Origin of the sequence: Nostoc sp. GT001 (assembly GCF_030382115.1) — a bacterium.
Classification (GTDB): Bacteria; Cyanobacteriota; Cyanobacteriia; order Cyanobacteriales; family Nostocaceae; genus Nostoc.
The window spans coordinates 3,614,520-3,672,190 of sequence record NZ_JAUDRJ010000003.1 but is presented as its reverse complement, the minus strand read 5'-3'; the positions used below and the strand labels follow the sequence as shown (position 1 = coordinate 3,672,190).

39 protein-coding genes, 1 tRNA gene and 2 pseudogenes (2 of these 42 cut by a window edge) are annotated in these 57,671 nt (G+C 43.3%); 18 read left to right on the top strand and 24 right to left on the bottom strand.

Annotation, left to right across the window (positions count from 1 at the left end; all coding sequences use genetic code 11):
• On the top strand, positions 1–433 hold the end of the coding sequence (gene ygfZ / locus QUD05_RS18670; protein ID WP_289797384.1) for a CAF17-like 4Fe-4S cluster assembly/insertion protein YgfZ. The gene continues 563 nt to the left of window position 1, outside the view; 433 of the gene's 996 nt are visible here — the last part of the coding sequence; its start codon lies off the left edge, out of view; its stop codon occupies positions 431–433.
• A gap of 5 nt (positions 434–438) precedes the next feature.
• Here ygfZ and QUD05_RS18665 read toward each other — a convergent pair whose 3' ends face one another.
• The 4 genes from QUD05_RS18665 to QUD05_RS18650 all read right to left on the bottom strand — a co-directional run bounded on the left by QUD05_RS18665 (position 439) and on the right by QUD05_RS18650 (position 4,040).
• The gene (locus QUD05_RS18665) at positions 439–1,371 is read right to left on the bottom strand and encodes a DUF5331 domain-containing protein (RefSeq protein WP_289797383.1); all 933 of its coding nucleotides are present in this window, start codon (positions 1,369–1,371) and stop codon (positions 439–441) included.
• A gap of 48 nt (positions 1,372–1,419) precedes the next feature.
• Entirely contained in the window at positions 1,420–1,758 is a 339-nt protein-coding gene (locus tag QUD05_RS18660; RefSeq protein WP_289800006.1) for a (2Fe-2S) ferredoxin domain-containing protein, read from the bottom strand.
• A gap of 79 nt (positions 1,759–1,837) precedes the next feature.
• Complete coding sequence (locus tag QUD05_RS18655) at positions 1,838–2,812, bottom strand: cysteine synthase A (RefSeq protein WP_289797382.1); 975 nt, start codon at positions 2,810–2,812, stop codon at positions 1,838–1,840.
• Between the two features lie 304 nt (positions 2,813–3,116).
• Positions 3,117–4,040, bottom strand: a complete 924-nt coding sequence (locus tag QUD05_RS18650) for an SET domain-containing protein (protein WP_289797381.1) — start codon at positions 4,038–4,040, stop codon at positions 3,117–3,119.
• A gap of 505 nt (positions 4,041–4,545) precedes the next feature.
• Between QUD05_RS18650 and mnmA the strand changes: the two genes are divergently transcribed.
• Positions 4,546–5,601: a tRNA 2-thiouridine(34) synthase MnmA gene (mnmA, locus tag QUD05_RS18645; RefSeq protein WP_289797380.1), complete on the top strand. Its 1,056-nt coding sequence runs from the start codon at positions 4,546–4,548 to the stop codon at positions 5,599–5,601.
• 125 nt (positions 5,602–5,726) lie between these two features.
• Here the strand turns inward: mnmA and QUD05_RS18640 are convergent, their stop codons facing one another.
• Together QUD05_RS18640 and QUD05_RS18635 are read right to left on the bottom strand one after the other, a co-directional pair.
• Positions 5,727–7,502, bottom strand: coding sequence for a tetratricopeptide repeat protein (locus tag QUD05_RS18640; protein WP_289797379.1), 1,776 nt, complete (start codon positions 7,500–7,502; stop codon positions 5,727–5,729).
• A complete protein-coding gene (locus QUD05_RS18635; protein WP_289797378.1) occupies positions 7,502–8,791 on the bottom strand; it encodes an AAA family ATPase in 1,290 nt (429 codons plus the stop codon). Before QUD05_RS18635 ends, QUD05_RS18640 begins: the two co-directional genes overlap by 1 nt.
• A gap of 244 nt (positions 8,792–9,035) precedes the next feature.
• Here QUD05_RS18635 and sat point away from each other — a divergent pair, with 244 nt between their 5' ends.
• Entirely contained in the window at positions 9,036–10,214 is a 1,179-nt protein-coding gene (gene sat / locus QUD05_RS18630) for a sulfate adenylyltransferase (protein WP_289797377.1), read from the top strand.
• 223 nt (positions 10,215–10,437) lie between these two features.
• Complete coding sequence (locus tag QUD05_RS18625) at positions 10,438–12,549, top strand: caspase family protein (RefSeq protein ID WP_289797376.1); 2,112 nt, start codon at positions 10,438–10,440, stop codon at positions 12,547–12,549.
• A 156-nt stretch (positions 12,550–12,705) separates the two neighbouring features.
• Here the strand turns inward: QUD05_RS18625 and hisC are convergent.
• Positions 12,706–13,754: pseudogene (gene hisC / locus QUD05_RS18620) on the bottom strand (histidinol-phosphate transaminase).
• Between the two features lie 130 nt (positions 13,755–13,884).
• On the opposite strand from hisC, the gene QUD05_RS18615 reads away from it, so the two are divergent.
• Complete coding sequence (locus QUD05_RS18615; RefSeq protein WP_289797375.1) at positions 13,885–14,649, top strand: methyltransferase domain-containing protein; 765 nt, start codon at positions 13,885–13,887, stop codon at positions 14,647–14,649.
• A gap of 41 nt (positions 14,650–14,690) precedes the next feature.
• Here QUD05_RS18615 and QUD05_RS18610 read toward each other — a convergent pair.
• Positions 14,691–14,762: transfer RNA gene (locus tag QUD05_RS18610), tRNA-Val, on the bottom strand.
• 348 nt (positions 14,763–15,110) lie between these two features.
• Positions 15,111–15,599, bottom strand: coding sequence for a DUF1499 domain-containing protein (locus QUD05_RS18600; RefSeq protein WP_289797374.1), 489 nt, complete (start codon positions 15,597–15,599; stop codon positions 15,111–15,113).
• Between the two features lie 413 nt (positions 15,600–16,012).
• Between QUD05_RS18600 and QUD05_RS18595 the strand changes: the two genes are divergently transcribed.
• The 5 genes from QUD05_RS18595 to opcA all read left to right on the top strand — a co-directional run bounded on the left by QUD05_RS18595 (position 16,013) and on the right by opcA (position 22,311).
• On the top strand, positions 16,013–16,276 hold the full coding sequence (locus QUD05_RS18595; RefSeq protein ID WP_289797373.1) for a hypothetical protein: 264 nt from the start codon (positions 16,013–16,015) through the stop codon (positions 16,274–16,276).
• 322 nt (positions 16,277–16,598) lie between these two features.
• The gene (fbp, locus tag QUD05_RS18590) at positions 16,599–17,648 is read left to right on the top strand and encodes a class 1 fructose-bisphosphatase (protein WP_094347243.1); all 1,050 of its coding nucleotides are present in this window, start codon (positions 16,599–16,601) and stop codon (positions 17,646–17,648) included.
• Positions 17,649–17,957: 309 nt separating this feature from the next.
• On the top strand, positions 17,958–19,103 hold the full coding sequence (gene tal, locus QUD05_RS18585) for a transaldolase (protein ID WP_289800004.1): 1,146 nt from the start codon (positions 17,958–17,960) through the stop codon (positions 19,101–19,103).
• 125 nt (positions 19,104–19,228) lie between these two features.
• Positions 19,229–20,758, top strand: coding sequence for a glucose-6-phosphate dehydrogenase (gene zwf, locus QUD05_RS18580; protein ID WP_289797372.1), 1,530 nt, complete (start codon positions 19,229–19,231; stop codon positions 20,756–20,758).
• A gap of 176 nt (positions 20,759–20,934) precedes the next feature.
• Positions 20,935–22,311, top strand: a complete 1,377-nt coding sequence (opcA, locus tag QUD05_RS18575; RefSeq protein ID WP_289797371.1) for a glucose-6-phosphate dehydrogenase assembly protein OpcA — start codon at positions 20,935–20,937, stop codon at positions 22,309–22,311.
• 1,033 nt (positions 22,312–23,344) lie between these two features.
• Here opcA and QUD05_RS18570 read toward each other — a convergent pair.
• Positions 23,345–23,980, bottom strand: coding sequence for a glutathione S-transferase family protein (locus QUD05_RS18570; protein WP_289797370.1), 636 nt, complete (start codon positions 23,978–23,980; stop codon positions 23,345–23,347).
• A 241-nt stretch (positions 23,981–24,221) separates the two neighbouring features.
• On the opposite strand from QUD05_RS18570, the gene QUD05_RS18565 reads away from it, so the two are divergent.
• On the top strand, positions 24,222–25,646 hold the full coding sequence (locus QUD05_RS18565) for a cobyrinic acid a,c-diamide synthase CobB (RefSeq protein WP_289797369.1): 1,425 nt from the start codon (positions 24,222–24,224) through the stop codon (positions 25,644–25,646).
• A gap of 237 nt (positions 25,647–25,883) precedes the next feature.
• Here QUD05_RS18565 and QUD05_RS18560 read toward each other — a convergent pair whose 3' ends face one another.
• From QUD05_RS18560 to QUD05_RS18540, 5 genes are all read right to left on the bottom strand, one after another.
• Positions 25,884–26,306 (bottom strand): tellurite resistance TerB family protein, encoded by a 423-nt coding sequence (locus tag QUD05_RS18560; protein ID WP_289797368.1) that lies wholly within the window; start codon positions 26,304–26,306, stop codon positions 25,884–25,886.
• Between the two features lie 57 nt (positions 26,307–26,363).
• Positions 26,364–27,800 (bottom strand): 16S rRNA (cytosine(967)-C(5))-methyltransferase, encoded by a 1,437-nt coding sequence (locus QUD05_RS18555; protein WP_289797367.1) that lies wholly within the window; start codon positions 27,798–27,800, stop codon positions 26,364–26,366.
• Between the two features lie 206 nt (positions 27,801–28,006).
• Entirely contained in the window at positions 28,007–29,458 is a 1,452-nt protein-coding gene (locus QUD05_RS18550; RefSeq protein WP_289800003.1) for a glycoside hydrolase 100 family protein, read from the bottom strand.
• Positions 29,459–30,124: 666 nt separating this feature from the next.
• The gene (locus tag QUD05_RS18545; protein WP_289797366.1) at positions 30,125–30,742 is read right to left on the bottom strand and encodes a Uma2 family endonuclease; all 618 of its coding nucleotides are present in this window, start codon (positions 30,740–30,742) and stop codon (positions 30,125–30,127) included.
• Positions 30,743–30,799: 57 nt separating this feature from the next.
• Positions 30,800–32,536, bottom strand: coding sequence for a DnaJ domain-containing protein (locus QUD05_RS18540; RefSeq protein WP_289797365.1), 1,737 nt, complete (start codon positions 32,534–32,536; stop codon positions 30,800–30,802).
• A 665-nt stretch (positions 32,537–33,201) separates the two neighbouring features.
• Between QUD05_RS18540 and QUD05_RS34455 the strand changes: the two are divergent.
• A pseudogene (locus tag QUD05_RS34455) lies at positions 33,202–34,053 on the top strand (hypothetical protein); the annotation flags it as partial.
• Here QUD05_RS34455 and QUD05_RS18530 read toward each other — a convergent pair.
• The 4 genes from QUD05_RS18530 to QUD05_RS18515 all read right to left on the bottom strand — a co-directional run bounded on the left by QUD05_RS18530 (position 34,001) and on the right by QUD05_RS18515 (position 39,339).
• Entirely contained in the window at positions 34,001–34,567 is a 567-nt protein-coding gene (locus QUD05_RS18530; RefSeq protein WP_289797364.1) for an REP-associated tyrosine transposase, read from the bottom strand. The pseudogene QUD05_RS34455 and the gene QUD05_RS18530 sit on opposite strands and share 53 nt — an antisense overlap.
• A gap of 72 nt (positions 34,568–34,639) precedes the next feature.
• The gene (locus tag QUD05_RS18525) at positions 34,640–36,193 is read right to left on the bottom strand and encodes an NAD(P)H-hydrate dehydratase (RefSeq protein WP_289797363.1); all 1,554 of its coding nucleotides are present in this window, start codon (positions 36,191–36,193) and stop codon (positions 34,640–34,642) included.
• Between the two features lie 77 nt (positions 36,194–36,270).
• Complete coding sequence (locus QUD05_RS18520; protein WP_289797362.1) at positions 36,271–37,671, bottom strand: family 2B encapsulin nanocompartment shell protein; 1,401 nt, start codon at positions 37,669–37,671, stop codon at positions 36,271–36,273.
• A gap of 288 nt (positions 37,672–37,959) precedes the next feature.
• Complete coding sequence (locus tag QUD05_RS18515) at positions 37,960–39,339, bottom strand: family 2B encapsulin nanocompartment shell protein (protein ID WP_289797361.1); 1,380 nt, start codon at positions 39,337–39,339, stop codon at positions 37,960–37,962.
• Between the two features lie 111 nt (positions 39,340–39,450).
• Here QUD05_RS18515 and QUD05_RS18510 point away from each other — a divergent pair, with 111 nt between their 5' ends.
• Positions 39,451–40,791 (top strand): transposase, encoded by a 1,341-nt coding sequence (locus QUD05_RS18510; RefSeq protein ID WP_289794346.1) that lies wholly within the window; start codon positions 39,451–39,453, stop codon positions 40,789–40,791.
• Positions 40,792–40,853: 62 nt separating this feature from the next.
• On the opposite strand, the gene QUD05_RS18505 is transcribed toward QUD05_RS18510, so the two are convergent.
• The gene (locus QUD05_RS18505) at positions 40,854–43,106 is read right to left on the bottom strand and encodes a family 2 encapsulin nanocompartment cargo protein terpene cyclase (RefSeq protein WP_289797360.1); all 2,253 of its coding nucleotides are present in this window, start codon (positions 43,104–43,106) and stop codon (positions 40,854–40,856) included.
• A gap of 1,590 nt (positions 43,107–44,696) precedes the next feature.
• On the opposite strand from QUD05_RS18505, the gene QUD05_RS18500 reads away from it, so the two are divergent.
• On the top strand, positions 44,697–45,872 hold the full coding sequence (locus QUD05_RS18500) for a homospermidine biosynthesis protein (RefSeq protein WP_289797359.1): 1,176 nt from the start codon (positions 44,697–44,699) through the stop codon (positions 45,870–45,872).
• Positions 45,873–45,966: 94 nt separating this feature from the next.
• Here QUD05_RS18500 and QUD05_RS18495 read toward each other — a convergent pair whose 3' ends face one another.
• The 4 genes from QUD05_RS18495 to QUD05_RS18480 all read right to left on the bottom strand — a co-directional run bounded on the left by QUD05_RS18495 (position 45,967) and on the right by QUD05_RS18480 (position 51,511).
• Positions 45,967–47,874, bottom strand: coding sequence for an adenylate/guanylate cyclase domain-containing protein (locus tag QUD05_RS18495; RefSeq protein WP_289797358.1), 1,908 nt, complete (start codon positions 47,872–47,874; stop codon positions 45,967–45,969).
• A gap of 456 nt (positions 47,875–48,330) precedes the next feature.
• A complete protein-coding gene (locus QUD05_RS18490; protein WP_289797357.1) occupies positions 48,331–49,476 on the bottom strand; it encodes a DUF8738 domain-containing protein in 1,146 nt (381 codons plus the stop codon).
• Between the two features lie 493 nt (positions 49,477–49,969).
• Positions 49,970–51,016, bottom strand: a complete 1,047-nt coding sequence (gene speB / locus QUD05_RS18485) for an agmatinase SpeB (protein ID WP_289797356.1) — start codon at positions 51,014–51,016, stop codon at positions 49,970–49,972.
• Positions 51,017–51,208: 192 nt separating this feature from the next.
• Positions 51,209–51,511 carry an acylphosphatase gene (locus QUD05_RS18480; RefSeq protein ID WP_289797355.1) on the bottom strand — a complete coding sequence of 101 codons (303 nt, stop codon included), beginning with the start codon at positions 51,509–51,511 and terminating at the stop codon, positions 51,209–51,211.
• Positions 51,512–51,751: 240 nt separating this feature from the next.
• Between QUD05_RS18480 and QUD05_RS18475 the strand changes: the two genes are divergently transcribed.
• From QUD05_RS18475 to QUD05_RS18460, 4 genes are all read left to right on the top strand, one after another.
• Positions 51,752–52,129, top strand: coding sequence for a DUF1823 family protein (locus tag QUD05_RS18475; protein ID WP_289797354.1), 378 nt, complete (start codon positions 51,752–51,754; stop codon positions 52,127–52,129).
• A gap of 354 nt (positions 52,130–52,483) precedes the next feature.
• Positions 52,484–54,142, top strand: a complete 1,659-nt coding sequence (locus QUD05_RS18470) for an alpha-amylase family glycosyl hydrolase (RefSeq protein WP_289797353.1) — start codon at positions 52,484–52,486, stop codon at positions 54,140–54,142.
• Between the two features lie 199 nt (positions 54,143–54,341).
• Positions 54,342–55,400 (top strand): 3-deoxy-7-phosphoheptulonate synthase, encoded by a 1,059-nt coding sequence (locus QUD05_RS18465; protein WP_289797352.1) that lies wholly within the window; start codon positions 54,342–54,344, stop codon positions 55,398–55,400.
• 560 nt (positions 55,401–55,960) lie between these two features.
• Positions 55,961–57,671 carry the 5' portion of a lytic transglycosylase domain-containing protein gene (locus QUD05_RS18460; protein ID WP_289797351.1) on the top strand. 509 nt of this gene lie beyond the right edge of the window, so only the first 1,711 of its 2,220 coding nucleotides appear in the window; it begins with the start codon at positions 55,961–55,963; its stop codon lies beyond the right edge, outside the window.

Below are 57,671 nucleotides of genomic sequence, written 5' to 3'. Positions count from 1 at the left end.
ATTGTTAGAAGCTGGGGCGGTAGAGATGAGCGATCGCGCTTGGGATGCCTTGCGAATTTTACAAGGCCGCCCCGCCCCAGATGCGGAACTCACAGATGATTACAATCCTCTAGAAGTTGGTTTGTGGCAAACAATTTCTTTTACTAAAGGTTGCTATATTGGGCAAGAAACTATTGCTCGGTTAAACACATATAAAGGTGTAAAACAACACCTTTTGGGTATCCGCCTCAGTGCCCCTGTGGAAGTTGGAAGTGCGATCGCAGTTGCAGATGAAAAGGTCGGTAAACTGACTAGTTACACAGAAACCGCTGATGGTTACTTTGGACTAGGTTACATTCGCACCAAAGCTGGTGGTGTAGGCTTAAAAGTCAAAGTGGGAGAAACTGAGGGTGAAGTCATAGAAATTCCGTTTGTTTCTCACGAATATCCGTAAGTAGTTCAAATCAAAATATCTTTTTCTTTCTCCCTAGCGCCGTAACAAAATTCATCTACCCAAGAAGCTATACTACGGGCATTTGTAGTTGGTAAATTCACTTTGCTCTGAACCTCTTGTAGTTGAATATTCGGATATTTAACGTTACTTTTAGCATCAGTAGTAATTGTTGGCGATCGCACTGGTTTGCCGTTACTAGAAATATCAGTGGTAATTGCCAACGATGCATCCACAGGGATTCGGCTAGATGGCGCGTTGCTCTTAACTTCGGTAGCTAACGCCACAGATGGCATAGTTTTGGCTTTGCTGTTGACCTCACTGGTCATTGTCGCCGATGCTCCTGAAGGTAACTGACCAGAGTGCCAGCGTACTAGTTGATATTCCCTTGGCAAACCGGAGGATGGCGTTTTTACCGGAGTATCTGGAGCAATTTTAGTTGCATTTGCTACTACCAACGCAGGTTCGCGTGTGCGACTTACCTCAGTAGTAGCTGTAAATGATCGAACAACTCGGTCGGCGCGTGGCAAGTTGGAATCTAGAGTATTGGCAAGATAATGAGAGGCAATCTTGCTAGCAGTTACAGCCGATGATAAATGTTTATCCTCAAAATGCTTCTCATCTGGCGACTCGCTTTCAACTTGGCTTATAGCCATAGAATGCTCTGATTTGATTAAACGTAACTCTTCATCAGGATTGAAGTTAAGACCTAAAGCGGCGACTATTTTATCTGGATCGTTATTCAGCTCCAACATAAAAGCAAGTATTTCATCAAACTGGGGTTCTAAAACAGACAGTGTTGCCAAAATAAAACCGGACAAAGGACGGCGTAGACCATCGTAAGTGGCCCAAATTCGCATTTTGACCAGCCAGGAAGTATTTTGCTTGTAGTAAATAAGCCACTTTTGTTTTAAGGATTGACGCAGTTGCTGGATATTCATTGGATGCCTCACTTCAGTCAACAAGATTGCAGAGATTGATATTATTTATTAGTTTGATTTCTGGGGATGAAACCGATAATAGAGCATCTGCTTGACTCTTTGACCACCTAGCAAATGATTTTCTATCAGTAGAGATACTTCATCCGGTTGAACGCCGCTATACCAGACCATATCGGGTAATATCAGCACCATCGGTCCATTGCCACATTGTCCTAAACAGCTGCTAGCCGTTACAGTTACACCAGGGATTGGCAAAGCGGTAAAAGCGGCTAAAATCTTGGCTGCACCTTGCTTTTTACAAGTACGATTTTGGCAGACTCGCACACATTTAGGAGCAGAGTCTCGATCTATTTTTGAGAAGTCTGATGGTTGAATAATATTGGTCATTTGTCCTTTGTCATTTGTCATTTGCCAAAAGTCAGAAGTCGGAAGCTAATGACCAATGACTAATGACTAATGACAATTACTAATCTATTGAAAGTCCTTTTGAGGCTAGCCATTCCGGGTTGAATATCCGCGACTGATACCGGGAACCACTATCACACAAGATGGTGACAATGGTATGTCCTGGCCCCAATTGCTTCGCTAAGGCAACAGCTGCCCCAACATTAATACCCGTTGAGCCGCCCATTAACAACCCATCTTTCCGCAGCAGTTGGTAAACTACTCGCAAAGCTTCTTGGTCATCGATTTGGATGGCATCATCAGCAGGTGCGCCTTCCATATTGGCTGTGACACGACCGTTACCAATGCCTTCTGTGATGGAATTTCCTTCTATCTTGATTTCGCCAGTTTTGACATAGCTATAAAGTCCACTACCCAGCGGATCGGCTACAACACATTTAATTGCTGGATTTTGTTCTTTTAAGTACAATGCTACACCAGCATAAGTACCACCAGTACCAGTTGCAGCTGTCCATACATCTATTTTACCATCTGTCTGCGTCCAAATTTCCGGCCCTGTGGTTTCGTAGTGGGCGAGGCGGTTGGCTAAATTATCAAACTGATTTGCCCAAATGGCATTTTCCAACTCAGCAGCTACTCTACCAGATAGCTTGACGTAGTTGTTTGGGTCTTTGTAGGGTACGGCAGGGACGGGACGAACTTCTGCTCCTAGTGCTGTTAGTGCGTCTATCTTTTCTTGTGACTGGGTATCGGGAATAATAATTAGACATTTGTAGCCTTTGGCGTTGCAAATATGTGCAAGTCCAATGCCAGTATTACCAGCGGTTCCTTCTACAACCGTGCCACCAGGTTTAAGCAGACCTTTCTTTTCTGCATCTTCGATGATGTAAAGTGCGGCGCGGTCTTTGACAGAACCCCCAGGATTGAGAAATTCTGCTTTTGCAAGGATTTCACACCCTGTTTCTTCGCTAAAACTGTTTAAGCGAATTAAAGGGGTGTTGCCAACAGCGCCAACGAAGCCATTCTTTATATCCATTTTGACTGTACTTGTGTGAGTCTCTATAAAAATTTTGGCTTATAGCTGTAGCATGATTTACAACTGATTTGCCTAAAATTCTATGATACTTACATTGGAGCGCTTGCCGTTGGTGTACCTCCTATCTCACCACATATTTGGGTCTGAATCCCAAGGCTTCACGCAATGCTTTCAAGTAATGAATAAGGAGTAATGAGTAGATGAAAAATGGGTATTTACTCATTACTTATCACTTATTACTCATTACTCCTTCTTAAGAGCGCCTTTAGGTCGGTGAGGATGTCAATCCTAACTCCCCACTTATTTACTTTCCGTAGTAAACTCTGGCATTAACGTATCCAAGCTTTCGCATATACCTGTTCCATTCCTCAGCTTGGAATCGATTGGGGAAAGGCCCGACTGCTACGTGTGGGCCCCGTGGTTGCGTCCTTTCGAGGACTCCGCCAGATCGTCCTAAATCTTGTGTCAATCCGCCTAGATTCTGCCTAACTTGTGCTGCGATCGCAGGTAACTGTTCAGAAGTGGTGGGAATGGCGACATAATATCTAGAGCCTCGCCTATTAGCATTTATATTATTGCGATCGTCTATATAGTTATAGTTGCCATTGTCTGCATTTATTTCCTGTCCGTTACCAAAGCTGATTATTCGGGCGTTATATATGCCTCGTGACTGTAGCTCATTCACCCGTTGTTGGGCGTTGGCGACTCTGTTAAAAACTCCTGACTGAATTACAGTCCGGCCTTGGAACTGGCGAATGTAAGCACTGGGTTCAATCTGACGTATGGCTTGTAGTGTCTGAAAATCACTACCATCAACGTAAACTAAATACCGCTCAAAGTTCTGGTTATATTGACTAAACTGTGAACGTTGAGAGGGCTGAAAATTTTGCTCAAATTGATTGTTCGGTAATGGTTGAGCGGGCTGAAAGTTCTGCTCAAACTGATTGTTCGGTAATGGTTGGGAAGGCTGAAAATTCTGCTCAAATTGAGTGTCTTGTACTGGTTGAGTGGGCTGAAAGTTCACTTCCGGTTGATTGAAGTCCTCTGCCTGACTTGGTTGTAACTCCGGTGATGGCTGTTGACCAAAAGGAACTATTGGCGTTGGCGGTAAAATCTCACCAGTTTCTTGAGCTAGTAATACGTTGCTGTTGGAAATTTGTGCTTTTGCTGGGGTAGAGTCGGGAATCAGTACTAACCATCCTCCCACTAACAAAAAGAAAAGTCTCATAGTAGGCTTCCAACCCTTAGAACTTCGGCGTAGCCTCTGAAATGGGATAAATTGACTTGATATTCCTCTCGACATAATAGTTAGAAAGTAGTCACAGTATTTTTAGGTAATTTCCATCAGGAACTAATTAGTTCACCGTTGTAGCAACTATATAGCGTTAACGTAAAGTTACCTCATCTGCGTGGCAAAACATACATCTGTAATTAATCTTAGATGAAAGCTGTTTACGGACGCGATCGCTTCTGTTATGGATGGAAGAAACAAGTCAAATTCTCTTCCTTTCTGTCTCACTTTGACTCATTTCGGCTACGCTCAATGACCAACGCTCCGTGACCACCTGCCTCCTGCCTGGTTGTTGAGCGTAGTCGAAACACTGCCTCCTGCCTGGTTGTTGAGCGTAGTCGAAACACTGCCTCCTCCCTTTAAAACTGAAGCGCTTTAGTAGCAAGGCTTTGAAGAGTATATGCTACAATTGGACAACCACGCATATCGTGTCGTGCTTTGTATGAAAAAAGTCGTCGTTGGTCTTTCTGGTGGCGTTGACAGTTCCACCGCCGCAGCTATCCTGCACCATCAGGGCTATGAAGTGATTGGTTTGACTCTTTGGCTAATGAAAGGCAAAGGTCAATGTTGCTCTGAAGGTATGATCGACGCGGCTGAACTTTGTGAACAACTGGGCGTTCCCCATCAGATTGTCGATATTCGGGATGTCTTTCAGACGCATATTGTCGATTACCTAGTGACTGGTTACAGTGCGGGTATTACACCTTTGCCTTGCTCCCAGTGCAATAAAACGGTGAAGTTTGGGCCAATGGTGCAGTATGCCCGTGAAGAATTGGGATGCGATCGCATCGCCACTGGTCATTATGCCCGAATTAGCCATGACGAAGCAACTGGACGTTACCAATTATTAAGGGCTGTTGACCGCAACAAAGACCAGTCATACTTTCTCTATGATTTGTCTCAAGATTTACTTGCAGCAACGATATTTCCTTTGGGCGAACTAGAAAAAACTGACACCCGGCGGATTGCGACTGAATACGGGCTGAAAACTGCTGATAAACCAGAAAGTCAAGACTTATGCTTAGTGGAAAGTAACGGTTCCATGCGGGCATTTTTAGATAAATATTTAGCTCCCAAAACAGGCGATATTGTCGATGTCACGGGCAAAGTTTTAGGACAGCATGATGGTGTCCATCATTACACCATTGGCCAGCGCAAAGGTTTGGGAATTGCGGCTGCTGAACCATTGTATGTGATTGAATTAGATGCGGAAAATAATAAAGTAGTAGTAGGCGATCGCACCAAGGTAACTCAGCCAGAATGCACTGTAAATCGGGTAAACTGGGTTTCCATTGCCGAACCATCCACCCCAATTCATGCCGAAGTGCAAATTCGCTATCGTTCAACGGCTACACCAGCGACGGTGATTCCGTTGGAAAATTCCCGTGTGCGTTTGGTGTTTGATGAACCCCAAATCAGCATTACTCCCGGACAAGCGGCGGTGTGGTACGACGGGGAAAAAGTATTAGGTGGCGGAATTATTGAACAGTTTAGTTGAATCTCACCTGTCTTGACTTTACAGCTATTTTCAGGTCAACAGACCACCCGGTAGGGGCGCAAGGACTTGCGCCCCTACCGGGTGTGGTTCAAATACATGAAAACTGCTGTAATCCCTTTTTTGACTCAGCGACGCCCCACTAGAGCAATCACTATACCACCCACGAACATAACAACAAAAAACAATTTTTTTACCCACGGCTGCTGGATAAATTGCATAAATCTCTCTTTTAGTCCGCGTCTTGGTTTATGTGTAGAGTTGATTTCGTCTATGCGAGTCTGGGCGTATTTTTGAATTGGTGCATAGTTAATGGTGCTGGCGAGTTTAGCCGCATCAGTTAAGGAATTAATTGCGGCTTCTGAGTCTCCCATATTTAACTGGAGATTGGCGATAAAATATGCCAGATTACGACTTTGACTGTAGATACTGTCAATTTGGATGTAGAGGTTTTGTGCTTGCTGGAGATATTCTAGTGCTTGCTGGGGATTTTCTTGCAACTTACCGAATTCTTGCAGGATGTTAGCTTCCCCCAAGCGATCGCCAATCTGGCGGTAAGATGATAAAGCGATTTCGTAACGTTGTAATGCTTCATCACGTCGGTTGAGGAACTGCAATACATCGCCGATAGCTTTTAATGTATTCGCTTCTCCCAAGCGAGAACCAGTGTCGTGGTAAAATGACAAAGCGGTTTCGTAAGCTTGTAACGCTTCATCACGTCGGTCGAGGAACCGCAATACATCGCCGATAGCTATTAATGTATTAGCTTCCCCCAAGCGAGAACCAGTGTCGCGGTAAAATGACCAAGCGGTTTCGTAAGCTTGTAACGCTTCATCACTGCGTTTGAGGAACTGCAATACATCGCCCATAGCTCTTAATGTATTAGCTTCCCCCAAGCGATCGCCTATTTCCTGGTAAAATAACGAAGCGGTTTTGTAGCGTTGTAATGCTTCATCACGTCGGTCGAGGAACTGCAAAACATCGCCGATAGATTTTAATGTATTAGCTTCCCCTTGCTTGTCGCCTATTTCCTGGTAAATTAAGAGTGCCTGTTCATAAAAATCATGAGCTAGTTTGACCTCATTTTTAAATTCAAAATAGAGATTTCCTAACTTTTCTAAGCTACTAGCTAAATCAGCCTTTAACCCCAACTTTGTTTGCAAGGCGATTGCCTTTTGATATGCCTTAATTGCCAATTGGCGTTCTTGCGGACTGTCATAGCGCTGTTGATAAGCTTCTGCCAAGCTCTCATAAAGCGTTGCTAGTAATGGCGCTTCCTTCTCTTGAGCTTCAATTTGCTCAATTAGTCGTAAAATTTCTTCTAGAGGTAAACGGCCTGCTTCCTCTGATACCGTATTTGATATATGTTGTGAAACATTCGCGCTTGCTAATTCTTGAGGTACAGACTCGCTTTTAAACCAAAACACCCCACCCCGCCAGCTCCAAAAATCCGGCGCTTTTTCCACCAAGCGAACCAACATTGGTTCAGTTAACCACAACACAATCGGAAAGCGAAATTGTCGCAGTGCTTCTCTTGTCCATTGTAAATAGCCAAAAAACCTGTCTTCCTCTGATTTAGGCGCGTCTAGCTTTACCGACAGCAACTTATCTATACCTAATACTGTAATTACCGCCGGATTATCCTGTTGTAAATCTGGCTCTGCCTCTATTAACTGCGCTACGGCATAGCGTAAACTAGGGTCTTGATTGCGTACCCCTATCCGATAGGTAAGAAAGTCCTGCTGTTTGAGTTCAGTTTCGTATTGCTGAATGAGGTCTTCGCGTAAATTGCTGTCATTGCAAACTGCAATTAGCAAGTTTAGAATACCCTGGCTAGCTTCTATGGCTACGATTAACTTCTGATAATTCCGTTGATTTTCTGCTTTTGTATCATTAGTTAACATTATTTAATCAACTGCTTACGCTTGAGTATCTCCACCACAATGGGATGCACGTCGTACCACAAATCATCATTCTCATACTCCAGCACGTATAATCCATGCAGCAGCGAGAGAAAATCCTCACTTTCAGCATCTTTGGGTGTGAGATTTTCGTATGTCGTTACTAATATACTACTCAAATTTTCACCCAAGGGGCGGGCAAATTCATTCCGCAAATCTTTGACTGCTAATTGCAGAACTTCTTGATTAATCTTGATATCCGAGCGTTCTGGTTCAGAACGAATCAGCAATAAACACTGAGAGCAACATTCTCTAGCTATTCGCACCAATTCTCGCACTACACCGCCGCTAGTAAGGACAATTTGCCTTGCAGTTTCCGGTTCAATTAATTCCTGTGGAATCCGCTTTTGAAGAATTTGCAAAAACAAGTTAATCAGTTGTTCCTTGGGTACTCCATCGGGTTTGCGGCTATCTCCTGGATTGAAGAACTTACAGACAGCCATCAGATATATCTTAGGCACAACTGATTGGAGAATGGGAAGTAATTGAGTGTTACGAATTGCCGAAATAGGAATTGTATAGATAATCTGAAACTTAGGTAGAAATAAAGAATTAATATTATTTTTATAAATATCTTCAACCAAGGCCAAATCCAGCTTATCCAAGTCATCAATGACGATCAGAACTTGCTTACCAGTAGCAGCTTGAATGATAGAGGCAATTTCATCAGCTTTGCGAGCGAGTTCAGAAACCTTACGTTCGTAAGTCTTTTTAATTTCTTCCCGAAACGTCGCTTCATTTTTGAGCTTGGCAGTAAGAATTTTTAGGAAATCACCACCCATTCCTATCTCATATTTTAAGTCTCTGGTAACTGTTTCTGTCTGAGTAGTAGTAAACCATTCTAAAAGAGATTTTTCAATATCTTTGGAGATTTCTATTTCAGATTGAGTGGCTTGACTCAAGAGAGTTAAAGTAATAGCATACAAAATATTGACATGGTTAACATCTGACATTTCAATCAAGTCAGAAACAGAAAAGAAAGCAACAAAATATCCCTGCCGCTTCATTTTTTTAGCAAATTTTGCCAGCAGACTAGACTTGCCACAACCGCGATGTCCGGCAAACATGATTTTGCCATTAAACGGTGCATCTTCAACAGCTTGCTCTAAGCGGGCAATTGTCTCATTAGCAAAATCAACCCGAAACGCTTCCATCTGCCTCGTTGTGATGAGCGGAAATAGTTCTAAATCCTGATACGCTTGACGAAACTTTTCCAGCAGAGATTTGTTCATGTTCATCATTCCGGCTATGTTTTGATTATCATAGCCAATTCTGACATTACTGCTGACACAACAACGCACACAAAAAAGCAGCAACAAAAGTATTTAGAAAGTATTTAATAATTTCTTTGCGTCCGCGCAGTTTATCTTAGTTTGTCCCATGCCCCATCCCAAACTCTTTTTCTCTACGTACCAGCATTTGATAAGTTAGTACATAATCTGAAACAATAACAGTAAAAGCAGAGAGGGGATTACGTTGAGTCACAATCCAGATGCCATAGCCCCCCACGGTGGACAGTTGGTTAACCGTATCGCCACACCAGAACAAAGAGCAGAGTTTCTCTCAAAAGCTGACTTTTTGCCGCGAGTGGAACTAGACGATCGCGCCGTTTCTGATCTAGAAATGATTGCGATCGGTGCTTTTAGTCCGCTGACGGGTTTTATGAACCAGGAAGACTACGATCGCACTGTCACAGAAATGCGATTAGCTAACGGTCTTGTGTGGTCAATCCCGATTACACTATCGGTAAGCGAAGAAGTAGCTTCCCCCTTACAAGAAGGCGGCTTAATCCGTCTGGATAACTCCAGAGGCGAATTTATCGGAGTTTTGCAACTCACCCAAAAGTATAACTACGACAAAACCCGCGAAGCAATCAAAGTCTACCGCACTGATGATGTCAAACATCCCGGTGTGCAGGTACTCTATAACCAAGGTACTGTACATCTGGCGGGTGATATTTGGTTGTTGCAACGCGAACCTCATCCCCAGTTTCCCACTTATCAAATCGATCCAGCTGCCTCACGGCAACTATTTAAAGACAAGGGTTGGAAAACCATCGTCGGCTTTCAAACTCGCAACCCCATCCACCGCGCCCATGAATATATTCAAAAGTGCGCTTTAGAAATCGTTGATGGTCTATTTTTGCACCCATTAGTCGGGGCGACAAAAGAAGATGATATTGCCGCTGACGTGCGGATGCGCTGCTATGAAATTTTGCTGGAACATTATTACCCATTAGACAGAGTAAGTTTGGCAATCAATCCCGCCGCAATGCGTTATGCTGGGCCTCGTGAGGCTATATTCCATGCTTTAGTCCGCAAAAACTACGGCTGTACTCACTTTATCGTCGGACGAGATCATGCTGGTGTCGGTGACTATTACGGCACTTACGACGCTCAATACATCTTTGATGAATTTGAACCAAGTGAATTAGGCATTGTGCCGATGAAATTTGAACACGCTTTCTACTGCACGCGCACTAAGCAGATGGCAACATCTAAAACCAGTCCCAGCAGGCCAGAAGAACGTATTCACCTATCAGGGACAAAAGTTAGGGAAATGTTGCGGCGCGGTGAATTACCTCCACCAGAATTTTCTCGTCCAGAGGTAGCAGCAGAATTGGCGCGGGCAATGCGAATAGAAGTACCAGCTTAGGGTGTTGGGCAAAACAGTTCCGAGTGCTGAGTGGTGAGTTAGGAGTTAGGAGTGAAGAGTTAGGAGTTACGAATTCTCCCCCTGCTCCCCTGCTCCTTGGTCACTGAGCGTAGCCGAAGTGCTGCTCCCCTGCCCTGCTCCGCTCCCCACGTTTTTGTAACTTTACAATACAGAGTTCAGCCCTGTAAGCTGCTAACTGATAGCTGAGGGCTGATAGCTAATTATGAAACGTCGCACGTTTTTAGAGAGAATTGGCTCAATACTGGCGGTATTGGGGATAACTGAAGCTGAGTGGTTGTCTTTAGGAAATCGCTATTATCAGGCTTTGGCACAACCCAGTCCGCGTAAGTTGGCATTGTTAATAGGTATTAACCAATACCAAAAAATTCCAGCCCTCAGTGGTTGTCTGACGGATGTGGAACTACAAAGAGAACTTTTGATTCATCGCTTTGGTTTCCAAGGGTCAGATATCCTAACTTTAACTGAGGAACAAGCTAGTAGGGAATTGATTGAGGCGGCTTTTTTGGATCGTTTGGGTAAGCAAGCTAAACTCGATGATGTGGTCGTCTTTCACTTTAGCGGTTATGGCAGTCGTGTCAAATTAGAGACATCGCCAGATACAATGCAAAACGCTCTGGTGCCAACTAATGCCATTTCAGAATCACAAGACGAGAAAATAGTCAACTATATATTAGAAGAAACTCTACTGCTATTATTGCGATCGCTCCCTACAAATCGAGTCACAGCAGTATTAGATACTAGCTATTATGCGCCAACCCCAGTATTAGGATTAAAAAGTCGCGCCCTTCCAGAATCAGTAAAAGCAAAGCTAGCAGCAGAAGAACTAGACTTTCTCCAACAACTTAAAACTCAAAAGTTATCTAGCACGCCGATTGTCTTAGCAGCTACCTCAAATCCCAAGCAGTCTGCCAGGGAAGGACTCTTTTCTGGTTTTAGTGCTGGGTTATTTACTTACGTCTTGACGCAGTATTTGTGGGAATTCACCCCAACTACCAGAATTCAAGTCGCTCTCTCCTATATGGAAAATTCTCTATCCAAATTGGGTAGTAAACAGCAACCAGCGTTATTAAGTAGTCAGAAAAATCAACATTTAACGTCTCTACCGCCAGACAATATTATTGGTGCAGAAGGCGCGGTGACAGCCATTGAAGAAGACGGCAAAACAGTCCAGCTGTGGTTAGCAGGATTACCGCCACAAGTGCTGCTATACTACGGAGTGAATTCTCGATTTACCTTAGCAACAACAACAGAAGAATTAGTATTGCGATCGCGGACTGGGTTAACAGCAAAAGCGCAAATTACCCAAATAGAAGGTGCAAATCCCCTACAAATCGGGCAACTTGTCCAAGAAGCAGTCCGGGTTTTACCCCGAAATATTAATTTAATAATTGCTCTGGATACTGGATTGGAAAGAATTGAGCGGGTAGACGCTACAAGTGCCTTTGCTGCATTTCCCCATGTCTCTACCGTAGTCGCAGGGGAAAAACCAGCTGATTATTTATTTGCCAAACTACAGCAAACACCTAGTCGCTATGGTTTATTTTCTCTTGGTGGCGAACTAATTTCCAATGCCACTGGGGAACCAGGAGAAGCTGTAAAATTAACAGTGCAAAAGTTAGCGCCAAAATTATCAACCTTGTTAGCAGCTAAATTATGGCGACTGACAGAAAATCAAGGTTCTTCCCGCTTGGCTCTCAAGGCAACCTTAGAAATAATTACCAACATATCGCCTCGCGTTATCATACAGCGCGAAACAGTACGAACTTGCACAACAGAAACTTCGATTCAAAAATCACTCCCCACACCGATTGTCCCTATCGGTAGTCGAATGCAATATCGGGTAGAAAACCAGAGCGATCGCCCAGTATATTTAATCTTGCTGGGATTAAATAATAATCATACAGCGATCGCCTTGTATTCTTGGGAAACTCCCCAAGAACCAAACACTGCGGACACCAAACCTCTACTTAAAGAAGTCGTCATTGCTCCAGGTGAAACCCTCACTCTACCCCAAACAAATACTGCTTCCGAATGGGTGATTTCAGGGCCCACTTCTGAGTGCGAACACCAACTGATTTTTAGTACTGCCCCCTTTAACGGCACTCTCGCCGCCTTGAACACTGCCAAGTATTCCACAGCCGAAGAAGGGCCAATGAGCCCATTGTTGAATTCCTTAGACGTTGTACAAGCCTTGCTACAAGACTTACATAACGCTAGTGCCCTCAAAACAGAGATGAACGTTACAGCAGCCGATTCACATAGCTTGGATGTGAATAATTGGGCAAGTCTTAGCTTTAGTTTTCAAGTGTTGTAAGTTAATGTGATTGAAGAAGAATGCAGAATTCAGAATTCAGAATTCAGAATCAAGAGGTTTTCTACTAGACCCTGCGCTATCTGCTTTTTCGGTCAGAATTCTGACTCCTGACTCCTGTTCGATAGACCTGCCTTATTTTTAAGGCAGGTCTGATAATTAAAGATTTGTAGTTAGTGCGTCTAATAAAGCCTGATTTTGCTCATCTGTCCCAACAGTGATGCGTAATTTATCATCTAGTCCAGGCTGCTTGAAATAGCGAATTAAAATTCCCTGTTCCTTGAGTTTTTGATAGAGATATTCTGCGTTTCCTTCTCTTGGCTGTGCCAGCAAAAAGTTAGCTTCGGAATCCCAGATATGAAAACCTAATTGTTTCAAGTCTGTTGCTAACTTAGTCCGTGATGCTTTAATCTTGGCTACACAAGCATTTTTATAAGCTTGGTCAGTGATAGCAGCTGTACCAATTGCACAAGCGATCGCATCAATGTTATAGCTATCTTTAACCTTAAACAATCCCTGCAACAGTTTGGGATTCGCCACCCCAAAGCCCAATCGCAATCCTGCTAACGAGTACCCCTTAGATAGTGTCCGAAGCACAATGACGTTTTCGTATTCCTTAACCAAAGCCAATGCATTCTCTTCGGTAAAATCTATGTATGCTTCATCAATCACTAAAACTCCAGATAACTGACTGGCTAATTTTCGCAAATCATTTGTTGCCACCACATGCCCCGATGGGCTATTGGGCGACGCAATAAATGTTACCGCCCCATTGGCAGCAACTAATTCTTCCTTTGGTAAACTGTAATCTTTGCTGTAGGGAATCTCAATAATTTCCGCCGCTTGCATTTCTGTTAATGTGCGATATAGGACGTAAGTAGGCATCGGATAAACTACCTTCTTCCCAGGTTCAGCACAGGCTCGAATTACCACACTCAACAATTCGTCACTGCCATTTCCGACAATTATCCAATCACTAGGAACTCCTAAAACTTTACTTGCAGCTTCCCGGAACTCCCCCCGAAAGGTTCTGGATACCGCCGCAACCAATCACCATCAATATTTCGTAGCACAGCTAAAGCCGCAGGAGAAGGAGGATAGGGGTTCTCATTGCTGTTAAGTTTAATAATTTGTGTACCGCGTCGAGGCTGCTCACCGGGAATGTAGCTAGCCATTGCATCAACATTAGAGCGAAAGTAGTTGGTCATAGGGACATGGTAAATTGGGTTGGGATCTCTACGATAGTTACTGAGCGGCTGGTGAGCGGAGTCGAATGCCATACCACTTTATAAATTACGAATTACGAATTACGAATTACGAATTACGAATTATAAAAATATGCCAGATAAATGGAATCCAGAACTATACGAACGATTTCAAGCTGAAAGAAGTCGTCCATTCTACGACTTGGTAGACATGGTACATCGGCAAGAAAACTTACGAGTTCTTGATTTAGGGTGTGGAACCGGAAACTTAACTAAATATCTGCATGAAACGCTAGCAGCACAGGAGACTTTAGGGATAGATGCTTCTGAGAAAATGCTGCAAAAGGCGCGTCAGTTTACAGGCAATGGACTACGGTTTGAGCAAAGACGGATTGAGGAAAACCCAGGAGATGGGGAGTTTGATGTGATTTTTTCTAATGCGGCATTGCAGTGGTTGACGGGACATGAGGTTTTATTTGAGAAATTGCGGGCAAAACTACGACCTGGTGGACAGCTTGCCGTACAAATACCAACGATGGATAGTGAGCCAGTGCATCAGATAGCAGTTAAGACTGCACATGAATTCAGTCAAGAATTAAAAGGATATGTGCGCCGCTTAGAGGTACTTCCCCCAGAAACATATGCCCGAATGCTTTATAAATTGGGGTTTGTCAAGCAGGAAGTCAAGCTTCAAATTTATGGGCATGTGTTGCCCTCACGAGAAGCCGTGGTGGAGTGGTATCGCGGGACATTGCTAACGGCTTATGAGTCCCAACTGGATGCCCAAACCTATGAGCGATTTGTGGAACGCTATCAGCAGAAGTTATTCGAGTTGCTAGAGGATGAGCGTCCGTTCTTTTTCCCCTACAAGCGCATCTTAATGTGGGGGCGTATTTAAGAAACTGAAGCTAGTTAGCTGAAAACCTTACTGTGTATAAGTGGGCGATACTGGATTTGAACCAGTGACCCCATCCGTGTGAAGGATGTGCGCTACCCCTGTGCTAATCGCCCAAGACATTTTATATTACCATAATTTACTAAATAGCAAGGTAAGTTGAAATGCCAAAGGCTTAGTTGTTGCGCCTACACTTTTAACGTCATTTTTCATCATTGCCGTATGTCACGCAAGGACTGTCAATTATAAGTGCTGGCTCAAATGAATTGCAGAAAATGACCCTAGAACAATTAACCCCAAATTCGTCAGGGTGAATGCACGTTATCGCTTCTTCTACTAAGACATGGAAAGCACAATCATTGCAGATAGTCTGACATTTCTCCACTAAGTATATAAGTATAAATTATTTAAATGGTATTGCGATCGCACCTCAATCAGTTAAATAAGAAGGAGTAGCGACAAAATCAAATGTTTAAATCGCGTAGAGCCAGACGAATCTGCTCGGCTCGTCTGCGGTTGACACCGAGATCGGATTCTCCCACGCGAGAAGCCGAGCGCAGATGAATTACTGACTCATTAGGAGGTAAATAAAATTCTACATCATCAACAAATTGAAAGATGCGGCTTTTAGAAAGAGCATGGATGTAATTATCTGTTTGTTCTACAATTTCTGTACGCGGAACAACACCGATAACTTTTAGTAAGATTTCTCTAGCTGCATTACGGTCTACATGATAAGGAATCGGGTCGATAGCGTGTTTGGCATCTGCGTTTTGACTGACAACACAGTTGTCTGAAGCTGGACAAGAACTCAGATGACCGTTCTCAACTCCCAAGCTAGAAGCAGCCCAACTAGCCCCAGGAAGTATTAAACTACTAATCAAAGTTAAGAGTATTGCAAAAGCGATACTCCGTAATAATTTCTGCCGGAACGCTGTTAGTAGACGGGACATAATAAATTTACTCCTTTTGTTCGGTTCTTTCGGGTGAGTACTGCCAGTTGCCTGTTCGCTCTACAGATTATCATTTATCCAGCCACACTCTGAGTTTGGGCAATCACAATAGACTTCTTGGCATTTGTCGGGGAAAGGTAAAGGTTTTGTATTTTCCCCTTCCCCTTTAACCTNNNCCCTGTTCCGACGAGAGTGCAAAAAGCACTTTTGCAAGAAGTGCCTTGTGCTATTGTTGCTGCCAATAAGGGAATCAAACCAAAAAGTGACCAATAATTCAGATTTCCATTGACTACGAACCCAAAATCATTAACAGGGGTTGCGACTGCATTCCCTGGTGATTCCAGCTTTGACTCGGAAGAATTAGCTGGTATCGGCTTTGTTGTGGCCAATATTAGAAAGTTTGATGGTTGTAGATGAACATAGGAATAATCCAGCCTTACAGTAACGGGTTTTTAGAAGTTATACCAGAGAGCGATTATTGGCAGATTGCAGCTATACACATCAATGGCCAAGCCTACTGCCCTACTCCTCAGCTTTATCGTTCAGAAAAAGTAGCATTAGCAAAAGCAACACAAATTTATGATTGGATAGCTGACCACGAACACCAAATCAGTGATGAGGCTTACTACTGCTCTGAGTTGAAACTCATCCTATGGCAGCAACCAAAAGTATCTTAGTTAACCAGAGAGATTGCTTGCCTTGGGCAAATCTGATAGTAGTTTTGTATTAATGTTTCAGAGTAAACTTTAGTCCCTGCCGCAAATGTGGGGATTTTAGTTTGTTGATAGGATGTGTAAACATACCTGCCCTGTTGAAAAAGTCGTGTTAAGTGGAAGTAGCTAGCTCTGTGTGCAGGGGTCACTGAAGATTCATTTCTTTAGTTTATCTAAAGTCGCATCTAAGTTATCAAATTACCTTTCTAAGATAGAAGCAGCAACTATAAGTTGCTATAGATGACTAAAACCCAATCAACAGCTAGTGGCTGCGGAGAACATAAAAATGACTAAAGCGCCGGAATCTTTAGACTTATCTGCCTACGATGCTACAGACAGAGCCTTAGATCGTGACTGTACAACTTTATCCCGTCACGTCCTCCAACAACTTCAGAGTTTTTCGCCAGATGCACAGGATTTGAGTGCGTTGATGAATCGCATCGCCCTGGCCGGAAAACTGGTGGCTCGTCGTATGAGTCGCGCCGGTTTAATGGAAGGCGTTCTCGGATTCACTGGAGAAGTTAATGTCCAAGGCGAATCTGTCAAAAAGATGGATGTCTACGCCAATGATGTATTTATCTCAGTGTTTAAGCAAAGCGGCTTAGTCTGTCGCCTCGCGTCTGAGGAAATGGAAAATCCTTATTACATCCCGGAAAATTGCCCCATTGGGCGTTATACCCTGCTGTATGACCCAATTGATGGCTCATCCAACACTGATAATAATCTCAGCTTAGGTTCCATTTTCGCCATTCGCCAACAAGAAGGAACTGATAGCGATGGTAAGGCAACTGACCTGCTCACTAACGGACGTAAGCAACTTGCTGCCGGATACATCCTCTATGGCCCCTGCACGATGCTGGTTTATACTATAGGTAAGGGCGTTCATTCTTTTGTTCTTGACCCCAGCTTAGGAGAGTTTATTCTCACAGAAGAAAATATCCGCATTCCTAACCACGGTTCTGTTTACAGCGTGAACGAGGGTAACTTTTGGCAGTGGGAAGAATCGATTCGAGAATACATTCGCTACGTTCACCGCACAGAAGGCTACAGCGCTCGTTATAGCGGCGCAATGGTGAGCGACATCCATAGAATTTTGGTTCAAGGCGGCGTGTTTCTCTACCCAGGCACAATTCAAAACCCTGAAGGAAAATTACGCTTGCTTTATGAAACGGCTCCTCTCGCCTTTTTGATTGAGCAAGCAGGTGGCCGTGCTACTACAGGACTGGTCAATATCTTGGATGTGGTGCCAAAAAAACTGCATCAGCGCACGCCTTTAATTATTGGTAGCAAAGAGGATGTCGCAAAGGTGGAGTCTTTTATTCAAAACGGACACTAGAAGACAATTCGTAATTCGTAATTCGTAATTCGTAATTACTGTTACGTAAGGATTTTAGACCTTTGATAAGAGTGACTTATTTTCTCTGTGCTGTACTCTCATCTGCCATTAATTAAACGTTAATCATGGTGATTTAGGATTGGGGATGCAAAATAGCGCTTTTTGAAGATCAATTAAGGATTATCTCAGCTTAGCCGATGCAATAAGTAATTGGCAACGCCACAATTCAAAAGTAACCATCAATATTTGATGCGTTTTGCCAAATTTACTTAGAAGCATCACTATACAGGAGTGAAACAAATTAGAGCTATGTCTACCAATCATCTACTAGAAATTAACCAATACGGTCAAAGTATCTGGATGGATAATTTGAGCCGTGACATTATTCAATCAGGTGAACTCAAAAACTTGGTTGAAAATCAAGGTATATCTGGGATTACTTCTAACCCAGCTATCTTTGAAAAAGCGATCGCTGGTAACGTTATTTATGATGCCGATATCGAAGCCGGAGTTCGGGCTGGCTTACCGACATACAAAATTTACGAATCCCTAGTTTTTGCAGATATCCGTAATGCCTGTGATATTTTACGCCCTGTTTATGAAGCCTCAAATAGACTAGATGGTTATGTGAGTATTGAAGTACCGCCAACCATTGCCCATGATACTGAAGCAACCATAACCGAAGCCCGCCGCTATTTCCAAGAAATTGGTCGGGAAAATCTGATGATTAAAATTCCCGGTACAGAACCTGGTTTGCCAGCAGTAGAACAGGTAATATCCGAAGGGATGAATGTTAATATTACGCTGCTGTTTTCTGTAGAAAGCTATATAAACACAGCAATGGCTTATATTCGGGGCTTAGAAAAACGGTTGGCTGAGGGTAAAGACATTAGTAAAATTGCTTCAGTCGCTAGTTTCTTCCTCAGCCGGATCGATAGCAACATTGACGGCAAGATTGATGCTAAGTTGAAAAAAGGCGTTGATGATATTGCTGTGGAAGCAAAGCTAAGAGCTGTTAAAGGAAAAGTAGCGATCGCTAACGCTAAGATTGCGTATCAAGAATACAAGAAAATCATTAGAAGTGAGCGTTGGCAAGATTTGGCAGCAAAAGGGGCTACAGTACAACGGCTACTTTGGGCTAGCACCAGCACCAAAGACCCCAACTACAGAGATGTGATGTATATCGAAGAGTTGGTCGGCCATGATACCGTCAACACCGTACCACCAGCGACCATTAAAGCTTGTGCCGATCATTGTAACGTAGGCGATCGCTTAGAAACAGATTTAGATAACGCTTACACGCTGATCGAAAACCTCAAAGATCCCGACATCAACATCGATCTCGATAACGTCATGGATGAACTGTTAGTCGATGGTATTGACAAGTTTATCCAGCCCTTCCAGTCCTTGATGAACTCTTTAGAAGACAAGATCAAGGTATTGTCACCAGTGTAGGGAACAGAAGAGGGGAAAAGGTTAAAGGGTAAAGGGTAAAGGTATAGTTCTTCCCCTTTCCCCCTTCCCCTTTCCCCCTTTCCCTTTCCCCAATCCTAGTACCAAATCTAAAATCCAAAATTGTTATGGTTAGTCTGCTAGAAAATCCCTTGCGTGTTGGTCTGCAACAACAACGGATGTCCGAACCCCAGATTATAGTCATTTTTGGCGCTTCTGGCGATCTTACCTGGCGCAAACTAGTGCCAGCACTTTACAAATTGCGGCGAGAACGGCGTATTCCACCAGAAACTACCATTGTCGGTGTAGCACGCAGAGAATGGAGCCATGAGTACTTCCGCGAACAAATGCAAAAAGGCATGGAAGAAGCACATGCCGATGTCGATTTAGGGGAACTCTGGCAAGATTTCTCTCAAGGTCTGTTCTATTGCCCTGGCGATATAGACAACCCCGAAGGCTACCAAAAACTGAAAAACTTATTGAGTGAATTAGACGAAAAGCGGGGCACACGAGGGAATCGAATGTTCTACCTCTCAGTTGCCCCCTCATTCTTTCCCGAAGCGATTAAGCAGCTAGGAACCGCCGGGATGCTAGAAGATCCCTACAAACATCGTCTAGTAATTGAAAAACCTTTTGGTCGGGATTTGGCTTCTGCCCAAAGTCTTAACCAAGTGGTACAGAAATATTGTAAAGAAAACCAAGTATACCGGATTGACCATTACTTGGGTAAAGAAACAGTCCAGAATTTGCTGGTGTTTCGCTTTGCGAATGCGATTTTTGAACCCTTGTGGAATCGTCAATTTGTTGACCACGTGCAAATTACCGTGGCAGAAACCGTGGGAGTGGAAGACCGGGCTGGTTACTATGAAAGCCTAGGCGCATTACGGGATATGTTGCAAAATCACCTCATGCAACTTTACTGTCTAACGGCAATGGAAGCGCCCAATGCAATGGATGCCGACAGCATCCGCACAGAAAAAGTGAAGGTACTCCAAGCTACTCGTTTAGCTGATGTTCACAATCTGTCGCGGTCAGCAGTCCGCGGTCAATATAGTGCTGGTTGGATGAAAGGTCAAGCAGTGCCAGGGTATCGGACAGAACCAGGCGTTGATCCCAACTCCACCACACCAACCTACGTCGCCATGAAGTTTTTGGTAGATAACTGGCGCTGGAAAGGTGTTCCTTTCTACTTGCGTACCGGGAAGCGGATGCCGAAAAAAGTCAGCGAGATTGCCATTCACTTCCGCGAAGTTCCATCTCGGATGTTCCAATCTGCCGCCCAACAGTCAAACGCCAATATTTTGACGATGCGGATTCAGCCAAATGAAGGTATTTCCCTGCGTTTTGATGTGAAAATGCCGGGGGCAGAATTCCGTACCCGTTCCGTTGACATGGACTTTAGTTATGGTTCCTTTGGCATCCAAGCAACATCTGATGCCTACGATCGCTTATTCCTTGATTGTATGATGGGCGATCAAACATTGTTCACCCGCGCGGATGAAGTAGAAGCCGCTTGGCAGGTCGTAACGCCAGCCCTTTCCGTTTGGGATGCACCCGCCGACGCCAATACTATTCCCCAATATGAAGCTGGAACCTGGGAACCAACAGAAGCAGAATTCTTAATTAACCAGGATGGCCGTCGCTGGCGCAGACTGTAAAAAGTTAAGAGTGATGAGTTAATAGTTAGGAGTAATAAATTATGAGTTTTTGAGTTAATAATTTCAGTTATTCTAACTCCCAACTCCCAACTCCTAACTCCTAACTCCTAACTCCTAACTTCTCACTTCTAACTCCTAACTGATTCACCAAACAAAGCTGACAACTCAAAACTACTATGGCTCCCCAAGCTTCTACAATTTATTCACTTCAGGCGCCAAAAGATATTTCGCTTAACGAAATAGAAGCGGAACTTAATCAAATTTGGCAAAGTTACGGCATTACTGGCGAGGACGGTGGGCTTCCTGCTGCCACTCGCGCCACAACATTTACCTTAGTGGTTTACGAACCCGAAGAAACCCAGTATCTTTTGGCTACTTTGGGATTTTACAACGGCCCGCTTGACGGAATTTTAGGGCCTCAGATGGTAGCTGCCTTGCGGCAAGTGCAGACAAAATATGCATTGCCCGATACTGGAACAGCAACACCTGAAACTCTGGCTATCTTGAGAGAAGAATTCATCAAACGTCAAGGAAACGGCGCTGCGGGTGACAATGCTTCTATTGAACTTCCCAGCTTAAATGCCCCAAGCCCCAGAATTGCTGATGAAATCGCCCTCCGCAACCCCTGCCGCATCATTGCGCTATTTCCTATTACTGGCGAAGATGAAGGAGTTAAGGCTCAGGTCTCTGCCTATTGCCCCATCCAAAAGCAATCGTCAAGCACACTAATTTGTTGCGAATACATCACTCTCAGTGGAACTGCTGCGGCTTTAGAACGCATCGGTGGGATGATTCCAGCATTGTTGATTGGTGGCTTACCAAAGTTTCTTTGGTGGAAAGCAACACCAGACCCCAACAACACTCTATTCAAACGGTTGTCAGCCGTCTGCAATAATGTGATTGTGGATTCTTGCCGCTTTAATGAGCCAGAAAGTGACTTACTCCACCTCCAAGAATTGGTGGACAGTGGTGTTCCCTTAGCTGACCTGAACTGGCGTCGCCTCTCAGCATGGCAAGAATTGACAGCTGAAGCTTACGACTCACCTCATCGTCGGGCAGCCCTGCGGGAAGTTGACCGAGTAACTATTGATTACGAAAAAGGCAACCCCGCACAAGCATTGCTGTTTTTGGGTTGGTTGGCAAGTCGTTTAGGATGGCAGCCAGTTTCGTATAAAAAGGAAACCGGAGATTATGACATCACTCGCATTAACTTTATTGCTCAAGACCAACGGCAAGTAGAAACCGAATTAGCGGGCGTTCCCCTTGCTGATGTGGGTGAGATTGCTGGCGACTTGATTGCTTTGCGCCTAAGTTCGACCAATCCAAAGGCAGACTGTGGTACAGTAATTTGCTCGGAAACTGGTGGCTGTATGCGGATGGAAACCCACGGTGGCGCTCAATCTGCTGGTCTATTTCAACAGGTGACTTCACTTTCAGAACAAAAGGCGGAAGCATTGCTGAGTCAGCAGGTACAACGCTGGGGTCGTGAGTCGCTTTTTGAAGAAAGTCTGGGAGTGACAGCAAATATTTTCAAATTGGAAACAAATAGTTAGTTTCGCCTGGAAACAATAAAAGTTACCAAAATTGCGAAAATCAAACACAAACTCTTCAGATTTTTGGATATTTCAATAATCTGGAGGGTTTTTCTATTTTCCTTGGAGGCAAGAGACGCGATGAATCGCCGTCAAGACAAAAATCAATCTTTTGTATATAGCGCTTCTCGTTTTGATGGAATACAGTTTGACCTCTCTCCTAAAAGCAGAGAGGCTTTGAATCTTACTCCCCAACGCTAGTAGGGAAGAGGGGCTGGGGGTTAGGTCTGTATTCCATACAATTGAGAACCGCTATATACGGCGATTTATCGCGTTTTTGGCGATCAATAATTTTCATCAAAAAACCTTAACCGAACCGTATTGCATTAACATAAGCTGTTACGTATACAACTTGCATTATCAGGGCGGGCAAAATGCCATTGGTGTCAAGTTAACGCTAAACCCGCTTGGTGACAAGGTTTTGCCCTCGCCCCCAGCCCCTCTCCCATCCGTGATATCATGTCCGCATAATTAGTTATGATTTCCACAGTCATTGCACCCCACCCCCAGCCCCTCCCCGCTTGCGGGGAGGGAGACAAAGCGCAGCTTTGGCGGGGTGGGGTTCTTGGGGTTTAGTAAGTAATCAAGCGGACATGATATGAGAGGGGAGCTAGACATTCAATTCCCTTTCTCCCAAGGGAGAAGGGGTTAGGGGATGAGGGCGTGAGGGATTTGTAAAACGCCTGTCCGATATAGTTTTCGGCTTAAGTTGACACCAATGGCAAGATGCCCGCCTCACAATTATATTGAAAAAAATATTAGTGCAAATTGAAGGCGCAACAGCTTAGCAAGTCAATGTATTGGCATAACAGGCTGATGTATTGGCATAACAGACCGATGTATTAACATAACAGACCGATGTATTGGCATAACAGGCTGATGTATTGGCATAACAGGCCGATGTATTGGCATAACAGGCCGATGTATTGGCATAGCAGGTCAATGTATTGGCATAGCAGGTCGATGTATTAGGTGATTTCCGACAAGGAAAAGTCTATTGAAAGGATACCTCGTATTTACCTCCACGCTCCAGGGCGCGTTTGTAAGCAGGTCTTTCATGAATGCGCTTGACAAATTCTTTGAGCTTTGGTCTGTTCTTGACCTCTTCGGGAAGCGCAGCCACCACTTCTAGGGGAAAGCTCATTTGGATATCGGCGGCGGTAAATTCATTGCCTACAAACCACGTATTTTTACGGAGTTCGTCTTCTATGTAGTCCAAGTGAAGTTTAATTTGGGGCGCGACAAATCCGCTAACCACGCTGCTGTCACCTGCCCCAAAATTGTTCAATACCAGCCGCATTACCAGTGGTGGCATTGCCGAGCCTTCGGCGTAATGCAGCCAATACTTGTAGCGCAGATACTCTGGCGTACCCGATGCTGGGACTAGCTGACCATTACCATAGCGATCAATTAGGTATTCGATAATTGCACCCGACTCAGCGATCGCCAAGTCTGCATCTGTGATTACTGGTGACTTGCCGAGGGGATGAACTTGGCGTAGCGTCTCCGGTGCCATCATCGTCTTGGCATCGCGTTCATAGAATTTGATTTCGTATTCGATACCTAATTCTTCAAGCAGCCACAGCACCCGCTGCGATCGCGAGTTGTTAAGATGATGCACTGTGATCATAAAACGTTCCTTTTGTGGTAGCTGATTATTATCTGATCTTGGATAATCTCCTCTCCAACTGTATTATTAAACAGACGTTTCTAACCTAACTCCCCTAATTGGGTGGTTTTCTTGTTTCTAATTGGTATAAGTTTGAGTTAGTCGGTTGGAAAAACTGGTGCATCTGCTTTTGCAAAAAGTAACGATAGACATACAGCCAAGAATCGAAATAGTTGCTGCATATTATTAATTTGTTTCATTTATGGCTTTAGTCATTGCCGGGGAACGTAGTGGGGTGGGTAAGACAACAGTCACGCTCACCCTTTTAGCATCTTTACGCCGTCGCGATCGCTTGGTGCAATCTTTTAAGGTGGGACCAGACTACATCGATCCAATGTTTCATCGACACGTAACCGGTCGTGCTTGTCGCAATTTAGACCCCGTGCTGACTTCTGAAGCTTACGTTCAGCAATGTTTTGCCCATCATAGCCAACTGAGTGAATATGCCCTCGTGGAAGGGGTGATGGGGTTGTTTGATGGAGTGAAAGAGGGAGCAGGGGAGCAGGGGAGCAGGGGAGCAGAGGAGAAGAACAATGCCCAATGCCTAACTGACTTTGCAAGTACGGCACACATTGCACGGCTGTTAGATTTACCTGTGGTGTTGGTGATTGATTGCAGTCGTTTATCTGGTTCTGTAGCTGCGATCGCTCACGGCTATCGATCTTTTGATCCCCGCATTAAAATAGCTGGGGTAATATTAAATCGCGTCGGGAGCGATCGCCATCTCTCTCTCCTCAAAGATTCCCTAGAACCCTTACAATTACCGATTCTCGGCGTCATGCGCCGTCAAGATAATATCACAATTCCTGATCGCCACCTGGGTTTAGTACCCACAGCCGAACTTCCCGAACTCAACGCTTTAATTGATCGCCTCGCGGATTTAGGAGATAGTTGCTTCGACTGGCAACGCTTATTACCTTTGTTAAAATCAGAATCCCTTTCTGGCTCCACTTCATCCTCCTTATCTCCCTCATTCCCAGTTAAGATTGCAGTAGCCCGCGATCGCGCGTTTAATTTTTATTACCAAGACAATCTCGATTTGCTGCAACAACTTGGTGCAGAATTGGTTTTTTGGAGTCCGTTAGAAGATGCTGACATACCAAAAGATATTCAGGGAATGTATTTTGGCGGTGGTTTCCCGGAAGTTTTTGCCCAGCAACTCGCAGAAAATTCTAACGTTCGTGATGCGGTGAAAACGGCAATACTTAAAGGAATACCTACGATTGCCGAATGCGGCGGATTAATGTATTTGTGCGAGCAAATTATCGATTTTGAAGGTAAATCTTGGTCAATGGCGGGAGTGCTACCAACATCTGCGGTGATGGGTGGACGTTTAACTTTGGGCTATCGTCGTGCTGTCGCTTTGCAAGATAATTTGTTAGTTAAAGCAAATACAACTGTTTACGGACATGAGTTTCATCGTTCCCATTTAACCTTAACTCCCACTCAACCCCTATTTGAAACTTCTCGCTACGATTGCGAAGAAAATATGGGATGCGAGGGATGGGGTTTACCTGCAAATATTCATGCTTCTTATGTTCATCAGCATTGGGGAGAAAGTAGAGAAATTCCCCAGCAGTTTCTTAAAAAATGTCTAAAAGTAGCATCTTCAGGAACGTTGATTTAAGGGACTTCCAGAAAATAAATTATCCAATTTACTCAGATAATATTTTTCTTTCTCCCCCTGCCCCCTGCCCCCTGCTCCCCTGCCTAGACAGCGATGGGATATTTTTTTATTTGGAAGTCCCTAACCCCAAAACCCTCATGTAGAGACGCGATTTATAGCGGAGCATAGGGACGAAGAGACATAAAAAGGCAGTGAGATAATTCACCGCCTCCTCTTGGATTAACTTATAACTCGATATTAGTTTTGGACTTCAACCCAACGGCGGTAAAGCTTTTGAATTTGTTTGAGAAGCGCAGTAGGAGCTGGTTGATTTGACTCATTCGGCTTCGCTATATCCTGCAATTGCGTCAGGAGTCTGGCTTCTTCGACGGCAACTTCACCATCGCTATAAATTAAGCCACTGATGGCTTCAATCAGATTTTCGCAATCTTCAAGACTGGGGCGATCGCCTAGATACTCCCGCACCCAGTCGTAGCATTCTTTTGGCTGTACAGGAACTAATTCGTACAGCCAAGGCTTAATTTCTGGGTCGTTAGCTAAACCTTTTGCTTGAGCTATTTCGCGGAGATATTGCCGTTCTTCTGGCTGGATTCTGCCATCGATCCAGGCGGCTCCAATCAGGATTTTAACTAAGTTTTTTACATTGGAAGGGGAAACCATTGCTGCCTCCTCTGGTAGATTCAGGCCTCCACCAAATCGTACAATCCTAAACAGTATTCACTCGGAATTATTGGTTTTTCTTAAGCGCACCATAAAAAAACCATCCATATCCTGTCGATGGGGCCAAAGTTTAAACCAACCTTGAGGCGCACTATCGGTAGAATCAGGTAACTCCACGCCACTAGGAGACTCAATTTGCCACTGAGGTGAATCAGCTAAAAACGCCGAAATTACTTCTTCATTTTCTGCTGGATGCAATGTACAGGTGGCATAAACTAGTACACCACCAGCTTTGACAAAAGTTGATGTATGTGTCAACAATTCTCGTTGCAGCACCGCAAGTTCTCGGACGGATTCTGGTGTCTGTCGCCAACGGGCATCAGCATGACGGTGCATAGTTCCCAAACCAGAACATGGAGCATCGAGTAATACTCGGTCTGCGGTGTTTTGAAATTGATTAAAGTGGCGACTGTCGCCAGTATAAATCTGAATAGATTGTAAATTTAGCCGTTGAGAATTTTCTTGGAGTTTGCGAAGACGAGAAGGAGTGCGATCGCAAGCCCAAATTTTCCCTTGATCTGCCATCAACTCAGCGATATGGGTTGTTTTCCCCCCTGGTGCTGCACAGGCATCAATTACCACCTCACCTGGTTGGGGGTCGAGCAAATGACCTACTAGTTGAGCGCTAGCATCTTGTACAGTCCACCAACCTTCTTTAAAACCCGGTAGTTTTTGAATCGCCCCAGTATTTCCAATAAATCGTAAAGCTTGGGGTAAATGAGGAATCCGTCTCACCAAAACACCAGCAGATTGCAAAGCCGCCTCAACTTCCTCGATGGAAGTACGAAGTGGGTTGATGCGTAAATCGATTGTTGGTGATTGGTTCATCCATTCACACAGTTGTTCTGTCTCAGTCAAACCCAGTTGTTCTAACCAAACTTGAATAATCCAGTCAGGAAAACTGTGTAAAATGCCCAAGCGTTCCACAGGGTTTTCTGGAAGTTCTAACGGATCAAAATAGGTAACAGGGGACTGGGGAAGTAACAAAGAATCTTTCTCCTCTGCCCCCCTGCCCCTCTGCCCCCCTGCCCCTCTGCCCTCCTGCTCCCCTGCTTTTCTAAGATACTGGCGTAATAGACCGTTAACAAAACCCGTAAGTCCAGAAAAACCGTTTTCTTTAGCGAGTTGGACTGTGGTATTAACAGCCGCTGAGGCGGGAATACGCTCTTGATAACGCAGTTGGTAAAAGCCTAGATGTAAGATGGTGCGGAGGTCTTGTGGTTGTTGATCGGATTTCTTTTTGGCAAGTTGATCGATGAGAGTATCAAGAGTGCGCTGCCTTCTGACGCTTCCATAAACCAATTCTGTCACCAAACGGCGATCGCAATCAGGCAAACTGACTTTTTGCAACACTCTATCTAGGGCAACATCAGCATAAGCCCCCTTATGAACATCTCGGAGGGCGATAAAAGCTAATTGACGGGCGTTTGTCATGAAAATACGATTCAGGAGTCAGGAGGCTTTTGTATTCTAACTCCCAACTCTTTACTAATTCGTAATTCGTAATTCGTAATTGTCGAATTTAATTCCCCCTTGTTTATAGGTGGTTTTGTTTCAATCTGGGTCAAGCTTTCTGTCTGGAACTGTCTTTTAATTACGAATTACGTTAGCGACACAGGAGCGTCATTATAAATTATGAATTATTGCATATATGGGTCTACACTGGCAATTTCAAACTCACACGCTCTAGAAACCTGTTCTGCTGGTAATTTTCCAAAGCTGATTAATGGTAAAGAAGTGGGGTCTGCCATCAGTTCTTTTGCTAATAAGAACCCAGTGATTGTCCAAGTTTGATATTTTCTCGCTTGTTTCCCAATCAGTCGCCCTTTTTTACCATCGTAATACTCTGGCCATTCATCTGTGCTAAGGCGTCCTTGGGCAGTTTCAATCGCCTTTTGTGCAAGACTTGTTCTATTAGTTTTCACAGCCGCCGCCGCCAACATCCACATTAAAACTGGCCAACTACCAGCATTATGATACGACCAAGGTATATTTTTGGGGTCACACCCAGTCACAATTCTGTATTCTTCATGTTCCAAAGCTGGGAAACAAATTTTCATTGGCATATCTCCCACCAAATCATCCCATCGTTCCTCAATGAGAGTCATAATCGCTTGTGACTGTTCTTCTGTGGCTAAATCTGAAATAATTGCCATTAAGTTTCCGAGTGAAAAGAAGCGAGTATCTAGCTGCGACGGGCCAACATTACCTGCTAGATAACCACCTTTTTTTGGTAGCCACTTATCTAATTCATAATAGGGAACAGAATCTACATATATGTTGAACAAATTAACAGCAGCCTTGCCATATTCTTCACTTTTGAAGCGATAAATTGCATTCAGACGATTAATATCTATCCAATAATGCTGGCGAATATGAGCGCATAAAAGAGGCAATCGGTTATCAATGGCTTCAACAATATCAGAATTACCTTGACAAATTAGTAGTTCACGAGATGCACGCAATGCCGTGTAAAAAAGAACTTGCAATTCTAAAGGATGCCCATAAATGCCCATACGACGGTCAATCATACAAGCGCCATCTGGAACCAACAGTGTTGGGTACATATCAAAACGATTCGCCAAGCAGATTTCCATGATTAACCTGATACCATTTTGGAATTCAGGTTGATAGGCGAGAGAAAAATCTTCTGTGGCGACTACATAAGCACGCAACAAAATAATCCACCATAGGCAAGAATCTACAGGTGTAACTCTGGCGATCGCATGTTCGCCAAAGTCTGCTTCTAAATATTCTTGTCCATTTTCTGATACTACTTTAAAGCTAGCTGGTATTAATCCTCTTCCTGGCTTATAGGCATCTAATGCCTTTTCTTTAGGCTGTAACTTTAAAGTTTCTTCTAAGAAATTACGAACAATATCGGTTCTACCTTTAATCAGAAAAATTAGAGCAGAAGAAACAAAATCCCGGACAAAGCACTGATCGTAATTGAGCGCTTCTACAGATTCATCATAAGCGGCTACTGTCCCAACCGGGCGACCTTGATAATAGAGAATTGATTTTTCTAGTGCTAGCCATGCTTCTTCCACTTCTTTTAAATTCTCAGTAGTTTCCAATTCGTTTAGGTGCATTGCCAGAATAACTCCATAAGGATTGTGAATTTGTGGTAGATGTGTCTTCATTTATTATTTTTGCTATTCTCAGCATAACAAAAACGATTCTTTGAATAGCAAAGATAATTAGGCAAAAAAATAATCAACTAGCAAAGAATAAAATTGCTGACATTTATGCAACTTTCTTGTTAGTTAATTGCTTGTAATCTATTACTATTTTGGTGAATTCTAGTTATTGTTTTCCACCAGAAGTAGTAACATGATTCCTAAAAACAGTCACATAAGATATATTTTTAGATTATTTATTGTTCTGTTGTCTGTCCAGAATCATTGCTTTACCAAACAAAAACATATCTTCAGTGCTGTTTAGGGTTTGTGTGAAGTTAAAACTGGTTGCAGTATATTTACTTGAACAGGATTAGTTTTTGACACTAAGAAGTCAGATTATTCCCCTATTATCTAATAATTTATAACGTTTTTTCAGAATATGCAAGATGAAGACTATAAAATTTTAATATGTCAATACTTCTCAAGGGTTAAATATCTTACCCTACTGATAGATGAAACGGGACGTTTATGGGAGTATAGCCAAAAATAATAAAGAGTACTGAGTCGAAATACCGCCCATAAGGTACAGAGAATATACAAAGTACACAAGTACTGAGATTAGCAAAGTGATGTTCATTACTGCTCTCCCGAAGCAGCCTTAAACACTTGTTCAGCAGTTAGATTTAGCTCTGTTAAAGTTGGTGATTGAATTTGGTCATTACTACAAAACTGAGTTACTTGGTACTCACCTTCCACTAATCTGTAAACTGATATTGTCGGTTGTTTGGGATTGCCGATAAACCGTTTTCCACCAAGAGCAGCATAGTCAACAATCCAATATTCTGGAATCCCAATTTCTTCATATTCCGCAAATTTTAGAAAGTAATCATCTCGCCAATTTGTACTCACAACTTCTACTACTAATGGAATTGATGCGGCTTGAGTAACTGTTGATGATTTTTTCCAAAGTGGTTCATTAATTAAGTTAGGGATATTCAATACCAACACATCTGGAATATAACCAGATTTTTTATCAACCGATTTGATTAATGCTTGAGCAGGAATCGAATAAGCTAGATTAAACCTCCGAATTTCAAAATTTAGTTCTCTAATCAGAAATGCTCTGACTAACTCATGTTCTCCTGTCGGCTGCATTTCAACTATTAATCCTTTATGTAATTCATATCTGCCGTTCTCCGGTTTCCATTCGACGAATTCTTCAAAATTTATCGACTCTACTAAATGTTGAAACATAACACTATTTCCTCAGATATTATTCATATTTTGACTAGCATCGATAAACTGGTAACTTTATGTTACCTGCTGCTGGAATTCTTTATAAGCTTGATTAATTGCTTGCATTGAGGCTTTTGCGATCGCAGAGCTATTAACATCAGGATGATACAATCTTGCTAATCGGCGGTAGGCAATTTTAACAACATTGGGGCGATCGCTCGGATTTACGCCCAAGACTTCCCACCATTCTCCCGATAATTCAGAGTCGAGAGTAAATTGACTCCAAATCTTGATGCTTCCGCCATTAGCGCCACTTACCAGGGTTTTACCATCAGGACTAAAAGCAACGGGATTACACCCAGAAAGATTTTGTAGTACTTCCCCAGTCTGGAGGTTCCAAAGTTTGATTGTACCGTCTCGGCTGGCACTGGCTAGGGTTTTTCCATCGGGGCTAATGGCAACAGACAAAACCGCCGTTGAGTGTCCAGTCAAAGTGGAAATTAATTCTCCAGTTTGGAGATTCCAAAGTTTAATTGTGGTGTCTGTACTACCACTAATAAGAGTTTGACTGTTAAGACTGATGGCAACTGTATTCACAGCACCCAAATGTTCAGTGAGAATATAGCGTTGTTCCCAAGTTTTGACATCCCAAAGCCTAATAGTTTTATCGGCACTACCACTTGCAAGGATTTTACCATCGGGACTGATGGTGACAGATGAAACTGCATCTGAGTGTCCATTCAAAGTGCGTTTTACGGTTCCTGTGTAGCGTCCCCAAATTCTAATTGTCTTATCAGCAGCACCACTAGCAAGAATTGCCCCATCAGGACTATAGGTTACTGAGTTAACAAAACCATTATGACTATAGGCATTTAAATAAAAGAATGTGCGGAGAAATTTTTTTGTGTCCATTTGCCAACTGCTGATTTTGCGATCAACACTACCGCTTGCAATCTGCTGTCCATCAGGGCTGATCGCAACAGATAAAACTGCCTCTGCTTGTCCAGAGAATGTGTAAAACCATTTTCCGGTTTTCAAGTTCCACAAATTAACTTGTCTGTCATCACTGCCACTAACTAAGGTAGTACCATCAGGATTGATTGCGATCGCATTAACTGCCGCTAAGTGTCCTTTGAGTGTGCGTACACATTTCCAAGTTTCAGGTAGCTGGGTTTTCAGAGAAATTATTTCTGGTTCAATATTGGGAGTAGAAGCTTTAGGCGTAACAAATTCTGATTTTTTGTTGAATTTAGCCTTAAGCGCTTGTAACTCATCCTCGATTTCCAAAACAGCAAATTTTTGGTTGAGATCGTCACCTGATAAAAATGCTTCTAATTCCATCACTGCTTCGGAATAGTAGGCCATCTGCAAAACTTTCTCTTCCATGCGCTCAAAAAGCTGTGCTGGAGTTTCGCTAATTCCCGATTCGTCTAACAGTTTGGCAATACCATAGGCGGCGAGTCCGACTACTGCACCGATTCCTGCCATCGGGACTGCACCAATCCCAAATGCCAGCCCTACTTTCGGTGCGACTAAACCCATACCACCGACGACGCTATAAACACCAGCACCACTGACTGCACCAATTCCCATTGTAGCGAAGGCAGCTGCATCTCCTTCTGCTATGGCTTTAAAAGCGCCATAAGCAGCTGCACCAGCCACAGCGCCAGCACCCACTACAGGAGTTGCACCAATTCCAACAGCGCCAAATCCGCCTGCTAATCCCATCCCGCCTACTGTTGCGGAAACACCAACACCTGTTATGGTTCCACCTGCAATAAATGCTGCACCTGTTTTAGAGTTTTGTGTCATTGGTTTTTGTTTTTGAAGAGGAACAAACTAGGAAGGCAGAGTGCGATGCGTACGGCGGGATGCGCCTACGCATTTTCATCGTTCCTCAGTTGAAATAAAGTCTTTTTAGAATAGCAAATACCCTCCAGTAAACTTACGGGAGGGCTATCTATAATATTTGACAAATTTTTACCATCTACAGCTTAGTCAAAAAAGACTTTTTTTACTCCATAAGCTGCAAGTCCTGCCGTAGCTACAATTCCTGCTGCTGGCAATGCTACAACCGTCGTTGTTGTAAATCCCAAAACACCTAAAATTCCAGGAGCGGTAGAAGTAATTGTAGCTACTGTAATTGAACCTAGACCAGCAGCAGCAGATGAAGCTGCTGCGATAGCACCTATAAGATCAAATTTTTAGGCTGCACTGACGCTAGCTGCTACCGTGCCTTACTTCCCATAGGTGTCAACTTAACGCTAAACCCGCTTGGTAACAACGTTTTGCCCTCACCCCCAGCCCCTCTCCCATCCGTGAGCTACCGTGTATACACAAGTCGGATGTAAAGTAGGTGCAGAGGATTTTTAAAAAGCAAAAACTATGGATAATCCAATCTTAATTCACGCTTCGACGACACCAGGAACGGCATTTGGAGACCCAAGGCTGATAAAAAGGGGGCAGCATTATACGAGGCGATTAGCGATACTAGCGAGATTAACTTGCAGTCTCATGCAGGTAGGCTGTCACCGCCAGGATTAGGAGTAGTAGGCAATAACACAGATGTCGGGTTTTATATTCATCCAACATTGGTATTAGATGGTGAGAGTGGATTTCCACTGGGGTTAAGCACAGTAAAACTGTGGAGCCGAGCTATAAACCATGCAGATAAACATCAGCGAGACTATCAAAATTTACCAATTGAGGAGAAAGAATCTTACAAATGGTTAGCATCGGCAGAAAGTAGTAAGCGATGCTTTGAAGTGGGTGGAGCAAAAATGGTAACTCATATTGGCGACCGCGAATCGGATCTATTTGAGGAATTTGCCACCATACCCAACAAAAATAATCACTCAGTTAGAGTCTAGTATTGCAATCCAACGCCTAACAATTCTTGCTTTGTCCGTAGCCGTGCGAACCTTACAAATGGTTGAAGGACGCGATATAGCAGTCGCCAAAGCCGTTAGGACAGTTTGCGGGAAACGCGTCTTCAACAGCGTACTTTGTGATTTTATTGCTGTCCTAAGCTCCCTGTCCGTTGCTATAATACTCAACTTTCTGCCCAGCTTACCTTTTGTCTTGAACAGCAGCAATGCTTATCTGGGATTCAATCTTCTGTTGAAGGCGATACTAAAAAACTGCAAAATCCTTATCCACGCGGTTGTTTGCCCTGGGCTAATTGGATAATTGCTCGACTTGGTGGATGGTCTGGTTATACTTCTGGTAGACCTCCTGGAATGCCTACTCTTATTCATGGTTTAAGACAATTTGAATCTATCTTTCTTGGCTGGAAACTCGCTCTGGGTGGACTTGTGTATACACGGTAGGCTCTTCGGGAGGGGAGACAAAGCACAGCTTTGGCGGGGTGGGGTTCTTCGGGTTTAATAAGCAATCAAGCGGACATGATATGACTGGATTGTTGTGAATATAATCTAACTTTTGTCTAAACATTTCCTCATCTAGAATCACCTGCGGATGAAAACCTTCTTGCCAAAGTTGATATTCTTGTTTGGTCTTATGTTTTAATTTATAAAGCTCAAGCTGGTTGAGTATGTAGTTAGAATTATTTTTTTCAAGTAAGTCAATAATAGAACGAGCCGTAAATGATTTAAAATTTCCTATTTCTTTGGATAAACTGGCGGCAGAGGCGATTAGATGGAGATGATTTTCCATAATTACGTAACCGTACAAGGTTAAACGCTGCTGACGTTGCAGAAAATTCAGGGAATCTAAAATAATTTGTGTAAATTCAACTTTGCCGAATAGTGGTATCCAATTTATAACTGTGCAGGTGAGAAAGTGTGGCTGGGTTCCTAATACGTGGTAGCGGCTGCGTCCCATGATGTTATTTTAATTCGAGGCGGAGCCTCTAGGATGGCATTCACAGTCGAAGACTGGGAACGAGGAATTTGACTAAGTTACAGCTTTCATCAAATATTGTGTCAAGGTAAACGCATCTACACCTAATTCGGTACGCTCTTGGGCAGCTATTATACCTGCTTGCGAATGCCACCAAGCGGCAGTTGCCACAATATTTTCTAGGGGAATCTGTTTAGTTGCTGCTTGCGCTAACAATCCGCCCAGTAGCCCAGTTAACACGTCGCCACTACCACCACGGGCTAAGGCGGGTGTGCTTTCAGGAACAATCCAAACTTCACCTTGAGGGTTGGCGATCGCAGTTCTTACCCCTTTCAACAATACTACTGCCCCACTTTGGGCGGCAGCTTCTTGTACTGCTTTCACTCTGTCGTGTTTGGCATCGGCGACATCAGGAAACAATCGTTCAAATTCGCCAGTGTGGGGTGTGAGTACGGTTACTGCTTGGCGTTTTTTTAGTGTGGCGATCGCTCCGATTTGTGCCAAGATATTTAAACCATCGGCATCGAGAAGCAAAGGGCGTTCGCTTTCTATGACTTCTTGCACAATGGGCGTAGCATCTCGTGTTAAACCGGGGCCACAAGCGATCGCATTGAAGGAACTTAAATCAGTTTTTTCTGGTAATTTTAATTGAGCTATGGCTCCACTTTCCGTCTCTGGACAACCGACAATTAGCGCTTCTGGCAAATGTGACACCAAAAGAGATTTCAGAGATTCGGGTACGGCAATCGAAAGCATCCCGACACCACTAGCCCTAGCACCCAAACCAGTTAAAATTGCCCCACCTGCATAGCGCCGCGAACCGCAAATCAGCAGTAAATGTCCTTCTTTATATTTGTGAGTAACTGCTGGACGGGGTAAAAGTAAAGTAGCAAGTGCTTTTGCTCGTGTAATCCGTTTAATTTTAGGTGCATCTTTGAGAACAGCTTCCACATCAGCTAAAGGAATATCAAAATCGATTAATTCAGTTTTACCAAGATATTCCAACGCTCGATCTTGGAAGAAAGCGAGTTTCCATAAACCTAAGCAAAATGTGTGAGTAGCGCGAATGGCAGTTCCCAATACAACGCCAGTGTCAGTGTGTAAACCTGAAGGTAAATCGATACTATAAATCGGTATAGATAATTCATTTAACTGATTAATTGCAGAGGCAATGGGATCGGTCAGGTTTCTTCCTAAACCAAATCCAAACAAGCCATCAATCAACAAATCAGAATCTGGCAGTTGTTCAATTGTTTGATAAATTGGAATGCCCAAACTCTGGGCATATTGCAAGTGCTGCGAAGTTAATTCTTTAAGCTGAGAAAAAGGAGAATAAATCCAAATTTCATATCCGCGAAAGTATAATTCACGGGCTACCACTAAAGCATCGCCACCATTATGACCGGGGCCGACAAGAATTCCTACACGAGATCCCCTTAACAAAGGGGTGTTTGCAGGAATCTCTGGAATGCGACGAGCAATTAATCCCGCCACCTTTTCCATCAAAGCAACTACAGGCATTCCCGCTGCAAAGATCCGCTTTTCAATATCGCGCATCTGCCCAGCAGTCACTACCACTTGCGAAATTTGTTCTTGCCTATCTTGCATCAGTCCTGAGTGGTGAGTTATGAGTTTCAGGGTAACTGAAAGTTTAGCAAAATTGACTCATATTCCACTCAAAAAAGTTACAAACCGATTTCCACATCTTCAAGGATGCCAAGTGCATCGGGGATGAGGACAGCTGCGGAGTAGTAGGCTGTAACAAGGTAGGAGATAATGGCCTTTTCGCTGATGCCCATAAATCGGACGGACAAACTAGGTTGGTATTCGTCCGGGATACCAGTTTGATGTAAGCCAATCACACCCTGGTCTTTCTCACCAGTGCGGAGTATCAGGATAGAACTAGTTTGGTTCTTGGTAATCGGGATTTTGTTACAAGGCAGAATCGGTACATTGCGCCAGGTGATTATTTTGCTCCCGTCCATATCGATGGTGTCTGGATAGATGCCTCGACGGTTGCACTGGCGACCGAAGGCTGCAATAGTGCGGGGATGAGCTAGAAAGAACCTCGACTTCCGCCGCCGGGTGACTAATTCATCAAGATCATCGGGAGTGGGGGGACCGCTGCGGGTGTAGATGCGTTGTTTGAGGTCGGCGTTGTGCAACAATCCAAATTCGCGGTTGTTGATCAACTCGTATTCTTGACGTTCTCGCAATGCCTCAATCGTCAGCCGCAATTGTTCTTCCGTCTGATTGTATGGTTGATTGTACAGATCCGCAACACGAGTATTCACTCGCAACACAGTCTGAGCAATGCTCAACTGATATTCGCGGGGTGAAAGTTCGTAGTCAACAAATGTTCCCGGTAACGTCGTCTCTTGACTATGACTGGTTGACAATGCGATCGCAGCTTCTCCATACTTGTTTTGTGGAAGTTCTGCGCGAGTCCTAAACTGCTCAACTTGAGCCTGCAACGCCTGCGACTGGTTGAGCAGTTCCCGAAATGCCTGTTGTGGTAGCGCCAATACCGTGCATCGGGTTACAGCCTTGACCGTGAACTTCCAATTACTTTCTGACTCCAACAGATCGCCAAAATAATCACCGTCAGCTAGCATATCCAACAAAGGCTGCTCGTCATACTTGCCAATACCAATCTTGTTCGCTTTACCATGTGCGATCAAGAAAAGCTGATTGGCTGGCTGACCTGACTGGACAATGATATCACCAGGTGCAAACTCCTGCTGAACAAACCGACTTGCCAACGCCCTCAGCACCTCGGTATCGTCAAATCCTCGCAGCAAAGGCAACTCACCAAGTTCCTGGGGAATCACCTGCACCTCGTCTCCGGTGTTAGAGAAACTCAACCGCCCATCACCCACTGTATAGGTTAACCGACGGTTCAGCCGATAAGTTCCACCCTTCGTCTGCACCCACGGCAACATCTTCAACAACCACCGCGAGGTAATTTCCTGTGTCTGCGGTGCAGATTTGGTGGTCGTGGACAAAGTACGCGCAGCATCTTTACTCAAACTCAGTTGAGGTTGTCCACTCTCAACATTTAAATTTGATTCAATAAAATCAGTCATCACCCCATCCTCTAATTACTAATAAAAGTGCCATTCAGTGCCAATACGGTTCGGTTAAGGTTTTTTGATGAAAATTCTAGATCCAAAGACACGAGCAATCGCCCTCTCTACAAGGATCAATCTTTTGTAGAGACGGCGATTTATCGCGTCTCTTGCCTTAATCAAACCGTATTGCGTTCCATTAGCGGTAGCGGGGCGTTGAGCCAGTGCTGAGTTAAAAGACCGCCCACTTTCTTGCAGGGTATCAACAGTCAGCTATAATTTTTACTCACTCAGCACTCCTGATATTTAGCGACCGATCTCAACATCTTCGAGGATGCCAAGTGCGTCAGGAGTGAGGACGGCTGCGGAGTAGTAGGCGGTGACGAGGTAGGAGATGATCGCCTTTTCGCTGATGCCCATGAATCGAACAGACAAGCTGGGTTGGTATTCATCGGGGATACCAGTTTGATGTAAGCCGATTACCCCTTGTTTTTCTACACCAGTGCGGAGCAAAAGGATAGAACTGGTGCGGTTATTGGTGATGGGGATCTTGTTGGAAGGAAAGATAGGTACGCCGCGCCAAGATGTGACCTGAACACCGTTCACATCTACGCTTTGTGGATAGAGACCCAGGCGGTTGGCCTCACGACCGAAGGCAGCGATCGTCCGGGGGTGAGCCAGGAAGAATCCCGGCTCCTTCCATACCGTCGCCAACAGTTCGTCGAGATCGTCAGGGGTGGGTGCGCCACTACTGCTGTAGATACGCTGTTTGAGGTCGGCGTTGTGCAGCAACCCGAATTCGCGGTTGTTGAGCAATTCGTGTTCTTGACGTTCCCGCAATGCCTCAATAGTCAGCCGCAGTTGTTCTTCTGTCTGGTTGTACGGTTCATTGTACAGATCGGCTACCCGCGTACTGACTCGTAACACCGTTTGAGCAATGCTCAACTCATATTCTCTGGGTGTGAGTTCGTAATCGGCGAAGGTTCCCGGTAACTCAGCTTCTTGGGGATGATTAGCTGCTAGCTCAATGGCAGCTTCACCTTGGGGAGTCTGTGGCTGGTTCAGGCGGGTGCGGAACTGTTCAACATGAGTTCCTAACGCCTCAGACTGAGCGATCGCTCTCTCAAACGCCGCTTGGGGTAGGGACAAAACGATGGTTCTAGTAATCGCCTTCAGAGTGTACTGCCAAGTATCCTCGGACTGCACCACAGTTTCATCACCGAAATGGTCGCCATCAGCTAGCACATCGAACACGATCTGCTCGCCATACTTACCAACACCAATCTTGTTTACCTTGCCACGAGCAATTAGAATGACGCGATCAGCAGGCTGGCCCAGTTCAACTATGACATCATCTGGAGCGTACTCCTGCTGAACAAACTGGTTTGCTAACCCGGTCAATACGTCAAGGTTGTTAAATCCTCGCAGCAAGGGCAACTCAGTCAGTTCCAAAGGAATCACCTGCACCGTTGCTCCGGTATTGGTGAAAGTCACCCGTCCATCACCCACGGAATAACTCAACCGACGGTTGACTCGATAAGTACCACCTTTTGTCTGTACCCACGGCAACAACTTCAACAACCACCGGGATGTAATTTCCTGGGTTTGCGGTGCAGATTTGGCTGTTGTCGCCAAATTACGCGCCGCTGCTGTACTCAAGGTTAACTGGGGCTGCTGATCTTCCAAATTGGGATCGTTAGAACAATACCTTAGCCAAAATAAGAGGATGAGGAGAGAGGGCCGATGTAGTAGAGTTATTGTCTCTCACAACGACAACTCAAAAACTACAATCAGCCCATGTCCGATATCTTATCACTGCTACAATGCTTGCTACCGCAGATAAACGCTACGACGATGCGGCAATTGAACCAGATAATCCTGGCTATGTTAGCGATGAGCGGACGAGTCACGATGTTGGGAATTTCCCGTTGGGCAGGCATTGGTGGTAGTTATCGGACGATGTTGCGGTTTTTTCATACAGTAATACCTTGGGCTACATTGTTTTGGCTATTTTTCCGCAAGCATTTGTTCCGTGCGAATGAGGTATATTTGCTTGCAGGAGATGAAGTTGTAGTCAGTAAATCGGGTAAAAAGACTTATGGATTAGATAGATTCTTTTCTAGCCTAGCCAATAAACCGATATCAGGATTATCTTTCTTTGTATTATCATTAGTGAGTGTTGAACAGAGGCACTCGTTTCCGATTCAGATAGAACAGGTAATAAAGAAAGATACTCAAACAAAAAGTACCTCGACAATCGAAAAACCAAACAAAAAAGAAAAGCGTGGGCGTGGACGACCAAAAGGAAGTAAAAACAAAAATAAAAAGGAAGTGATATTAACATCTGAATTAATACTAATTCAGAAAATGATTGGTTCACTATTCAAGTTATTAGCTAACTCTATTTCCCTCACCTACTTGGTAGTAGATGGTCATTTTGGTAACAACAATGCTTTGCAGATGGCACGTCTTGTCAACTTGCAGATAATTTCCAAATTGCGCCATGATTCAGCATTATACTTCCCTTATGAAAATCCTGACTCCAGTAAGCGCTCTCGTCGTAAATACGGTGATAAGCTAGACTATCGTAATATACCTGACAAATACTTATGTAAAAGTGCTATTGAGGATGATATTCAAACTGATATTTATCAAGCCACTCTTATTCACAAAGAATTTGCCCAAGCTCTCAATGTAGTGATTTTGGTCAAAACCAATCTTAAAACTAATGCTTGCAGCCATGTAATTATTTTTTCTAGCGACCTAACTCTGTCATTTGAAAAAATTATCGACTATTACAAACTCCGTTTCCAAATCGAGTTTAATTTTAGGGATGCCAAGCAGTTTTGGGGATTGGAAGATTTTATGAACCTGAGCCAAACTGCCGTGACTAATGCTTCTAATTTAGCATTTTTTATGGTCAATTTATCCCACCATCTTCTCGCTGATTTCCAGCAACTCAATCCCGGTTCTGGCATTATTGACCTTAAGGCTTACCATCGTGGTTTTCGATATGTTCGTGAAATGTTAAAAATGCTTCCCGAAATCCCTGAGCCTATTTTATTAACCCAGATTTTTGCCAAGCTTACTTCTTTAGGACGTATTCATCCCGTTTCCACTGGCGTTGAACCCTCGTAAATTGGCAGAGGTATTGAGGTATTGTACTCATTACTTATTACTTGTTACTTATTACTCCAGAATCACCAACCCTTCTTTCTCGGTGAGTATGTCACCGATCCAATACGCCTAGCTGAAGTACCCAGTCCTCTAGGCCCGCTAAGTAGCCGCCCTGCTAAGGAATTACGCAATTCAAATTCCTTATAGCGGTCTACCGTTATATGCCACTTGAGAACGCCGCACATCCACTGCTCTAGTTTCTTGACGTATCCAAGCAGTTTCTCGCGGGTACTTGCATCCAGGTCGAAATCATCAAAAAGGGCTGGTAGTTCGGTGGCAACGATGTGTTGAAACTGGAGCGCCCTAGCGGTCATCAGATTATTGACAACCTCAACAGCCTGTGGTGTGTCGCAATTGAGGAAATTCTGAACGACCAGCACGCAGTTATGGATTTCGCCCTCGAATTCGATTTCTTTCTGATAGGAGAAGATATCGTTGGTAAAACAGGCGAAGTCGGCGGCGGAATTATCGAGCGATCGCATCGTTCGGGTGCGGTAAATCTCTTGCGGGATCTCGCTCCCCTGAGCTAGTCGCGACAGGCTCATGGTCAGATCCGAGCCAAAGGTCTTACGGCGCATCTCAATATAATCTATCGGGTCGGGAATCCGATTTTGGATCTGGTTGGCGAGTTCCCACACCCAGCTGTCAGTCATATCCTGAATCGCTCGGCGGAACTGAGTCCGCGCGTTTGCGGACATGGGGCTGGCTGTGCGAGACCAAATATCTGCCAAGCTGGCTTCCACCGGATTAGTCGGAACCTCGCTGGGGGTGGAGTCATCCAGAGGCATAAACGCCGACAGTCGGGCATTGAACACTTTCGCACCAGCCATGTTGCGGTTATTCCCGTAGAGTGCCGGGAAGTAATCGTCGGCGTATGTTCCCCAAACAAGCCAGCACGCTGTCAAATTCAGTTCAGGGCCAGATCCATTCGGATGGATTAACGCACCACAAAGGGCTACGTCAGCAACATCAAACTTGTGATCATCCCAGATGACAGCATCAGGAATCCCAGGTAGTGATTCCAGCATCCCCATTTCACGCGCCCATTCCTTGGAATGCTTCCGCGCAGCATCCAGATGGGGATTCAAGCTTGTAGTAAAGGGCATGTAAAACTTCGGCAGTGTTACTGGCCCGACGGCCTGGTATGGAACGTGAGTAAAGCTCTTGAACCTTCCCAAACCCAAGGCGGCGTATAGCGATTCAATCCGTGCAGCCGATGTGCCTAGCCCTGTGGGGCCTCCCAAAAGTGTAGATGTCGAAGAATTGTCTCCTCCCTTGTTCATGTAACGGCTCGATCGCATGTGCCACTCGTGACCGCCCGATTGCCAGTCCTGGAGTCCTTTGATGTAAAGGAGAACGTTCACACGAGCCACTGGGTCTAGTCCGTACTCCTCAAAGAGGGGNGGCAACTCGGTGACGGCAGTGTTATCAAACTGGTATAACCGCGAGGTTAGCAGTTCGTTGGTAAGGTTAGCCGCCTCTTGGGTACTCACATTCAAGAACCGCTCTAAGACCAGCACGCAGTTGGCGTTCTCACCTTCATCTTCCACTTCTCTCTGGTAAGAGAATAGGTCATTGCGAAGATGCACTCCATCGGCAAATGTGTCTTTGAGGATACGCATTGGCCGAGTCGAGGCGATTTGGGCTGGAATCTCTATAAACACGGCATGTTCGACGAGATCCGCTGACCACGGAGCGCCACCAACTTTGCGGCGCATCTCGATGTATTCGATGGGGTTAGCAACCCGATCCTGGTTGATATTGGCGAGTTCCCACAGAGACTCTTCTAAGAGGTTCTTGGTACTTTCAAAGAATCGAAGTCGCCAGTCTACAGATTTAGTAAAGGCAGTGCGAGACCACAGGTCAGCCAAGCCGCGCTCTACTGGGTTGGTCGGAACCGAAGGGGTATCAGTGGGATGCACTGGCATAAACGCTGGCAATCGGTCAAGATACTCCTTTGCCCCAGCCATGTCTTGAGTGCGCTTATAGATTTCCAGAAAGTGATCGTCGAAGAAGAACACCCAAACATACCAGTCGGTTACTAGATCAAGCTCCGCTCCCGGCGCATCTGGATGGGTATAGGAGCAAAGCAAGGCGTAGTCGTGGGAGTCAAATGTATGTTCATCCCAGATAACCGAGCTTTGCGCTTCCTCTTCTGAGCCAAGTATCCCCATTTCGTAGGCCCACGCTTTGGAATGCACTCGTGCCGCTTCCAAGTTTGGGTTTAGCCGTGCGGGCCAAGGCGTGTAAAATTCTGGCAGTTCAAAAGGTTGCATGATCTGCGCTAAACCTCCTCTGGGGTCTTCTTGCTGTTTTTATTTCGTGGCCGATCTGAGCATCGTTGCAGTTCACAAGTATCATTACTACCCAGCTAGATCCCCACATCTCGTTTGCTCATGGTGGCTCGTTTCAAGCCGATAATATTAAGATGCTCATAATCTAAATAACGAGCTATGTACCCCGGATTTCTCACCACACCTCTTAAAGCCTGCGCAAGTGCCGGGGAGAAGTAATGAGTAAGAAGTAAGAAGTAAGAAGTAAGAAGTAAGAAGTAAGAAGTAAGAAGTAAGAAGTAAGAAGTAAGAAGTTTTTACTCATTACTCATTACTTGTCCTTTGCTACATCAAACGCCTTGAGCTTGTGAGAAATGCGGGGTACGTTTTATTTGAAGTTGTTGGCAAATAAATTTTTAATACTGAATCGTGGTGTTCTCATAATTTTTCATAGTTGTAAATAAAAAGCAATCCGTACATTGAAGCCGTTAAGCAAATAATTAAATCAAAAATTGAAGAATTAGAAGACAGTTAAGACAGTTAAGACAGTTAAGCAAATAGTTAAATCAAAAATTGAAGAATTAGAAGACAGTTAAGACAGTTAAGCAGATAGTTAAAAGATTTAAGATAGTTATTAAAGAAAAAATACTAATTGTTAATTTTTTGCAACTAATATCCATTCAGGCATCACCGTTCCAAAATCAAGAAATTACGCATTTGCCTGAAACTAGGTCAGGATAAGCATTTTTTCCTTATAGCAATTCAAAAATGTTTGCGACAGATATCCTGCGTACCCTCCCTGATACCTTGGCTACAGTGTACATAAAAGTCGAATTACCCCACTTAATCCACCCGATATATTGGGGGTAAACATGAAATTTAGTTCTCTATATTTCACAAAGGTAGGGAAAAAACTGACGCTAAAACCTTTACATTATTTTTTTAATTGGTATTAGCATTAGGAACGAAACCCAACATTTTTATAGCTTTATTAGGTTGCGCTTTGCTTCACACAACCTACAATTTTTCTTAATCCAAGCGTATTGACTTATAGAGTAGACCGCAGACGGCGATGAATCGCCGTCTCTACAATAATCAGTCTTTCGTCTTGACGGCGATTTACAGCGTCTTTTTGATCTAGCATTTTCATCAAAAAACCTTAGTTTAACTGTATTGGGCTGGGATAGAAAGCCCCTTACTTAATTCTCTTCACTTGCGAAGGATGCAACTTGTTAGACTGACTACAAAGTGTATACCCACGAAATACTTTCTGGCTTTGATGGGCTAATCATCGGAAAATCCCAAAAGGGCTGAAAAAGGTTTCTTCTCCTACTTCTCACCACATATTTGGGTCTGTTCGCGAAGCGTCTCGTAGAGAAGCCCCGTGCTTCACGCAATGCTTTAAAGTAATGAGTAAGGAGTAATGGGTATTTACTTATTACTTATTACTCATTACTCCTTCTTCCCCACGCCTTTAGGTCGGTGAGGATGTCAATTGCTTTCTCAAGCTGGTAGTAAAAAAGTATTGCTGTCACTTTGGGTGAAAGCTAGATACTATTAGATTCGGCGTGTTTACTGTTCGGGAGTGCCAAAATGTCTAAACAGCTGGGTCAAAAAATTGCACCCACACCGATATCAAATGATATCAATGTGGTGGATTTGATCGATCGATACTTCACCGCTTACAACTCAGCGCGGTTGCGGGAAATCTGCCAACTACTGAGTCGCGATGTCCTAACAGAAGGTGTCACAGTGGGAGTTAGCCTTTCCGGTGCGATGACGCCAGCAGGATTTGGGGTTTCAGCGCTTGCACCCTTAATTCGCAACGGCTTTATTGACTGGATGATTAGCACTGGTGCAAATCTTTACCACGATATGCACTACGGATTGGGTTTTGAACTCTTTGCTGGTAATCCGTTTTTGGATGATGTGAAACTTCGCCAAGAAGGCACGATCCGCATTTATGACATTATTTTTGGTTACGATGTGCTGCTAGAAACTGATGCGTTTATCCGCAAGATTCTCCAAGGAGAAGCGTTTCAAAAGCGGATGGGAACGGCTGAATTTCATCATTTACTGGGTAAATATGTCCGAGAAATAGAAAAGCAATTGGGTGTGCAGCATTCCTGCTTGCTAGCTACAGCTTATGAATATGGCGTACCGATTTATACGTCTTCTCCAGGCGATAGCTCAATTGGGATGAACGTGGCGGCTTTAGCATTAGAAGGTTCGCAGTTGGTGATCGATCCATCAATTGACGTGAATGAGACAGCAGCGATCGCATATAATGCCCGTGAATCAGGAGGTAAAAGTGCGGCTGTAATTCTTGGTGGCGGTAGTCCTAAAAACTTTTTGCTACAAACCCAACCGCAACTTCACGAGGTTTTAGGGTTAGAAGAACGAGGACACGATTACTTTGTGCAATTTACCGATGCACGTCCAGATACAGGCGGTTTATCTGGAGCAACCCCATCGGAAGCTGTCAGTTGGGGTAAAATTGACCCGGATGAGTTACCTAACACAATCGTTTGTTATACCGATAGCACGATCGCTCTACCACTGGTGACAGCGTATGTGTTGAACAAATGCCAACCTCGTCCCTTGAAGCGTATATATGACAGGCGAGAAGCCATTTTGGATAAACTGCAAAAAGACTATCTAGCAGCCAAAACCCAACCATCAGATCAAGTTCCAGCAGCAGTTGCTGAAAGTGCTTCACAGCAAACAGCGACTTATCCCTTGAGTCGGATGATTCCGAATACTCACTAAGGGAATAGGCAGGAGGAGAAATCAATTCAAAATTCAAAATTCAAAATTCAAAATTAAAGAACTTCTGCCTCCTGCCTCCTCTTTACCCATACCCTCATTCCTTCTTTCCAATCAACAAATAAGTTGTTATCTTCCCTTTGTCTTTAACTTCAATTTCGCCTCGTTTTTCAAATACAAATTCATCACACAAACACTTATAAGTATTTTCTGTAACTTGGATTTTACCAGCAACATCTTGGGATTCCATAGAGCGAGCGATGTTTACTGTGTCTTTATAGAGTTCATAAGTAAACTTATTCAGCTCGATGACTCCCCCCATTATCGAACCACTATGGATGCCGATACGGATGCTGAAATTTTGGTTCTTCTCAGTATTAAATAGAGCGATCGCAGTTTGCATATCCAGTGCCATCAGAGCGATCGCTTGAGCATGATCTTGGCGACGTGTAGGTAAGCCGCCTACCACCATATAAGCATCGTTAATGTTCTTGATTCTCTCTAAACTATATCGTTCGGTGAGGCGATCGAAAGCTGAGAAAATTGAGTTGAGTAGGTTCAGTAGTTGAATTGCACTTATAGAAGTAGCAATTTCGCTCAAGCCAACGATATCTGCAAATAAAACTGTGACATCAGCAAAGTCTTCGGCAATACTAGCTGGTTGTTCTTTCAGTTCTTTAGAAATTGCGGCTGGCAAAATATTCAGCAATAAACGTTCGGTTTCTTCCTGCTGATGGCGCAACGCTTCTTCTGCTGCTAGTCGTTGGGTGACATTGCGAAAAATGCCGCGAATCGCAGTTGGATGACCTTCGACAAATTTACAATTAATATTACCTTCTAGAAAGATTGTTTGACCGTCTTTAGTAACGAATGTGGCTGTTACTTGCCCAAGCTTTTCTCCTGATAAAACACGATAAAACCTTTGCAAACAGTGTTGCTTAAACTCTGGATGTATAATATCGAAAACACTCATATTTGCGATTTCAGCTTCACTATATCCCAAAGTTTCTCGCCATGCACGATTGACATACAAAAAACGACCAGATGGATTGACGCATTGAATCAAGTCATTAGCATTTTCAAATAAATCTCGATATCGTTCTTCACTTTCTACAAGAGCATTTTCTGCTTGTTTGCGTTTGATAAACTGAGAGATTTGGCTACCAATAGAACCCATCATTTGTAATAGGTCTTTATCTTTTGGTTGTACGTCCCGGCTAAAGAAAACCATCACTCCTAAGATTTCACTATCGTCTAAAATGGGGAAGCCAAAAGCTGCGTGCAATCCAGCCTCAGCAGCAGGTTGCGATCGCCTATTATCTCCATCTACTGTGATATCTTTAATCCACAAAGGCAAACGTCTGATCCAAATTTTACCAGGTAAGCCAACACCGGGTGTATAGGTAGCTTGCCAGGTGATTGCCTTAAACTCTCGCGCAGAAATTAATCGACTTGACCAAATTTCTACACACCTTAGTACTGCATTGAGACTATCTCCTTGTAGTGAAGTACCAATATATTGACTTGGTGTCCAAAGTTCGCCTAAATCCCATCCCAAGTTTTGACAAATAGACTGCAAAATTTGTGGAATTACCTGCCTTACGCTCTGTGATTCTGATAAGATACGGGTAATAGCATACTGGGCACTTGTACGCTGTTCCCGGCGTTGCCAAGCAGTAATATCCCGACCAATGTAGACAATATCTTCTAGTCCTTCTGTTTTTTTTGCAATCACTGAGCAAGAAAAAGCAATCAACAGCTTTTCTCTAGTTTTTGTTCGACAAACTACTTGTAAATTCTGTGAACTTCGCTTCAAATAAGAATGTTGAGAAATAGCTTTTGTTAATATTTGATTATCATCAATTATCAGTGATATCGGCTGATTAATTAATTCTTCTTCCCGAAAACCAAATAATTGTTGAGCAGCACGATTGACTTTTTTGATTTTTCCTGAATTACTGGTTACTAACAAAGCATCTGCCATTGAAGTAATTACTTGTTCCATGTAATTTCTGTCTGAGATTAAAGCACTTGATAGCAGATTCGTTTTCTTGGCTTGCGGCGTTCTACAAACCGTTGTACTTGCTCGGATGTATCTATGATGCAGAAATTATTATCCAGTTCCAAGCGTTCAAATTTAAGGGGGAAAGTTTAATATACTTCTTTCGGAGGATTGACAATTGAATATAATATTGATTTTTGAGCAGTTTATATTTAATAGTTGCCTTTATCTTTAATTTTAATCCTATGTGGTGTTTTACAAAACGGCGAATTAGGTTAAGATTACAATTTAATATTAATTGCCGTAAACACCTTTGATTAATTTCGCTATCTTGAAAGTTCATTTTTCAAGATAGTGCGATCGCCACTACGAAATTTGAAACCCGTCACTTTGTAAGAGAGTGGCGAGTCCGTAGCAAGATCCCGCCACTCTCTTATTCTTCAATTCCATCAATAAGGTTTATGATTGTGCGCTGGCTACAATTTGATTCCAGGCTTTGACTGCTGTCTGTAAATTCTTTGGCAGGTTATTTTGAGAAATATCATTGTACTGAACCGTACCTTCTTGGCTGGTGAGCGTATAGGTGATATAGTCAGCAGCACCACTGGGGGCTGGGTAACTCAAATTCCGAAATTGACTAAACTGAGAACGTTTTAGCGATCGCACAAATTGTTGCACCTGTTGCACAGAAACACGGCGAACACTACGTTCCGAATCATTAGCATCACCAATCCGCACGCGAATCAGTCGCCCATCTTTGAGTAAAACAGTCTCATAGGTTCTGCCAGCAAAACCCCCACTGGAGATTTGGCGAAATACTATATCTCGATCTAACGGTGGTGGTAACTCACTAGCTGGAATTTGCACAGGGCTCAATGTATTTTCGTTAGCCTTTTGATTTAGCCTGAGTGTGGAACCTGTTTGATTAGTATGATAAACCAAGGTTTGGCCAACTCCACCGACAACCACCCGCCAGCCTGATACCAAAGCTTGGGTACAGAATTCATCAGGATTAGCTAATTCTAAGCAGCTATCTCTCCAAGTTTGCTGTTGAGCCTCAATAATAGTTAACTGAGAAATTGGCTGTTGCAACCGTCTGGATGCGGCTTGTAGAACAGCATTTTTTACAGATGCAGGTAATTTATCTGGCAGATTTTCTGAGGGAGTATTTGCCGAAGCTAAACGTAGCGATCGCCCATTATTATTGGTATGATAAACCCACTTTTCTCTGCCATTAGATACCACAACCCGCCAACCACGAACTAAGGCTTGGGTACAGAATTCATCAGCTTGAGGTAGTTCCAAGCAACCATTACGCCAAGTCTGTTGATTGTAGTCAATAATTTGCAGTTGTCTAGTAAAAATTCCCTGTCTGCGCGCTAAGTCTCGCAGTACTGCATTAGCTACTGGACGTGGCAAGCGGTTTGGTTTAATATTGTCTTTGAGAACTTCATTGCTTGTTTCTAGAGAGAAGTTCGCAGAAGCGCCCGTCGCACCTTTGACAAGTATTAAACCGCTAGCAACAGATAAAATTCCCGTCAAAATCAAAGCAGTGAAAATTCGCCCTTGATTGGTGTTAAAGTAGTTTTTTCGCATGATTTTCATAGTAAAATAGAACGAATAAATACTATTCAGCTACTAATAGACAATAAAGTATATAATTCCAGAACTTCACTATCTGGAATTAGTTTAGTCTCTATATTCTGAAACAGATATAGAGACAAGACGCTGATGTACTGATTGTTTGTTCCTTATAGAAATTCTGGTTGAAGAAGAATTCAGGAGTCATACCAAATCTATGTGAGCCTGCATAGAATAATTACCTTGTCCAGCATGGAGCTTCAAGTGTGTTATTCTGTGCATCTTCATAGAGAATTGGTATCAGAACAATCAGTGGTGGATACCCTGCGGGATCTTGCTACAGACCCGCCACTGATTGAAAACCACTAAATATTGTCTTTCATAGACGTTACGCGAATGATTTAGTGGGGATTTTAAACCCTCTTATTCATCCGCCAGCCGTACAGAATTAATTCTGTTAGCGGATAGCTAAGGTTTAGCCCATTCTGACTCACCTCGACTGCGCTCGGCGACCACCTTACTCCTGAATTCTGTTTGATAAATCCATCAAATTTGCCAACTTGTAAACTACCCGCGCTCCAACATTACCATCCCACTCTGCATCACCGACTTCGCAGATATCAAAGCCAATAATTTTTCTTCCACTATTGACTAATTCTCGGAAAAGACAAAAAGTTTGCTCTAATTCCAACCCACCTGGAACAGGAGTACCTGTACTCGGACAGAGTTTTGGATCTAAACCATCTACATCAAAGCTAATATAAACATATTCAGGTAAATGACTAATAATTTCTCGGCATAAATCAATCCAAGTTGTGCCAGAGTAAAGCTTTTGCTTAATAGCTGGGTCGTAATAAGCAATAATGCGACTATCGGATTGGTCAATCATTTGCACTTCATCATGACTAATATCACGCAAACCTACCTGCACTAACTTAGAAATTTGCGGTATTTTCATCGCATTAAACATAATCGACGCATGGGAAAACTCAAATCCCTCATAAGCATCGCGTAAATCTGCGTGGGCATCAATATGCAAAATGCCATAGTTTGGGTATTTAGCTGCTAATGCTTGGAAATAACCTAAAGGCGAACTGTGATCTCCACCAATGACTGCAACTCGTTTGCCATTATTAAATGCTGCCTGACAATTTTCAAACAGCCATTGATTAACCTGTTGACCAGCCTGATTAATTTCTGTCAGCACAGATGTTAAATCTGGTGTATCGGAGAGTTGTTTACCTTGGGCTAATCGTTCGATAATTTTTGCTGCCAAGGCGCGGTAGTATGTGTTCTTCTCTAAAATATCTTGGGGAATTTCTTCCATAAAAATTCCCTGCTTCCAGCCATCAGGGTGATCAAAATCGAACAAATCTAATTGAGTCGAAGCATCTAGAATTCGCTGTGGCCCATTAGCAGTGCCAGCACCATAGGAAACAGTTACTTCCCACGGTACACCAAAGACAATCAAGTTTGCAGACTCATAATCGCAGGGCAAACCTAAGAGGTTGCCATTTATTTCACCTACACCGCTGGGATTGTAGTCTTTTAATTGATTACTCATTGAGTATCTTCTGGATTTACGTGGATAGACAGCACGCCGCCTAGTTGACATCTGCATTGTAATCAAAATTTTTCACAGGCGGTAAACTGCTTCAAAGGATGAACAGGAAAAACCCACAAGTATACAGGTTACTTCAGCATAGTTTATAGGGTACAAGGGATAGTTTCTCTTTCCTATGCTTTTGTTAACTCCCTACTCAACCCGCTTAACTTCAAATCCCCGTAACCCTTCCGGTTCCTCATATTCAACCACAACATCTTTAACCACAGCAGCAGGCGGACCAGAGTGGCACCAGCGAACCATGTCATCTACAACCCCTCGCGCCCCTTCAAAAACTGCCTCTACTCGACTATCGGGGAGATTCCGCACCCAACCAGTTAATCCCAATTGCCTAGCTGTATCAACAGTGGAATAGCGATAACCTATTCCTTGGACTCGGCCAGAAATGAATACATGGGCGCGGATAATCTTTGGCAGTGGTGTAGAATTCTGCATAGACTGGTCTAATCTTTACGATTTCCAGTCTACCTAGTTTGTGTATACACAATCTGTTTTTAACTCCAACTCGCCAAATTAATCCCAGTCTTTCTTAATACCTACTAGTTTTTGTATATTTCCCGAACTTTTCAAGTAATTGAACTACCCTACTCTTCATTGAAGTCCTAGTCTAAATACCTGAAAACTGCTGTAATTTGATCAGTAGTTAGTTATTCCACTTGGAATTTTGAATTGTTTATGTCTAACCTGCCACCACTTAATACAGAAACAATTTGGGCGATTCTTGATGATAAACTTGATGATGCCACAGTCAACCAGTTGCTATGGCATTATTTAGGCTATCGCTATGACTCCTCAATTGCACAATGGGATGTTAGCCAAGTTGCACCAGAATGGCATAATGATTACCCACAACCACCAGATTTCATTGAATCTCGCCCCGCAACTGTCAAGCTGACTCGTTCCATTCCTGCTGAAAATAAACAAATGCTAAAAGAAAAGTTGGGTTTCAAAGGTTACAAAATTGGGGAATTTGGACCTCGGCAAACTCGCAGGGCGACAGCGGCAAATTGGTTATTAAGTTATCTACAACAAGCTAATCGCAAAAAAGATTAATTTTGTAGCATATATTTGGTGAGAAACATCCTAATTTTACCAAATATATACTGTGTTTGAACATTATTAAAACTATTGTTTTGTTTAATATTTTTATGTATTTGTATGCGGTAGCTTAAAAAATATTAGTTTTATAGACAATCTTTACAAGAGAGTAAATCCGTATTTGAGTCAACTACTAAATACTATAAACAGCCAAAAATCAAAAATACCCAGTTAAGTTTTATCAAGAAAATATAAATTATTCCTGAAGAGAGAAGCACTCACGAACTAATTATTTCTCTAGAGCTATTTGCAAATTCAATTCAGCATCAGAGAATATTTCTATCAACCATTGATATTACAAATACTTCTATGGCAAAGCCAATTGAATTTAATTTATTTGCACCTTACAACAAAGGAGCCGCATTAATTGGTTCTTTTTCTGATTGGCAAGAGATTCCAATGGAAAAAGGTGATGATGGTTATTTTCGTACAAGTGTTGAACTAAAAGACGGCATTTATAAATATAAATTCCGCGTTCAATCAAATTCATGGTTTTTTGAACCAGAACAATGGGTTGATGTTACAGATCCTTGTGCAACTGACATAGATGAACAAAGTGGAAAAGACGATGGTGTTATCCGAGTCAAAGATGGTCAAAAGATTACCGATACTTATGTTTGGCAACATGATGATAAACCTTTACCTGCTGACCACGAATTAGTAATTTATGAATTGCACGTTGGTGACTTTTCCGGTGGCGAGGACGATCCTTATGCACGAGGTAAGTACAAACACGTCATTGAAAAGTTAGACTATTTGTGTGAACTGGGAATCAACGCTATTGAGTTGATGCCACTTAAAGAATATCCTGGTGATTATAGTTGGGGTTATAATCCCCGCCACTTCTTTGCAACAGAATCTAGTTATGGTTCTACTGCTGAGTTAAAAAATTTGATTGATGAGTGTCACGCTAAAGGTATTCGTGTAATTCTTGACGGGATTTATAACCACTCAGAAGCATCTGCTCCTTTAACACAAATTGACCACGATTACTGGTATCATCACGATCCTCGTGACCCTGATAATAACTGGGGGCCTGAGTTTAATTATGAACATTATGATGAAAAATTAGATATTAAGCCAGCCTGGAAATTTATTAGTGAGGTAATCCATTTTTGGATATCAGAATATCATCTTGATGGTATTCGCTATGATGCAGCGCGGCAAATTGCTAACTACGATTTCATGCACTGGATTGTTCAGGAAGCCAAAAAAACTGCTAGCATGAAGCCTTTTTACAACGTTGCCGAACACATTCCTGAAACTACCAGTATTACCAATGTAGATGGGCCAATGGATGGTTGCTGGCATGACAGTTTTTATCACTGCATTCTCGAACACATTTGCGGTGATACATTTGATTTGGAGCGTCTCAAAGATGTCATTGACTGCAAGCGCCAAGGCTTTTTGGGTGCTACCAATGTAGTAAATTATCTCACCAACCACGACCATAATCATGTCATGGTTGAACTGGGGAACCGTGAGATTTTTGACGAAGAAGCATTTCGGCGGGTCAAATTAGGAGTAGCCATCCTAATGACTGCTGTTGGTGTGCCTTTGATTTGGATGGGAGAAGAATTTGGTGAGTATAAACCTAAACAACCTGAATCATCCAAAATCGATTGGACGCTGTTAGGTAACGATCTAAATCGTGGTTTATTTGAATCATACAAAGGCTTAACTAACCTGCGTAAAAGCAATCATGCTCTCTACACAGAAAATATCGATTTTATCCACGAAAATCCTGAAGCAAAAGTATTAGCTTATACTCGTTGGAATGATGAAGGTTCTCGTGTAGTTGTAATAGCAAATTTCTCAGGAGATTTTCTAGCTGGCTATCATGTTCCTAACTTTCCTAGCGCTGGTACATGGCATGAGTGGACAGGTAATTATGATGTCGAATCTGGTGATGATGGGATCATCACAGACTTGGGACCATATGAAGCAAAAGTGTTTGTATGGCAGTAATTATATACACTACCACTGAATCAGTAGTCTAATAGCAAAGAAAAGGGGAAAAGATATTTCCCCTTTTCAGTTATTATTTTAGTTCACCTACAGTTTAATTAGAAATTTGTCAATTAAAAAATAAGCTATTTTAAAATTTCATGGGTTTGTGTTACACTTCTGAGTTGAAGTGCGTATATAAAATTGTCAGAGCATCCCCATGCACAACAAATTACTTAATAGTAATATCGACAACGCTAACATTGAGAACGATCGCATTTTATTAACCCCCAATGAAGTCAAGTCAAAATTACCTTTAACACAATTAGCTGAACAAAGAGTTTTAGCATATAGACAGGAAATAAAAGATATCCTGGATTTTAAGGATCGCAGGAAATTTATAGTAGTTGGCCCATGCTCAATCCACGACCCAAAAGCAGCGCTCGAATATTCTGAGAGATTGAAAATATTGTCCGAGCGAGTCAAGGATAACTTGCTATTAATTATGCGAGTGTATTTTGAAAAACCCAGAACAACTGTAGGCTGGAAAGGTTTAATTAACGATCCAGATATGGATGATTCTTTCCATGTAGAGAAAGGTTTATTAATTGCACGGGAGCTACTATTAACAATTACAGAGTTGGGATTACCTGCTGGCACAGAAGCATTAGATCCAATCATCCCTCAATACATCAGTGAACTGATTACATGGTCTGCCATCGGCGCACGCACTACTGAATCACAAACTCACCGCGAAATGGCCAGTGGGCTTTCGATGCCTGTGGGTTTTAAAAACGGTACTGATGGCAATATTCAAGTAGCCTTGAATGCCCTACAATCTGCTGGAAATCCGCATAATTTTCTGGGAATTAATCAAAACGGACAGGTCAGTGTCTTTCAAACTAAAGGTAATGGCTATGGTCACGTAATTTTAAGGGGTGGTAGTCAACCCAACTTCGATCCAGCAAATGTCAAACTGGTAGAAGAGAAATTAAAACAGGCAAATTTACCACCGAGAATTGTAATCGACTGTAGCCACGGCAATACTAATAAAGATTATAAATTACAAGGTGCTGTCTTAGAAAATATTATTCAGCAAATAGTGGATGGTAATACATCAATTGTTGGCATGATGCTGGAATCGCATTTGTATGAAGGTAGTCAACCAATTACTGGTAAACAAGAAGAATTAAAATATGGTGTTTCTGTAACTGATAAATGTATTAGCTGGGAAGAAACTGAAAAAATTATTTTGGCTGCTCACGAAAAACTTAAATGAGAATTCAGAATTCAGAATTCAGAATTCAGAATGTAATGAATAGGGAGGGGATTTAAAAAAACCCCGCTTCCATTCCTCTGACTGTTTCGGCTACAGTGTACACACACGAAAAACCTGTTCCACATTAGCAAAAAAATTTGTAGGTTGGGTTTCGTTCCTCAACCCAACCTACATTTGATGCATCATTTTAAGCTTGCCACGCCATTACAAAACTAAGTTGTCAGGAAAAACGCCCAAATAGTGGCGGTAAATTTTATCTATCGAGAGAAGAGTTTTAGATTTGTAGCGTCAGCTTCTTGCAGGGTACGAGAGTTAGTGGCCCCAAATCAGTAGGAGGCGAATCCCCAGTAGAAGAGCTATCTCTTAGGATCTTTAAGATATACCTAAGATAGATGTAATAGTATCTAATATGTGCTATCTACTCAATACTACCAACTATAGGATTGAAAATTAGTATTTTTCTACATAAAATTAAAAATCTAAAATTAAAAATTGGTAACACTGATGGTTAGGAGTGTTAGAGTTTCAAGAAATTCACCGAAACTTTTCAGCGGGTATTCATGCTGAAGAAACTACAGAAAAAGCAAATTTCGATAATTGCGGGTGCAGCACTGTTTGCCTTTTTGACTGGGGCAATGGTATCAGCACCTGAGATTGGCAAGTCTCTGGGGAAATGGCTCAAACTGAGTCAGAATCAAGCAGAGCAAACATCGGACGGTAGTGTTGCCCAATCAGCCGTCTTCCCGCTGATATCGCAATCGCTGCCAGAACGGGCGGCAAAACTAGCAGCGATCGCTGCCGAATCGCGATCGCCTGATCGGAATCGCGCTCGTTATCTTTTGGCGAGTGATTATATTGAAAGAACCCAAGGGCAAAAAGCTCTGGTTTTACTCCAAGGACTAGAGAAAGACTATCCCATCCTTGCGCCTTACATTTTGCTCAAACAAGCCCAGGCAGAGGATATGCTGGGCGAGGACGGCAAAGCCTCGGATCTCAGGCAAAGGGTGCTGAAACAGTATCCCAAAGAAGCGGCCAGTGTGAAAGCGTTATATCTGATTGCTCAACCAAAGCAACAAGAAACAGCGATCGCTCAATTTCCTTCCAATCCTCTAACTTGGGAAATTATCCGCAAACGCTTGCAAGAAAATCCCAATCAGCCACAATTACAATTGATTTTGGCTAAGTATGCCTACGATCAACCAGGCATAGTGGGCGTTTTGGATCAGTTAGTAAAACAAAATACTCTCAAACCTGAAGACTGGGAACTTATTGGTACTAGCTATTGGGAAAATAGTCAATTTCTGAAAGCGGCGAATGCTTATGCCAAAGCACCCAAAACATCGCGCAACCTTTACCGTACTGCACGCGGGTTACAGGTGGGAGGCAAAGATAAAGAAAAAGCCATCGCTACCTATAAACAATTAGTGCAGCAATTTCCCAATAGTGAGGAAACTGGGACGGCACTACTGCGGTTAGCAGAAACCGCAAAAACACCTAAAGACGGCTTACCATATCTTGACCAGGTAATTAGTAAATTTCCCAAACAAGCTGGTACTGCGCTGGCACAAAAAGCCAAAACTCTCCAAACTCTTAAGGATCAAAAATCAGCTAGCGCGGCGTGGCAATTACTCATAGGTAAATACGGTAACTCTAATGAAGCAGCAGAGTACCGTTGGAAAATCGCCCAAGATAAAGCCAATGCCAAAGATTACGTTGGTGCTTGGCAATGGGCAGAACCAATTGTCACTAATAACCCCAATAGCATTTTGGCTCCAAGAGCAGGCTTTTGGGTAGGTAAATGGGCGGCTGCACTGGGGAAACAGCAAGAATCTAAAACTGCTTATGAATATGTGGTTAGCCAGTTTCCCTACTCTTACTATGCATGGCGAGCCGCGACAATGTTGGGGCTAAATGTCGGCAATTTTGACAACGTGCGCGTCATGAACCCAGAAGTAATCGCACCCCGGCGTCCAGTACCGCCTGCTGGTTCTGATACTTTCAAAGAATTGTATCTGCTAGGTCAAGACCGCGATGCCTGGTTACAATGGCAAACAGAATTTCAGAACAAAATTCAGCCAACGGTAGCAGAGCAATTTACTGAAGGGTTGATGCGGCAGGCTAGAGGAGAAAATCTCATCGGAATTGACAAAATTTCTAAATTAGAAGACCGGGAAATACCAGGCGAACTTGCCCAATATCAGACTCTAAGTAAACAAATCACCTATTGGCAAGCGCGTTATCCATTTCCCTATCAGCGAGAGATTGAAAAGT

Bases quoted from the DNA above. Each gene is read 5' to 3' on its own strand.
- opcA (WP_289797371.1), top strand. From the start codon at position 20,935: ATGGCTCCCCAAGCTTCTACAATTTATTCACTTCAGGCGCCAAAAGAT.
- QUD05_RS18615 (WP_289797375.1), top strand. From the start codon at position 13,885: ATGCCAGATAAATGGAATCCAGAACTATACGAACGATTTCAAGCTGAA.
- QUD05_RS18600 (WP_289797374.1), bottom strand. From the start codon at position 15,599: ATGTCCCGTCTACTAACAGCGTTCCGGCAGAAATTATTACGGAGTATC.
- QUD05_RS18465 (WP_289797352.1), top strand. From the start codon at position 54,342: ATGCACAACAAATTACTTAATAGTAATATCGACAACGCTAACATTGAG.
- QUD05_RS18480 (WP_289797355.1), bottom strand. From the start codon at position 51,511: ATGCAGAATTCTACACCACTGCCAAAGATTATCCGCGCCCATGTATTC.
- QUD05_RS18525 (WP_289797363.1), bottom strand. From the start codon at position 36,193: ATGCAAGATAGGCAAGAACAAATTTCGCAAGTGGTAGTGACTGCTGGG.
- QUD05_RS18635 (WP_289797378.1), bottom strand. From the start codon at position 8,791: ATGAACAAATCTCTGCTGGAAAAGTTTCGTCAAGCGTATCAGGATTTA.
- QUD05_RS18640 (WP_289797379.1), bottom strand. From the start codon at position 7,502: ATGTTAACTAATGATACAAAAGCAGAAAATCAACGGAATTATCAGAAG.
- QUD05_RS18530 (WP_289797364.1), bottom strand. From the start codon at position 34,567: ATGGGACGCAGCCGCTACCACGTATTAGGAACCCAGCCACACTTTCTC.
- QUD05_RS18625 (WP_289797376.1), top strand. From the start codon at position 10,438: ATGAAACGTCGCACGTTTTTAGAGAGAATTGGCTCAATACTGGCGGTA.
- QUD05_RS18550 (WP_289800003.1), bottom strand. From the start codon at position 29,458: ATGCACCTAAACGAATTGGAAACTACTGAGAATTTAAAAGAAGTGGAA.
- QUD05_RS18595 (WP_289797373.1), top strand. From the start codon at position 16,013: ATGAACATAGGAATAATCCAGCCTTACAGTAACGGGTTTTTAGAAGTT.
- mnmA (WP_289797380.1), top strand. From the start codon at position 4,546: ATGAAAAAAGTCGTCGTTGGTCTTTCTGGTGGCGTTGACAGTTCCACC.
- QUD05_RS18470 (WP_289797353.1), top strand. From the start codon at position 52,484: ATGGCAAAGCCAATTGAATTTAATTTATTTGCACCTTACAACAAAGGA.
- QUD05_RS18665 (WP_289797383.1), bottom strand. From the start codon at position 1,371: ATGAATATCCAGCAACTGCGTCAATCCTTAAAACAAAAGTGGCTTATT.
- QUD05_RS18545 (WP_289797366.1), bottom strand. From the start codon at position 30,742: ATGTTTCAACATTTAGTAGAGTCGATAAATTTTGAAGAATTCGTCGAA.
- QUD05_RS18520 (WP_289797362.1), bottom strand. From the start codon at position 37,671: ATGACTGATTTTATTGAATCAAATTTAAATGTTGAGAGTGGACAACCT.
- QUD05_RS18655 (WP_289797382.1), bottom strand. From the start codon at position 2,812: ATGGATATAAAGAATGGCTTCGTTGGCGCTGTTGGCAACACCCCTTTA.
- QUD05_RS18495 (WP_289797358.1), bottom strand. From the start codon at position 47,874: ATGGAACAAGTAATTACTTCAATGGCAGATGCTTTGTTAGTAACCAGT.
- speB (WP_289797356.1), bottom strand. From the start codon at position 51,016: ATGAGTAATCAATTAAAAGACTACAATCCCAGCGGTGTAGGTGAAATA.
- QUD05_RS18565 (WP_289797369.1), top strand. From the start codon at position 24,222: ATGGCTTTAGTCATTGCCGGGGAACGTAGTGGGGTGGGTAAGACAACA.
- QUD05_RS18540 (WP_289797365.1), bottom strand. From the start codon at position 32,536: ATGACACAAAACTCTAAAACAGGTGCAGCATTTATTGCAGGTGGAACC.
- QUD05_RS18560 (WP_289797368.1), bottom strand. From the start codon at position 26,306: ATGGTTTCCCCTTCCAATGTAAAAAACTTAGTTAAAATCCTGATTGGA.
- QUD05_RS18555 (WP_289797367.1), bottom strand. From the start codon at position 27,800: ATGACAAACGCCCGTCAATTAGCTTTTATCGCCCTCCGAGATGTTCAT.
- QUD05_RS18570 (WP_289797370.1), bottom strand. From the start codon at position 23,980: ATGATCACAGTGCATCATCTTAACAACTCGCGATCGCAGCGGGTGCTG.
- QUD05_RS18475 (WP_289797354.1), top strand. From the start codon at position 51,752: ATGTCTAACCTGCCACCACTTAATACAGAAACAATTTGGGCGATTCTT.
- QUD05_RS18500 (WP_289797359.1), top strand. From the start codon at position 44,697: ATGTCTAAACAGCTGGGTCAAAAAATTGCACCCACACCGATATCAAAT.
- QUD05_RS18510 (WP_289794346.1), top strand. From the start codon at position 39,451: ATGTCCGATATCTTATCACTGCTACAATGCTTGCTACCGCAGATAAAC.
- tal (WP_289800004.1), top strand. From the start codon at position 17,958: ATGTCTACCAATCATCTACTAGAAATTAACCAATACGGTCAAAGTATC.
- QUD05_RS18650 (WP_289797381.1), bottom strand. From the start codon at position 4,040: ATGAGACTTTTCTTTTTGTTAGTGGGAGGATGGTTAGTACTGATTCCC.
- zwf (WP_289797372.1), top strand. From the start codon at position 19,229: ATGGTTAGTCTGCTAGAAAATCCCTTGCGTGTTGGTCTGCAACAACAA.
- QUD05_RS18660 (WP_289800006.1), bottom strand. From the start codon at position 1,758: ATGACCAATATTATTCAACCATCAGACTTCTCAAAAATAGATCGAGAC.
- fbp (WP_094347243.1), top strand. From the start codon at position 16,599: ATGACTAAAGCGCCGGAATCTTTAGACTTATCTGCCTACGATGCTACA.
- QUD05_RS18490 (WP_289797357.1), bottom strand. From the start codon at position 49,476: ATGAAAATCATGCGAAAAAACTACTTTAACACCAATCAAGGGCGAATT.